Origin of the sequence: Thiocystis violacea, from assembly GCF_016583575.1 — a bacterium.
Classification (GTDB): Bacteria; Pseudomonadota; Gammaproteobacteria; order Chromatiales; family Chromatiaceae; genus Thiocystis; species Thiocystis violacea.
This window is the reverse complement of sequence record NZ_NRRG01000043.1, coordinates 1-46155: the sequence shown is the minus strand read 5'-3', so window position 1 is coordinate 46155 and position 46155 is coordinate 1. Positions and strand designations below refer to the sequence as shown.

The 46155-nt window shown below is 65.4% G+C and carries 42 protein-coding genes and 1 riboswitch; of the genes, 25 read left to right on the top strand and 17 right to left on the bottom strand.

Annotated features, from left to right (window positions below; genetic code table 11):
* The 3 genes from CKO27_RS17850 to lolD all read left to right on the top strand — a co-directional run.
* Nucleotides 1-849 (top strand): threonine/serine exporter family protein (locus CKO27_RS17850; RefSeq protein WP_200376277.1); only part of this gene is annotated, 849 nt, incomplete at its 5' end.
* A 97-nt stretch (nt 850-946) separates the two neighbouring features.
* Nucleotides 947-2194 carry a lipoprotein-releasing ABC transporter permease subunit gene (locus CKO27_RS17845; protein ID WP_200376276.1) on the top strand — a complete coding sequence of 416 codons (1248 nt, stop codon included), beginning with the start codon at nt 947-949 and terminating at the stop codon, nt 2192-2194.
* Nucleotides 2187-2888: a lipoprotein-releasing ABC transporter ATP-binding protein LolD gene (gene lolD, locus CKO27_RS17840; RefSeq protein WP_200376275.1), complete on the top strand. Its 702-nt coding sequence runs from the start codon at nt 2187-2189 to the stop codon at nt 2886-2888. The genes CKO27_RS17845 and lolD overlap by 8 nt, the downstream gene beginning before the upstream one ends.
* Here lolD and CKO27_RS17835 read toward each other — a convergent pair.
* A complete protein-coding gene (locus CKO27_RS17835; protein WP_200376274.1) occupies nt 2831-3385 on the bottom strand; it encodes a DUF2062 domain-containing protein in 555 nt (184 codons plus the stop codon). The two genes, lolD and CKO27_RS17835, sit on opposite strands and share 58 nt — an antisense overlap.
* A gap of 140 nt (nt 3386-3525) precedes the next feature.
* Between CKO27_RS17835 and CKO27_RS17830 the strand changes: the two genes are divergently transcribed.
* Nucleotides 3526-5853 (top strand): DNA internalization-related competence protein ComEC/Rec2, encoded by a 2328-nt coding sequence (locus CKO27_RS17830; RefSeq protein ID WP_338116102.1) that lies wholly within the window; start codon nt 3526-3528, stop codon nt 5851-5853.
* Here CKO27_RS17830 and CKO27_RS17825 read toward each other — a convergent pair whose 3' ends face one another.
* The 4 genes from CKO27_RS17825 to btuB form a co-directional block, all read right to left on the bottom strand.
* Nucleotides 5854-6591, bottom strand: coding sequence for an adenosylcobinamide-GDP ribazoletransferase (locus CKO27_RS17825; protein WP_200376272.1), 738 nt, complete (start codon nt 6589-6591; stop codon nt 5854-5856). It abuts the gene before it with no gap.
* A 98-nt stretch (nt 6592-6689) separates the two neighbouring features.
* Nucleotides 6690-7271 carry a histidine phosphatase family protein gene (locus CKO27_RS17820; protein ID WP_200376271.1) on the bottom strand — a complete coding sequence of 194 codons (582 nt, stop codon included), beginning with the start codon at nt 7269-7271 and terminating at the stop codon, nt 6690-6692.
* Nucleotides 7272-7275: 4 nt separating this feature from the next.
* Complete coding sequence (gene cobT / locus CKO27_RS17815) at nt 7276-8331, bottom strand: nicotinate-nucleotide--dimethylbenzimidazole phosphoribosyltransferase (protein ID WP_200376270.1); 1056 nt, start codon at nt 8329-8331, stop codon at nt 7276-7278.
* Between the two features lie 54 nt (nt 8332-8385).
* Nucleotides 8386-10269, bottom strand: coding sequence for a TonB-dependent vitamin B12 receptor (btuB, locus tag CKO27_RS17810; RefSeq protein WP_200376269.1), 1884 nt, complete (start codon nt 10267-10269; stop codon nt 8386-8388).
* A gap of 213 nt (nt 10270-10482) precedes the next feature.
* Nucleotides 10483-10704, bottom strand: a riboswitch (cobalamin riboswitch).
* A gap of 152 nt (nt 10705-10856) precedes the next feature.
* On the opposite strand from btuB, the gene CKO27_RS17805 reads away from it, so the two are divergent.
* Nucleotides 10857-13925: a chemotaxis protein CheB gene (locus CKO27_RS17805; RefSeq protein WP_200376268.1), complete on the top strand. Its 3069-nt coding sequence runs from the start codon at nt 10857-10859 to the stop codon at nt 13923-13925.
* Between the two features lie 238 nt (nt 13926-14163).
* Nucleotides 14164-16458, top strand: coding sequence for a sensor domain-containing protein (locus CKO27_RS17800; RefSeq protein WP_200376267.1), 2295 nt, complete (start codon nt 14164-14166; stop codon nt 16456-16458).
* A gap of 90 nt (nt 16459-16548) precedes the next feature.
* On the opposite strand, the gene groL is transcribed toward CKO27_RS17800, so the two are convergent.
* Together groL and CKO27_RS17790 are read right to left on the bottom strand one after the other, a co-directional pair.
* The gene (groL, locus tag CKO27_RS17795; protein ID WP_200376266.1) at nt 16549-18180 is read right to left on the bottom strand and encodes a chaperonin GroEL; all 1632 of its coding nucleotides are present in this window, start codon (nt 18178-18180) and stop codon (nt 16549-16551) included.
* Nucleotides 18181-18241: 61 nt separating this feature from the next.
* Complete coding sequence (locus CKO27_RS17790; protein ID WP_200376265.1) at nt 18242-18529, bottom strand: co-chaperone GroES; 288 nt, start codon at nt 18527-18529, stop codon at nt 18242-18244.
* Nucleotides 18530-18888: 359 nt separating this feature from the next.
* Between CKO27_RS17790 and CKO27_RS17785 the strand changes: the two genes are divergently transcribed.
* The 4 genes from CKO27_RS17785 (at nt 18889) to yjgA (ending at nt 21979) form a co-directional block, all read left to right on the top strand.
* Nucleotides 18889-19248, top strand: a complete 360-nt coding sequence (locus CKO27_RS17785) for a type II toxin-antitoxin system RelE/ParE family toxin (RefSeq protein ID WP_200376264.1) — start codon at nt 18889-18891, stop codon at nt 19246-19248.
* The gene (locus tag CKO27_RS17780) at nt 19241-19537 is read left to right on the top strand and encodes an XRE family transcriptional regulator (RefSeq protein ID WP_200376263.1); all 297 of its coding nucleotides are present in this window, start codon (nt 19241-19243) and stop codon (nt 19535-19537) included. The genes CKO27_RS17785 and CKO27_RS17780 overlap by 8 nt, the downstream gene beginning before the upstream one ends.
* Before the next feature lie 169 nt (nt 19538-19706).
* Nucleotides 19707-21449, top strand: coding sequence for a single-stranded-DNA-specific exonuclease RecJ (recJ, locus tag CKO27_RS17775; RefSeq protein ID WP_200376262.1), 1743 nt, complete (start codon nt 19707-19709; stop codon nt 21447-21449).
* On the top strand, nt 21446-21979 hold the full coding sequence (gene yjgA, locus CKO27_RS17770) for a ribosome biogenesis factor YjgA (protein WP_200376261.1): 534 nt from the start codon (nt 21446-21448) through the stop codon (nt 21977-21979). The genes recJ and yjgA overlap by 4 nt, the downstream gene beginning before the upstream one ends.
* A 30-nt stretch (nt 21980-22009) precedes the next feature.
* Here yjgA and CKO27_RS17765 read toward each other — a convergent pair whose 3' ends face one another.
* The 10 genes from CKO27_RS17765 to CKO27_RS17720 all read right to left on the bottom strand — a co-directional run bounded on the left by CKO27_RS17765 (nt 22010) and on the right by CKO27_RS17720 (nt 29096).
* Nucleotides 22010-22645: a hypothetical protein gene (locus tag CKO27_RS17765; protein WP_200376260.1), complete on the bottom strand. Its 636-nt coding sequence runs from the start codon at nt 22643-22645 to the stop codon at nt 22010-22012.
* Nucleotides 22642-23643, bottom strand: a complete 1002-nt coding sequence (locus CKO27_RS17760; RefSeq protein WP_200376259.1) for a hypothetical protein — start codon at nt 23641-23643, stop codon at nt 22642-22644. The genes CKO27_RS17765 and CKO27_RS17760 overlap by 4 nt, the downstream gene beginning before the upstream one ends.
* Nucleotides 23627-24265 (bottom strand): hypothetical protein, encoded by a 639-nt coding sequence (locus tag CKO27_RS17755; protein ID WP_200376258.1) that lies wholly within the window; start codon nt 24263-24265, stop codon nt 23627-23629. The genes CKO27_RS17760 and CKO27_RS17755 overlap by 17 nt, the downstream gene beginning before the upstream one ends.
* A complete protein-coding gene (locus CKO27_RS17750; RefSeq protein WP_200376257.1) occupies nt 24255-24743 on the bottom strand; it encodes a hypothetical protein in 489 nt (162 codons plus the stop codon). The genes CKO27_RS17755 and CKO27_RS17750 overlap by 11 nt, the downstream gene beginning before the upstream one ends.
* Complete coding sequence (locus tag CKO27_RS17745; RefSeq protein WP_338116100.1) at nt 24743-25561, bottom strand: MotA/TolQ/ExbB proton channel family protein; 819 nt, start codon at nt 25559-25561, stop codon at nt 24743-24745. The genes CKO27_RS17750 and CKO27_RS17745 overlap by 1 nt, the downstream gene beginning before the upstream one ends.
* Nucleotides 25558-25962 carry a hypothetical protein gene (locus CKO27_RS17740; protein ID WP_200376256.1) on the bottom strand — a complete coding sequence of 135 codons (405 nt, stop codon included), beginning with the start codon at nt 25960-25962 and terminating at the stop codon, nt 25558-25560. Before CKO27_RS17740 ends, CKO27_RS17745 begins: the two co-directional genes overlap by 4 nt.
* Entirely contained in the window at nt 25959-26576 is a 618-nt protein-coding gene (locus CKO27_RS17735; RefSeq protein WP_200376255.1) for a hypothetical protein, read from the bottom strand. The genes CKO27_RS17740 and CKO27_RS17735 overlap by 4 nt, the downstream gene beginning before the upstream one ends.
* 28 nt (nt 26577-26604) lie before the next feature.
* Nucleotides 26605-27330: a hypothetical protein gene (locus CKO27_RS17730; protein WP_200376254.1), complete on the bottom strand. Its 726-nt coding sequence runs from the start codon at nt 27328-27330 to the stop codon at nt 26605-26607.
* Between the two features lie 70 nt (nt 27331-27400).
* Nucleotides 27401-28591, bottom strand: coding sequence for a TerD family protein (locus tag CKO27_RS17725; RefSeq protein WP_200376253.1), 1191 nt, complete (start codon nt 28589-28591; stop codon nt 27401-27403).
* A gap of 190 nt (nt 28592-28781) precedes the next feature.
* Entirely contained in the window at nt 28782-29096 is a 315-nt protein-coding gene (locus CKO27_RS17720) for a DUF1840 domain-containing protein (RefSeq protein ID WP_200376252.1), read from the bottom strand.
* Nucleotides 29097-29215: 119 nt separating this feature from the next.
* On the opposite strand from CKO27_RS17720, the gene CKO27_RS17715 reads away from it, so the two are divergent.
* The 15 genes from CKO27_RS17715 to CKO27_RS17645 all read left to right on the top strand — a co-directional run bounded on the left by CKO27_RS17715 (nt 29216) and on the right by CKO27_RS17645 (nt 45950).
* Nucleotides 29216-30889 (top strand): glutamine--tRNA ligase/YqeY domain fusion protein, encoded by a 1674-nt coding sequence (locus tag CKO27_RS17715; RefSeq protein ID WP_200376251.1) that lies wholly within the window; start codon nt 29216-29218, stop codon nt 30887-30889.
* Nucleotides 30886-31467: a DinB family protein gene (locus CKO27_RS17710; protein WP_200376250.1), complete on the top strand. Its 582-nt coding sequence runs from the start codon at nt 30886-30888 to the stop codon at nt 31465-31467. Before CKO27_RS17715 ends, CKO27_RS17710 begins: the two co-directional genes overlap by 4 nt.
* Before the next feature lie 5 nt (nt 31468-31472).
* Complete coding sequence (locus CKO27_RS17705; RefSeq protein WP_200376249.1) at nt 31473-32159, top strand: uracil-DNA glycosylase family protein; 687 nt, start codon at nt 31473-31475, stop codon at nt 32157-32159.
* An 88-nt stretch (nt 32160-32247) separates the two neighbouring features.
* A complete protein-coding gene (locus CKO27_RS17700) occupies nt 32248-32670 on the top strand; it encodes a PaaI family thioesterase (protein WP_200376248.1) in 423 nt (140 codons plus the stop codon).
* Nucleotides 32670-33431 carry a competence/damage-inducible protein A gene (locus CKO27_RS17695; RefSeq protein WP_200376247.1) on the top strand — a complete coding sequence of 254 codons (762 nt, stop codon included), beginning with the start codon at nt 32670-32672 and terminating at the stop codon, nt 33429-33431. The genes CKO27_RS17700 and CKO27_RS17695 overlap by 1 nt, the downstream gene beginning before the upstream one ends.
* A 455-nt stretch (nt 33432-33886) precedes the next feature.
* Nucleotides 33887-37978: a PAS domain S-box protein gene (locus CKO27_RS17690; RefSeq protein ID WP_242470973.1), complete on the top strand. Its 4092-nt coding sequence runs from the start codon at nt 33887-33889 to the stop codon at nt 37976-37978.
* 240 nt (nt 37979-38218) lie between these two features.
* A complete protein-coding gene (locus CKO27_RS17685) occupies nt 38219-39202 on the top strand; it encodes an SPFH domain-containing protein (RefSeq protein WP_200376245.1) in 984 nt (327 codons plus the stop codon).
* A gap of 16 nt (nt 39203-39218) precedes the next feature.
* Nucleotides 39219-40103 (top strand): SPFH domain-containing protein, encoded by an 885-nt coding sequence (locus tag CKO27_RS17680; protein WP_200376244.1) that lies wholly within the window; start codon nt 39219-39221, stop codon nt 40101-40103.
* 169 nt (nt 40104-40272) lie between these two features.
* Nucleotides 40273-40920 carry an HAD-IA family hydrolase gene (locus CKO27_RS17675; RefSeq protein ID WP_200376243.1) on the top strand — a complete coding sequence of 216 codons (648 nt, stop codon included), beginning with the start codon at nt 40273-40275 and terminating at the stop codon, nt 40918-40920.
* Nucleotides 40921-41197: 277 nt separating this feature from the next.
* Nucleotides 41198-42961, top strand: a complete 1764-nt coding sequence (locus tag CKO27_RS17670) for an acetolactate synthase 3 large subunit (RefSeq protein ID WP_200376242.1) — start codon at nt 41198-41200, stop codon at nt 42959-42961.
* A gap of 36 nt (nt 42962-42997) precedes the next feature.
* The gene (gene ilvN, locus CKO27_RS17665) at nt 42998-43492 is read left to right on the top strand and encodes an acetolactate synthase small subunit (protein WP_200376241.1); all 495 of its coding nucleotides are present in this window, start codon (nt 42998-43000) and stop codon (nt 43490-43492) included.
* Nucleotides 43493-43525: 33 nt separating this feature from the next.
* Nucleotides 43526-43996 carry a DUF29 domain-containing protein gene (locus tag CKO27_RS17660; RefSeq protein ID WP_200376240.1) on the top strand — a complete coding sequence of 157 codons (471 nt, stop codon included), beginning with the start codon at nt 43526-43528 and terminating at the stop codon, nt 43994-43996.
* Nucleotides 43997-44258: 262 nt separating this feature from the next.
* Entirely contained in the window at nt 44259-44513 is a 255-nt protein-coding gene (locus CKO27_RS17655; RefSeq protein ID WP_200376239.1) for a hypothetical protein, read from the top strand.
* A 937-nt stretch (nt 44514-45450) separates the two neighbouring features.
* Nucleotides 45451-45699: a DUF4160 domain-containing protein gene (locus CKO27_RS17650; RefSeq protein WP_200376238.1), complete on the top strand. Its 249-nt coding sequence runs from the start codon at nt 45451-45453 to the stop codon at nt 45697-45699.
* Nucleotides 45700-45701: 2 nt separating this feature from the next.
* Complete coding sequence (locus tag CKO27_RS17645) at nt 45702-45950, top strand: DUF2442 domain-containing protein (protein WP_200376237.1); 249 nt, start codon at nt 45702-45704, stop codon at nt 45948-45950.
* Nucleotides 45951-46155: the final 205 nt, after the last annotated feature.

The window sequence follows — 46155 nt, the reverse complement described above, 5'->3', positions numbered from 1 at the left end:
GTCGAGTGTCTGGGGGTCGCTGCCGGGGCGGGATTGGGTCAGTGGCTGCGCGCCACCCTGGCGCGGCGTCGGCTCAATCAGCTCGGCGTCACACTCATGGCGGGGATGGTCGCCTGCCTGGTCTATCTCGGGGTCACGGGATTGCTGATGACCCTCGGAGTTCCCAGCGCGCGCCATGCCGCCGGCTACACCTCGGCGGTGCTCTTCCTGATTCCCGGCTTTCCGCTCATCACCGCCGCCCTGGATCTGGCCCGGCTCGACTTCAGTGCCGGCATCGCGCGCCTGACCTATGCGGTCCTGATCATCACCGTGGCCTCGATCAGCGCCTGGCTGGTCGCCGAACTGGTCCATCTGGTCCCGCTGCGGGCGCCCGCCCTGGACCTGCCGGAGTCGACCCTCCTGACGCTGCGTCTGGTGGCCGGTTTCTGCGGCGTCCTCGGCTTCGCCATCATGTTCAACACGCCGCTGCGCATCGCCCTGGCCGCGGCCTGTATCGGGATGCTGGCCAACACCCTGCGGCTCTATCTGGCGGATGTCCAGGTGCCCTTGCAGGTGGCCGCGCCGATCGCGACCCTACTGGTCGGATTGCTGGCCGCCTGGGTCTCGACCTGGATGAAATGCCCGCGCATCGTGCTCTCCGTGCCGCCCGTGCTGATCATGATTCCGGGGGCGACGGCCTATCAGGCGCTGGTCTACGCCAACCAGGAGATGCCGCTGGAGGCGATCGCCAACGCCTACCAGGCCATGTTCATCGTCGCCGGCATCGCCATCGGACTGGCGATCGCGCGCATGCTCACCGACCGCGCCTGGGCGTTCGAGGGACGGCTTCCCGGAGCGGTGTCAAAATAATCCCTCGCGTCACGCGCGACGCTACCCGCCGCGGGCGGCGAAACATGACGGACAATTTAGGGCGGCCCGCAGCTCTTTATGGTTAAATCCCGCCCCTATGTATCATCCACTCCCGCTCTACATCGGCCTGCGCTACACCCGCGCGAAGCGCCGTAACCACTTCATCTCCTTTATCTCCGGTACCTCCATGGTCGGGATCACGCTGGGGATCGTCGCCCTCATCGTGGTGCTCTCCGTGATGAACGGATTTCACAAGGAGATCCAGCAGCGCATCCTGGCGATGGCGTCGCACGCGACCCTGACGGATCCCTACGGCGGAATCGCCAACTGGCCGGAGGTGCTCGAACAGGTTCGGGCGCATCCGAACGTGGTTGGCGCGGCGCCCTTCGTCGAGGTCCAGGGGATGCTGGTCAACAGCGCCCAGGTCAGCGGCGCCCTGGTCCGCGGCATCGAGCCGCTGGAAGAGGATCAGGTCGCCGATCTGCGCCAGGAGATGGTCCGCGGCTCGGTCGATGATCTGGTCGATGGGGCGTTCAACATCATCCTGGGTCGTGATCTGGCGAATTTTCTCGGTGTCGGACCGGGCGACAAGGTGACGGTCGTGACCCCGCAGGTCAGCTCGACCCCGGTCGGCATGATGCCGCGTCTCAAGCGCTTCACGGTGAGCGGCATCTTCGCGGTCGGCATGGCCGACTATGACCGCAGCGCGGCCTTCATCCACATGGCCGATGGGGCCAAGTTGCTGAGTCTGGGCGAGGCGGTGACGGGCGTGCGACTCAAGCTCGACGACATGTGGGAGGCCCCGCGCCTGGCGCGCGAGATCGCCGAGGATCTGGGTGGCGTCTACCGGCTGATCGACTGGACCCAGGTCCACAGCAATTTCTTCAGCGCGCTCGCGATGGAGAAGCGGATGATGAGCATCATCCTCTTCCTGATCGTCGCCGTGGCCGCCTTCAATATCGTCTCGACCCTTGTGATGGTGGTCACCGACAAGCAATCGGACATCGCGGTGATGCGCACCCTGGGGATCTCGCCCGCGCGGGTGATGGGGATCTTCATGGTCCAGGGAACCACGATCGGTCTGATCGGAACCCTGATCGGCATGGTCGCCGGGGTCATCCTGGCGCTCAATGTCGAGCCGGTCGTGGGGGCGATCGAGAATCTGTTCGGGATCCATTTCCTGGATCCGAGCATCTATTACATCAGCGCGCTGCCCTCCGATGTGCATCTGTCCGACGTGCTGGCCGTGAGCGGCGGGGCCTTCCTGATGTCGGTCCTGGCGACCCTCTATCCCGCCTGGCGTGCCGCCAAGACCCAGCCGGCGGAGGCCCTGCGTTATGAATGAAGCCGCGCCGGTATTGGAAGTTCGGGGGTTGGTCAAGACCTTCCGACAGGGTCCGCAGGAAGTTCAGGTTCTGCGCGGAGTGGATTTCGATGTCCAGGCGGGCGAGCGCATCGCCATCGTCGGAACCTCGGGCTCGGGCAAGAGTACCCTGCTGCATTGCGTCGGCGGGCTGGATCGCCCGACCGCGGGCCGTGTCTCCTGGCGGGGCGAGGATGTGAGCGGGCTGTCGGAGGCCAAGCTGGGCCGGTTGCGCAACCGCCACCTCGGCTTCGTCTATCAGTTCCACCATCTGCTGCCCGAGTTCACGGCCATGGAGAACGTGGCCCTTCCGCTGCTGATCGGGGGCGCCAAGCCCGCCGAGGCGCGCGCCAAGGCGAACGATCTGCTCGACCGGGTCGGTCTGGGTCATCGCGGCACCCACAAGCCGGGCGAGCTGTCCGGCGGCGAGCGTCAGCGCGCGGCGGTCGCGCGCGCCCTGGTCACGCGACCGGCCTGTCTGCTGGCGGACGAGCCGACCGGCAATCTCGATCGCGTCACGGCGGGCGGCGTCTACGCGCTCATGCTGGAACTCAACCGCGAGATCGGAACCAGTCTGGTGATCGTGACCCACGACCCCGAACTGGCGGGGCGCATGGATCAGGTCTGGCGGTTGGACGATGGCGTCTTGAGTCGGGATTCGGCCATCGCGCGATAGCGCTCCTTGCGTTTGTTGATCTGGCGCACCAGCTTCCAGCGCCACAGAATCTGGATCGTCAGGTAGCCGAGCAGAGAGCAGACGGCGCCGCAAACCAGGCAGCCGATCAGCAGCGGTATTAGGATGTCGAGCCAGTTATGCCAGTCCAGCCAGAAATGGAAATCGAAGCCGACCGCCGGGATCCCTAGGAATTGGCACCCCAGCCAATAGGCGAAGTAATACATGGGTGGGCTGGTTACCGGATTGGTAACCCAGACCAGCGCCGCCGAGATGGGCAGGTTGACCCTCAGAAAGATGGCCAGGGCGGCCGCGAGGATGCTTTGCGCGACTGGCGGCAGATACATCACGAACAGACCGACCGCGAAGGCGCCCGCGACCGAACGGCGATTCAGGTGCCAGAGGTTCGGGTCGTGCAAGAGCTTTCCGAAGAGGCCGATCCAGCGATTCTCGTGGATCGCCTTGGGGGTCGGTATGACGCTTTTAAGCCATTTTTTCACTCGGAAGGCTCACTGATTGGGCAGGCGCGACTCGAAGGCGCGAGTATAGGGCAGACCGGGCCTGGACCGTTGACCTGGGTCATGGGGACCGCATCGCGATGACGGACCGCGACTCCATTCGCGTCGGATAGCGTTGACGAGTGGCCATTCGCGAGGGATCGATGTTGGGCCATGCCGGATTGGCCTTCGCGACGGGCGTCGCGGGCTTTCACCTCCTGCCTTCCATGCCTCCGCTCTGGTCGGGGGCCTCGCTGCTTCTGGCCTCTGCCCTTCTGGCCCGGCTTGTCCCTCGATCGCGGTTGCTGTTCCTGGCGAGTCTGGGTCTGTTCTGGGCGCAGATCCATGCCGCCGTCCTTCTGCACGCGCCCTTTCCGGATGATCTCGCCCGAGCGCCCCTGAGCGTCGAGGGGCGGATCGTCTCGATTCCGACGGATACCGAACAGGGCCAGCGTTTCCTGTTCGCGGTGGAGCGAACCAGGCTGGACGGCACGGATCTGTCCTTCGCGGGCCGGGTGCGGCTGTCCTGCTATCAGGACTGTCCGGATTTCCGCGCAGGCGAGCGCTGGCGTCTGGCGGTGCGTCTCAAGCCCCGTCACGGGTACATGAATCCAGGCGGATTCGACTATGAGCGCTGGCTGTTCGAGCAGGGGATCAAGGCGACCGGACACCTGCGCGGATCCGGGCCGGCCGAGCGTCTGGACGCCGCTGCCGGCCGCGATTGGCTGACGCGCTGGCGCCAGGCGCTGGCCGGGCATCTGGCCAGGGTTCTGGGTGATTCCTCCCAGGTCGGACTCATCCAAGCACTCACCATCGGCGAGCGGGCGGGCATCGAGCGGGAAGTCTGGGACATCTTCACCCGCACCGGCACCAATCATCTGGTCGCCATTTCAGGGCTGCATGTCGGTCTGGTGGCCGGGGGGCTGTTCCTAGTCACGCGCCGGCTCTGGTCGATGAGCACCCGATTGACGCTCGTGCTGGCCGCGCCCAAGGCCGCCGCCATCGCGGGCGCGCTCGCCGCCCTTGGCTACGCCGGTCTGGCCGGTTTCGCCGTCTCCACCCAACGCGCGCTCATCATGCTCGCGGTGGTGCTGGGGTCCGTCGTCTGGCAGCGCACACTGCGCCCCTATCACGCCCTGACCCTGGCGCTGGTTGGCGTGCTGGTTTGGGATCCGGGGGCGGTGTTGTCTTACGGCTTCTGGCTGTCCTTCGGCGCGGTGGCCCTGCTGCTCTTCAATCTGGGTCAGCGCTTGCCGAGCCGCGACCTCTGGACGCGATGGGGACGCGCCCAATGGGCCGTTGGGATCGGTCTCCTGCCGCTCTTGTTCCTGTTTTTCGGACAGGCGTCGCTGGTCGCGCCACCGGTCAATCTGGTCGCCGTGCCGCTCTTCAGTCTGGTCATCCTGCCATTGGTCCTGATCGCCAGTCTCCTGAGCCTGATTCCCGGTCTCGACTGGCCGCTGCGTCTGACGGCCGAAGGGCTCGACCTCTGTCTGGCCGGCCTGGAGTGGGTGGCCGATCTCCCATGGGCCTCGGGTCATCTGGCGGCGCGGCCGTCCTGGGTCTGGGGCGTCGCCCTGCTGGGCGCCTTGCTGGTACTGGCGCCGCGCGGTCTGCCGGGTCGCTGGCTGGGGCTGGTTCTATTGCTGCCGCTCCTCGCCGTGCGTCCCCCGGCGCCGCGCCAGGGCGAGGTCTGGTTCACGCTGCTCGATGTCGGGCAGGGGCTGGCGGCGGTGGTCGAGACGGCCTCGGGCACGCTGGTCTATGACACCGGGCCGGCCTATCCGAGCGGATTCGAGACCGGGACCATGGTGCTGGCGCCCTTTCTCCAGTCGCGCGGGATCGAGCGGATCGAGCGGCTCGTCATCAGCCACGCGGACAAGGATCACGCGGGCGGCGCGGCGGGTCTCCTGGCGTCCATCCCCGCCGGGCGGATCCTGAGCGGTGAGCCGGAGCGGCTTGGTCTGGCCAAGGTCGAGCCTTGTCTGGCGGGGGAGGGCTGGGAATGGTCGGGCGTGCGCTTTGGGTTTCTCTACCCGGAGCGACCGGGCGTCAAGGGCAACAACGCCTCCTGTGTCCTCAAGATCGAGACCGGCGGCCGTTCCATCCTACTCACGGGCGATGTCGAGGCGAAGGTGGAGCGGGAACTGGCGGAGCGGCTCGGCCCCGGGTTAAGGAGCGATGTCCTGGTCGCCGGACACCATGGCAGCGCGACCTCGACCTCGGCGCCCTTCCTGGACGCAGTGGATCCCGACTGGGTGCTTTTCTCCTCCGGCTATGCCAATCAGTTCGGCTTCCCCGTCGCCGAGGTGCGCGCGCGGGTGGCGGAGCGGGGGATCGCGTCCCTAGACACGGCGATCCGTGGGGCGATCCAGATCCGGCTCGGGCCGGACGGCTGGATCGGCGCGCCCGAGGGCTGGCGCGACCGCGCCGCGCGACTCTGGACCCATCGACCAGGCCCGTCACCCTGATCAGGGGATCAGCACACAGACAACGAGCGCCAGGGTCTCGCTGCCCTCGACCAGGGCGCCGGCGGTATCGCCGGTGAATCCACCGAGTCGCGCGAGCATGGCCCGTCGGGCGATGTGGACGAGCATCAGGGACGCCAGGACCATCGCCAGGCCCGTCCAGCCCGCGAGCAGAACGCCAAGACCGGCCATCAGGGTGGCGATCCAGGCCGCGCGGCGGGGTAACTGGTTGAACTGGTCGGAGGCCATCCCCCGTTCGCGGGCATAGGGCGTGGTCAGCAGCAGGAGCGGCAGTTGCGCCCGCGCCAGCATGGGAATGAAGGGCAGGAGCCAGACCTCGCCGGCCAGGATCAGGGCCTTGATGGCGGCCCACTTGGCGAGCAGGACCAGCACCAGGAGGCTGATCGCCGCCGGGCCGCTTCTCGGATCCTTCATGATTTCGAGGGTGCGTTCGCGGCTGCCGAGTCCCCCGATCCAGGCATCGGCGCTGTCGGCCAGGCCGTCCAGATGCAATCCGCCGCTCGACCAGACCCAGACCATGAGCACCAGGGCGGCGGCCACATCGGGGTCGGTTCCGGACAGGGCGATGGCCGCCAGGGTGGCGGGCAGACCCATGATCAGCCCGACCAGGGGATACCAGGGAACCGAGTGCCCGGTCTCGCTCGGCTCAACCTGGCCGGGATCGGGAAAAGGCAGGCGCGAGAGGAAGCGTCCGGCGATCCAGAGTGGACGAAGGTTCATCGAAAATCCGCTGGTTGAAAGGGGATGATTCCGCACGGGAGAGGCGTAACCTCTTCCCTGCGGTTTCGCCCGGCTTAGCCGGGCGTGGATTGAAACATTCAGAGCGTCCCATGAAAGACTAGGCTCGCTCGGCCCGGCGGTGGGTAGAGCCGCAGACGGCTGAGACAGGCATGGGGAACCTCCAGCGACAGCAAAGCCTCGTCGGCCATGCGCAGCACCTCGGCGAGCAGGACGCGGATGACGCCGCCGTGGGTGACGACCAGCGTCTGGGCCTCGCTCGCGCGGAGCAGGTCGCCCCAGGCACCGAGTACCCGCGCGCGAAAGTCCGGAAAGGGCTCGGCGCCGGGCGGGGCGTAGCCGACCGGGTCGTCCCAGAAGGCTTGCAACGCCTGGCTCGGGATCTGGTCGGGGGCCAGACCTTCCCAGTCGCCGAAGTCGCGCTCGCGCAGGGCGGCGCACTCGGCGAGCGCAATCGCGTGCGTCTCGGCCAGTTCCCGCGCGAACGCCAGGCAGCGGCGCGAGGGCGAACTGATGACCCGTGTCCAGTCGCCCGCCCCGGCGGTCGCGCGGCGCATCTGTTCCCAGCCGAGCGGGCTCAAGGGATCGTCCAGCGTGCCCCGAAAGCGCGTGCCGCCCTCGGGCTCGCCGTGGCGCAGCAGATCCAGCCGCGGCTCGGTCACGGGCTCAGGCCTCGCTCACGCCGGCCTCGGTGAAGGTGGCCATCTTCTGGTGGACCGTGCAGGCCAGACGCAGCAGCGGTACCAGGGTCGCCCCCCCAGTGGCCTCGCCGAGGCGCATCCCCAGATCCAGATAGGGGGCGGCGTCGAGCGCCTCCATCATGCGCCGGTGACCGGGCTCGGCCGAGCTGTGCGCGAAGAGCATCCAGTCGCGCACCCCAGGGTTGAGGCGTGTGGCGAGCAGCGCGGCCGAGCTGATGATGAAGCCATCGACCAGGATCGGCATCCCGCGTTGCGCGGCGGTGATGAAGGCCCCGGTACTGGCGGCGATGTCGAAGCCGCCGAGCCGCGCGAGCAGATCGAGCGGCGTGCGCTCGGGCGTGACGTGGAGCGCCAGGGCGGTGGCGATCACCTGGGCCTTGCGCGAGACGCCGTCGCTATCGAGCCCGGTTCCGGGTCCGGTCAGAACGGCTGGCTCCAGACCGAGCAGGGCGCAGGCGAGCGCCGTGGCCGGGGTGGTGTTGCCGATCCCCATCTCGCCGCAGATCAGGAGTTTGGCCCCATTGGCGAGCGCCCGCTCGACCGCCGCACGCCCCAGGTTCAGGGCGGCGATGAGCTGTCCCTCGCTCATCGCCGGCTCGCGCGCGATGTTGCCGGTGCCCGCGCCGAGCCGTTCCGATTGGACGCCCTCGATGGGGCCTGGATCCGTGAGGATGCCCAGGTCGAAGATCTCCATGCGCGCGCCGATCGCCTCCGCCATCACCGAGACGGCCGCCCCGCCGCGCGCGATGTTGTGGAGCATCTGTAGCGTGACCTCGCGCGGAAAGAGCGAGACGCCCTCGGCCGCCACGCCGTGATCGGAGACGAATTGCAGGATATGCACCGGATCGGGCGAGGGGGTGACCGTGCCCTGCATCCCGGCGAGTTGGATGGCCATCTCCTCCAGTCGACCGAGCGAGCCGCGCGGCTTGGTGAGCTGATCCTGACGTCGACGGGCGGTGTCGGCCGCCATGGCGTCCAGTGGCAGACAGGGATCCTGGATCCAGGTAAGACCTGTGGGCATGAGAGATACCTCAAGAATGGCATTGGGAGGCGCCTGGGCGCCTCGAAACGGGGATTAGCGAGACAGCGACGGCTCGTAGCGGAGGGTCAGATAGAAGGACCGGCCGGGTTGGTTGTAAAGGTAGGCGGTTTCGTAGTCCTCGTCGAAGGCGTTCTCCAGTCGCGCCTGGACGCGCAGCGCGTCGTTGATCGCGTACTCCGCCCGCAGGTCGAGCAGGGCATAACCGTCGAGCCGAGTCTGGTTGGCCAAGTCGTCGAAACGGCGCCCGGCGATGAAGAGCGAGGCGCCGGCCGACCAGCGCTCGAACCGGCGGTCGAGGTCGATCTGGACGCTCTGCTCGGGCCGACGGGGCAGGAGATTACCCTGGCTGGAGCCGCTTGAGCGGTTTTCCGGGTCCATGAGGGTTAGATTCGCCTTGAGATCCCAGTTCCGATAACCAACCGAGCCGCTGGCCTCCAGGCCGCGGATGCGCGCGCGCCGCACATTGGCGGCGGCCGAGAGGTTGGCGTCGTAGGCAATCAGATCATCGATATCCGTCTCATACAGCGCGAGATCCCAGCGCCCGTTCAGTTCCGCGCCCAGGGCTAGGGGGCCGTTGACCCCCAGCTCCAGGCTTCGGGATTGCTCCGGGTCGAGGTCTGGATTGCCGTAGTAAGGGTAGTAGAGGTCATTGAAGCTCGGCGCCTTGAAGGCCGTGCCATGGGAGAGCGAAACCTGGATCCCATTGTCGAGGCGATAGCCAAGTGCGGCGTTGCCCGTGCCGTGGTCGCCGAACTGGCCATTGTCGTCCTGGCGCAGGCTGAGTTTCAGGTTCGCGGGACCGAACTGGTCCTGATACTCGCCGAAGAGGCCCAGGTTGTCGCGTGAGCGCCGGGCGTAGTCGACCGTTCCGGAGACGCGATCGTCCTGATAGTCCGCCCCCAGCGTGAGCAGGCGCGCCGCGCCGATGGCGATATCGTTCTGGAGCGACAGCGTATCGCGCTCGGTCTCGAAGCGGTCAAGAAAATAGGCTCCGCCCGAGGTCTCGGGATCGTCGAAAAACACCCGGTAGGCATCCCAACTGCGTCCGGCGGCCAGGGTCAGGATCCAGGGATCCAGCGGCTTGAAGGTCGATCGGGCACCCAGCACCTGCTGCTCGGAGCGCGACTCATTGCCGGCCAGGGCGGAACCGTCGAAGTCCGCGCGGTTCTCGGAGCCGAGCAGATGCAGATCCAGCGTGGCGGTCTCGCCGAAGGCATAGCCGCCGCGCAGGCTCATCCCCAGGTTGCGGTAGGGGTCGCGGTCGGGCTGATCGACCCGGCAGCCGGCCGCCGGTTTGGCGCGTCCCGCGCAGGCATCGATCCCATCGGTGCGGTCGAGGTTGGCGCCCAGATTGAACCAGCCCCGCTCACCGCCGCCCGAGACGCCCGCCGCGACCTTGGCGGTGCCGAGCGTGCCGCCGCCGAGGGTCAGGCGCCGGGCGAGCGGACCGCCGCCGCGCTTGGTGAAGATCTGGATGACCCCGCCGATCGCCTCCGAGCCGTAGAGGCTCGAACGCGGTCCGCGCACCACCTCGATGCGCTCGATCTGCTCGATCGGCAGATCCTCGAAGGGCGCCGTTCCGGAGGTGGCCGAACCAATCTTGACCCCATCGATCAAGACCAGCACATGGTCGGAGTTGGTGCCGCGCAGAAAGACCGAGGCGTGCTGACCGGCGCCGCCGGTCTGGGACAGGATGACGCCGGGAACGCCACGCAGCAGATCCGGAACGGAACGCGCCTGACGGCGCTCGATCTCGGCGCGGTCGATGACGGTGACCGAGGCGAGGGTGGTGGCGCGCGGCTCGGCCGTGCGGGTGGCGGTGACCACCACGGGTTCGAGCAGGGTTGGCGTTTCATCCGCCACGGCGAGACCGGCCAGCGGCGCGCCGAGCGCCACCAGCATCCAGGAATGATTCATGGTTTCTGACTCCTTCGGTGAGCCGCGCACACCCGCGGGGCTCGACAGGGGAGGGAGGCGATGAGGAGGCGGGACGGGCGCGGGACCGGGACGGGCCAGGGTCGGCGTCACGACAGGCCGCCCCTCGCGACCCCGTTCGTGGAGCCATTCGTCCGTTGGATCGCGGTCCGGGGATGCCGTGCGCATCCGACTTGAGCGAGTCCGAAACGGGTGAATGGCGCCGATCCTCTGGCCGGTCTCCGGGCTCACGAGCGGGGTCTGGACCCAACGCGACGCCTTCCCATGATGACTCACAGTGGCCCTGTGTCGCGTCTTGACTCGTCTACCGTTGCGGGGGCAGCGCCGGCTTTCCCCTCCCGTCCGGGATGGGTCACCGACTTCCCGTTTAACCCCAAGGAAGGTTTCCCTCGGGGCACCGGAAGATCAAGCCGGGCATTAGACTGTGCTTGTCGAGCATGGGTCAATGGCCGGCGTCAACCAAAGATAAGAGATCGGTTCGCGGTTCGTGATACCTTGCCAACGCTCCCAGGAAACCGCCCCCGCGCGGCCCGGCATGTCGCGGCCGCCGGCACTAACGGAGACAGGCCATGGTCACGCCTAGCACACCCGACGAGAAGCCCGCGACACCGGACCCGACCGACGCGCCCGGCGAGGCGACTCGATCCGAGGTCAGGGCCGAGCCGTCCGCCGAGCCCCCGACCTTCCCCATCGTCGGCATCGGCGCCTCGGCCGGTGGTCTCGCGGCCTTTGAAGCCTTCTTCTCGGGGATTCCCCCGGATGTCGCGACCGGCATGGCCTTCGTCCTGGTGCAGCATCTGGCGCCCGATCACAAGAGCCTCCTGACCGAGCTGGTCGGGCGCTATACCCGCATGCGGGTCCAGGAGATCGAGGACGGCATGCCGGTCAGCCCGGACTGTGTCTACATCATCCCGCCCAACCAGGATCTGGCTCTGTTCGGCGGCCGGCTCCACCTGCTGGAGTCGAGCGCGCCGCGCGGGCTGCGCCTGCCCATCGACTCTTTCTTCCGTTCCCTGGCGCGGGACCGGCATGAACGGGCGATCGGCGTCATCCTCTCGGGCACCGGCAGCGATGGCACCCTGGGCGCCAGGGCCATCAAGGGCGAGGGTGGGCTGGTGATGGTCCAGGAGCCCAGGACGGCGGCCTACGACGGCATGCCGCGCAGCGTCATCGCCGCCGGGCTGGCGGATTTCATGCTGCCTCCGGTGGACATGCCGGCGCGGCTCATGGCCTACGCCTCGCATGCCTTCGTCAAGGTGCCGCAGGTATTCGCCTCGTCTCCGAAGACCGAGGATGCCCTGGCCAAGATCTGCCTCCTGCTGCGCGACAAGACCTCGCACGACTTCTCGCAGTACAAACAGAGCACCCTGGTGCGTCGGATCGAGCGACGCATGGCGCTGCATCAGCTCGAACATCGGGACGAGTACGCGCGCTACCTCCAGCAGGATCCGGAAGAGATCGAGTCGCTGTTCCATGACCTGCTGATCGGGGTCACCAGTTTCTTCCGCGACCCCGAGGCGTTCGCCGTCCTGGAACAGGAGGTCATTCCGCGTCTGTTCGCCGGCAAGCCGGCGGGCGCGGCGGTGCGCGTCTGGGTCTGCGGCTGCTCGACCGGCGAGGAGGCCTATTCCATCGCCATGCTGCTCCAGGAGCACCTGGAACAACTCAAACAGACCTTCAAGGTGCAGGTGTTCGCCACCGACGTGGACGCCCGCGCCATCGAGCGGGCGCGCGCCGGCGTCTATCCAGCCAGCATCGCGGCCGATCTCTCGCCCGAGCGGCTGGCGCGCTTTTTCACCGAGGAGCCCAACGAGGGCGTCTACCGTATCCGCAAGACGACTCGCGATCTGCTGATCTTCTCCGAGCAGGATCTGATCCGGGATCCCCCTTTTTCGCGGCTGGATCTGATCAGTTGCCGCAACCTGCTCATCTACCTCGACGGCGATCTGCAGAAACGTCTGATTCCACTCTTTTACTACTCGCTCAATCCATACGGCACGCTCTTTCTGGGCAACTCGGAGAGCATCGGCGAATTCCTGACCCTGTTCGCGCCAATCAGCCGCAAGTGGAAGCTCTATATCCGCCAGGATCGTCTTCCCGGTGCGCTGACGACCGCGTCCCCCGCGCTGGGTTCCTTCCTGCCGTCGCTCCAGACGAGCCTACGGCCGCCGATTCAGGCTCCGCTGGAGCCGGGTCGGAGCAAGCCGGATCTGCGCGCCCTGACCGAGGCGGCGCTGCTGCGCCATTACGAGCCGGCGGGCGTCCTGATCAACGGCCGCGGCGAGATCCTCCACATCTACGGTCGTACCGGTCAGTACCTGGAGCCCGCCGACGGCGATGCGGCCATGAACATCTTCAACATGGCGCGCGAGGGGCTGCGCCGACCCCTGACCAATGCCTTGCATCGGGCGGTGGCCCGCCAGGAAACCGTCCATCTGCCGGATTTGCGGGTCAAGACCAATGGCGATTTCAGCGGGGTCAACCTGACGGTGCGACCGGAGTCGTTCCTGGGTCCGGACGTCACGTCCGATCTCTACCTGGTGGTCCTGGAGGCGATCCCGAAGGCCGTCGCGGCCGCCGTCGACGCCGAGGGGACCGACTCCGCCAGCCCCACGGGCGACGACCGGCGTATCGCCGATCTGGAGCTGGAGCTACGGGCGAAGGAGGAATATCTCCAGACCACCCTAGAGGAGATGGAAACCGCCAACGAAGAGCTGAAATCCACCAACGAGGAGATGCAGTCGGTCAACGAGGAACTCCAATCCACCAACGAGGAGCTGGAAACCTCCAAGGAGGAGTTGCAATCGGTCAACGAGGAGCTGGCCACCGTCAACGCGGAGTTGCAGAGCAAGGTCGTGGATCTGTCGCGCGCCAACAATGACATGAACAATCTCCTGTCCGGGACCGGCGTGGCCACGATTTTTGTCGACCACCAGTCGCGGATCACCCGTTTCACCCCGGCCGCGACCCAGTTGATCAAGTTGATCCAGTCCGACCTCGGGCGCCCGGTGGGCGACATCGTCTCCAATCTGTTCGATTACCATAGCCTGGTGGAGGACGTGACCGAGGTTCTGAGAACCCTGATCCCGCTGGAAAAGGAGGTTCGGACCCTGCAGGACGCCCTCTATCTGCTCCGTATCGGACCCTATCGAACTCTCAACAACGTCATCGAGGGCGCCGTGATCACCTTCGTGGACATCTCCAGCCGTCGGCGGATGGAAGAGGAACTGCGCGTGGCCCGCGTCCTGGCCGAAGGCGTGGTCGATGCCATGCGCGATCCGCTGCTGGTGCTGGATGCGGATCTGCGCGTGATCTCGGCCAATCGGGCTTACGGCCGTTGCTTCCGGACGATCCAAGCGGAGGTTCTCGGCCGATGCCTGTACGACTTGGGCAACGGCCAATGGGATACCCCCGCGCTGCGTCGACTCTTGCGGGATCTCCAGTCGCAAGGCACCGGCTTCGACGACTATCGGATGCCCCTGGACTTGCCTGGGGTGGGATCCTGCACCATGCGGCTCAACGCCCGCGGCCTCGATCCCGTCGCTGGGAAGATCGAGGTGATCCTGTTCGCCATCGAGGGCGTCAGCGAGGATCCGTCAGCCCCCATTGAAAACGCCGCGCCAGAACCAAGCGGCTAACCCGGTGGGAGCGGTTTGCAGCCGCGACGCCGGGCAGCCGCGACGCGCGCCGGCGTTTCGGCTCAAGCATCGGCGCGGAGTTCTTCGCGGCTGCAAGCCGCTCCCACGGAATTAGGATGCCCTGGGCCGGGTTCCCCGTGCGGCTGTCTGAGGTTTTATACGCATTTATCGCACTGGCCGAGGTTGCGAGAATCCGTGTGGATTCATGGAATGGCACCCAGGTTATCCGGAGGCATTGATGACCACCGAGTCGCATGATTCGTTCGACCGGCGCGACCCACCGCCGAGGGTCGCGCCCGTCGGCGATTCGGTGCCGCGCCACGGGGCGGAGGAGCGGAGCTTGCGCGTGGACGGGGTGCCGCTTCCACCCACGTCTCCCGAGGAGGCCCAGCGTCTGCTCCAGGAACTGCGAACCCATCAGGTCGAGCTGGAGTCGCAGAACGAGGAGTTGCGTCGGATCCAGGCGGCGCTGGAGCTTTCCCAACGGCGCTATTTCGATCTCTACGACCTGGCTCCGGTGGGTTATCTGACCTTGAGCGATACGGGCTTGATCGAGGAGGCCAACCTCACGGCCACCAACCTTCTCGGCACCGCGCGCTCCAGTCTGGTGGGCCTGGCCTTCTCCGATTTCATCCTGCCCGAGGATCAGGAGAGTCTCTACCGCGGCCGCCAGCAGCTTTGGTCGAGCGGCGAACGACAAACCATCGAGCTACGACTTGAGCCGGCGGAAGGCCGGCCGATCTGGGTTCGCCTGGATACCAGCCTGGCCCCGGAAACGACCGCCAGCCCCGGCCGATGGCGGATCGTTCTGACCGATATCTCGGCGAGCAAACAGAGCGATCAAGCCCTGCGGCGTAGCCAGGCGCGGCTGGGCCTGGCCGCCGAGATCGCCGGGCTGACCTTCTGCGAGTGGGATCCGAACCGGGATACGCTGACGTTTCCTCCGAATTGGCAACGCCAAATGGGTTACGCCCCCAACGAGCTGCCGTGGCGGCTCTCCGAGTGGGCCGAGTTCCTGCATCCCGAGGATCGCGAGCGCAGCCTGCTCGCGCTGGGGCTGTTCGCCGCCAATCCCGGGAATCATCACGAAATCCAGTTCCGGTCGCGCCGCAAGGACGGGATCTACCGTTGGTTCGCGGTTCGTTTGGAGGCGCTGCGCGACGAGGTCGGCGCGCTCGAACGGGTATTGCTGGTCCATCAGGACATCACCGAGCGCAAGGAGTCCGAGGATCGGGCGATCCATCTGGCCCGGCACGATGCGCTGACCGGTCTGCCCACGCGCGCCCTGTTCGAGCAGTTGGCCCACCGGATGATTGCCGGCGCCCGGCGCTCGCACAGTCAACTGGCGCTTCTCTTTCTGGATCTGGACCGCTTCAAGGCCGTCAATGATGTCCACGGGCATGAGATGGGAGACCAGCTCCTGCGGGGGGTGGCGCGGCGGTTGCGGGAAACCTTCCGCTCGGATGATCTGGTGGCTCGGCTGGGCGGGGACGAATTCGTCATCGTCCTGGGAAATCTCCGTGACGCGGAGGACGCGGCCCGCTCCGCGCGCCATCTCATCGCCGCGCTCACACCCCCTTACCGGTTCGGAGACGTGGAACTCCAATGCGTTCCCAGCATCGGCATCAGTCTCTTCCCACAGGACGGCGATAGCGTCGGCACCCTGCTGCGGCGCGCGGATCTGGCCATGTATCACGCCAAACAGATCAGCCCCGGTCAGTATCAGTTCGTGACCGAGGAGATGAACCGAAAGGTTCAAGCCAGGGCGACGCTGGAAGAGCGTTTGCGCCTGAGCATGAAGCGAGGGGAACTGCGGCTTGCCTATCAACCGGTGCTGGATCTCAGGAGCGGCCAGGTGACCGGGGTCGAGGCGCTGCTGCGCTGGCCCCAAAGCGATCGGAGCGAGATCACGCCCGCGATCTTTCTCCCGATCGCCGAGTCCAGCCGGCTGATGCATGAGATGGGTCAGTGGGTGCTCGGGGAAGCCTGTCGACAGCATCTCGCCTGGCTCGCCGCGGGTCTTCCGGCGATGCCCATCGCCTTGAACGTTTCGAATCGGCAGTTCCACCATCCGGGTTTCCAGGAGCAATTCGCCGCCATTTGCGCGACCGCCGGTGTCGAGCCGGCGGTCTTCACGCTGCAGATGAGCGAGGAGACCCTGTTGCTGAATCTGGAGTCGTCGATGCGCGTGCTGGCGGCGCTGAGGGTGCTCGGGGTTCGTCTGGTGCTCGATGATTTCGGGTTGGGTTGCTCAAGCCTGAGCGAGTTGGAGCAGATGCCGCTGGACGGACTGGAGATCAACCGGACCCTGGTGCGACGCATGAGCGCGACGCGGAGCATGCCGGCCATCGTCGACGCCATCATCCATCTCGGGCAGGCGCTGCGACTCGAGGTCGCCGCGGTCGGCATCGAGACCGAAGCGGACTTGCGGTTCTTCCGAGGTCATGGTTGTTACCAGGTTCAGGGCTTCTATCTGGGTGCCCCGATGACGGGGGACAAACTCGCCGCCTGGTATCGCGCGCGTCCAGCCTAAGACCCAGACGCGCGAACGCCCGGCGCGGAGGACTCCGGCCGGGCGTTCTTCGCTCAGGATGGAATCAGCCCATCCGTGGGCGTCCTATCCTCAGTAGTCCATGTCATCCATGCCGCCGCCACCGGCCGGCGCGCCCTTTTCCTTCTTGGGCTCGTCGGCGATCATGGCCTCGGTGGTGATCATCAGACCGGCGACCGAGGCGGCGTTCTGCAGCGCGGAGCGGGTGACCTTGGTGGGGTCGATGACGCCCATCTCCATCATGTCGCCGAACTCGCTGCTGGCGGCGTTGTAGCCGAAATTACCCTGGCCTTCGGCGACCTTGTTCATGATCACCGAGGGTTCCTCGCCGGCGTTGGCGACGATCTGACGCAGCGGCTCTTCCATGGCGCGACGCGCGATGGTGATGCCGACGTCCTGATCGACATTGGCGCCCTTGAGACCCTTGACGGCCGCCATGGCGCGGATCAGCGCGACGCCGCCACCGGGCACGATGCCTTCCTCGACGGCGGCGCGGGTGGCATGCAGGGCGTCCTCGACACGCGCCTTCTTTTCCTTCATCTCCATCTCGGTGGCGGCGCCGACCTTGATGACGGCCACGCCGCCGGCCAGCTTGGCGAGGCGCTCCTGGAGCTTCTCGCGGTCGTAGTCGGAGCTGGTCTCCTCGACCTGGGCGCGGATCTGTTCGCAGCGGGCCTTGATGTCGTCATGGGAGCCGGCGCCGTCGATGACGGTGGTGTCGTCCTTGCCGACCTGGATCGTCTTGGCCGAGCCGAGATCCTTGAGGGTCGCCTTCTCAAGCGAGAGTCCGACCTCCTCGGAGATGACGGTGGCGCCGGTCAGGATGGCAATATCCTCCAGCATGGCCTTGCGACGATCGCCGAAGCCGGGCGCCTTGACCGCGCAGACCTTGAGGATGCCGCGCAGGTTGTTGACCACCAGGGTCGCCAGCGCCTCGCCCTCGATATCCTCGGCGACGATCAGCAGCGGCTTGCCGGCCTTGGCGATGCCCTCCAGTACGGGGAGCAGATCGCGGATATTGGAGATCTTCTTGTCGTGCAGAAGAATGAAGGGGTCTTCCAGCTCGGACTTCTGGCTCTGCTGGTTGTTGATGAAGTAGGGCGACAGATAACCGCGGTCGAACTGCATGCCCTCGACCAGTTCCAGCTCGTTGTTGAGCGACTTGCCTTCCTCGACCGTGATGACGCCTTCCTTGCCGACCTTCTCCATCGCCTCGGCGATGATCTGGCCGATGGACTCGTCCGAGTTGGCGGAGATGGTGCCGACCTGGGCGATTTCCTTGTTAGTGGAGCAGGGGCGCGAGAGCACCTGCAACTCCTTGATCGCGGCCTCGACAGCCTGATCCATGCCGCGCTTGACGTCCATCGGGTTCATGCCGGCGGCGACCGACTTGAGCCCCTCGCGGACCATGGCCTGGGCCAGCACGGTCGCGGTGGTGGTGCCGTCGCCGGCAATGTCGGAGGTCTTGGAGGCGACTTCCTTGAGCATCTGGGCGCCCATGTTCTCGAACTTGTCCTTCAGTTCGATCGCCTTGGCGACCGAGACACCGTCCTTGGTGATGGTGGGTGCGCCCCAGGACTTCTCGATGACGACATTGCGGCCCTTGGGACCGAGCGTGACCTTGACGGCGTTGGCGAGGATGTCGACGCCACGCAGCATGCGGGTACGCGAGCTTTCACTGAAGGTAATCTGTTTTGCGGCCATTCTGGGCGAGCCTCGATATGGTGAAACGAAGGATGGGAGTGGACGGGGTGTCGGCGGGTCGTTATTCGATCACGCCCATGACGTCGTCCTCGCGCATCACCAGGAGTTTCTCGTCCGCGACCTTGACCTCGGTACCGGAATACTTGCCGAACAGCACCCGATCGCCGACCTTGAGGTCGAGCGGGCGTACATCGCCGTTGTCCAGGAGCTTGCCGCGTCCGATGGCGACGACCTCGCCCTGAATCGGCTTCTCGGCCGCGCTATCCGGGATCAGGATCCCGCCGGCGGAGGTGCGCTCTTCTTCGCTGCGACGGACGACGACACGGTCATGCAGGGGACGGAGGTTCATGGATGTGGGATCTCCCTTGAGGAAATGTGGAGTTGATCGGACGGTTCAGGGTTTGTTAGCACTCTATAGGTGCGAGTGCTAACAATGTAATCCGAAAAATGAACTTGTCAAGGTCCGGCTCCCGGTCCTACAGGGCGAATGTGTTCTAACCTAACCCCGGCTAGCTCAGGACTGTCTGGGGGTAACGAATGGCCGGTCCATGAGCACAGGCCGACCGCCGCCAGGAACGCGGCCATTCCTTACGGGACGGTCAACAGCGGAAAGGAAAGCCCAGGGGGAAACCAGTGCGGAGGTGACGTGGATTGTTGTTGCCAGGAATGTACCTTTTACAGTACGTTCAGCTAGGCGAGGTGCATTCCATGACGGACGATCAAAAACGGATCACGGTTGTATTCTACCGGACGAACCTTGGGAGGGAGCCCGTCAGGGAGTGGCTCAGGGCGCTTGACCCCGCGGATCGCAAGATTGTCGGAGATGACCTGCAAACCCTGGAGTATGGCTGGCCGCTGGGAATGCCGCTGTGCCGGGCCATGCGCAATCACAAAGGCTTGTGGGAAGCGCGCAGTAACCTGTCGTCCGGGCGGATCGCTCGAGTCCTGTTCTGCGTGGCCGGAGGACGGATGATTTTACTCCATGCCTTCATCAAGAAGACGCGGAAGACCCCGGACCACGAACTGGGCGTCGCCGCTAAACGCATGAAAGGAGAACAGGATGATTGAGGAAACGAACATCGGTTCCAGCCTCGAAGACTTTCTCAAGGAGGAAGGCCGCCTTGAAGACGCCCGCCAGGTCGCGGCCAAACGGGTTATAGCCTGGCAGCTCCAGCAGGCCATGGAAAGCCAGCATCTGAACAAGGTGGAAATGGCCAAACGGATGCGGACCAGCCGCTCGCAACTAGACCGCCTGCTCGACCCCGACAACGACAAGGTGCGACTGGACACGCTGAACCGGGCGGCGGCCATCGTCGGCAAACGTCTCAGAATCGAGCTGATCGACAGCCCGCGTTGAGGGGGTCGGCTCACGATCATTCACTTAAGTTTCGGATAGCGGCGCTTGGCGTCGCCGGTGGTGCGGCCGATGGATTGGCCATACACTGCCAAGCTTTCATCCCGGTCTGGCTCAACCAGCTTCGATCGCGGATGCCGCCGTCCTCCGCATTCGAGCCGCGCCTTCTCCAGTGACCCCCATCCGCATCCGCCGCCTTTCCGATCAAGACACCCTGGCCCAGGCCCGGACTCCCCAGGATCTTCTGACCGCGCTCTACGCCAACCGCGGCCTGACCGAGCCGGCCGAGGCCGCGCCCGGTCTGGTGGCACTGGAGCCCATGACGGCCTTGCGCGGACTCGGCCAGGCGGTGGTTCTGCTGGCGGAGTTGGTCCAGGGCGGCGGCCATATCCTGGTGGTCGGCGACTATGACGCGGACGGGGCGACCGGCAGCGCCCTGGCGGTGCGCGGGCTCAAGTCGCTGGGGGCGCGCCAGGTCTCCTTTCTGGTGCCGAGCCGCTTCGACAACGGCTACGGCCTGAGTCCGGCGGTGGTCGAGGCCGCGAGCGAGCGGGCGGCGGATCTCATCCTGACGGTCGACAACGGCATCTCCAGTCTCTCGGGCGTCGCGCGGGCGCGCGAGTTGGGCATCCCGGTCCTGGTGACGGATCACCACCTGCCAGGCGACCAGCTTCCCGACGCCGTGGCCATCGTCAATCCCAACCAGGCGGGATGCGACTTTCCGAGCAAGCATCTGGCCGGGGTCGGGGTGGTCTTCTATCTCCTGGCCGCGCTGCGCGGCCATCTGCGCGAGAGCGGCTGGCTCGGCGCCGATCGTCCCGAGCCGAACCTGGCCGAGCTACTCGATCTGGTCGCGCTCGGCACGGTCGCCGATGTCGTCACCCTGGATCGCAACAATCGCATCCTGGTCGAGCAGGGGCTGCGCCGCATCCGCGCCGGACGCTGTAGCGCGGGCCTGAGCGCCCTGCTGCAAGTGGCGGGACGCGATCCGGCGCGGGTCACCGCCAGCGATCTCGGCTTCTTCGTCGCGCCCCGGCTCAACGCCGCCGGCCGGCTGGAGGAGATGTCGCTCGGCGTCGAGTGTCTGCTGACCGACGATCCGGCGCGCGCGCTGGAGATCGCGCAGGTGCTGGACGGACTCAACCAGCGTCGCAAGGAGATCGAGGGCGAGATGCGCGACCAGGCCGAGGGGTTGCTGGACGGGCTCGTACTGGACGGCGAGACGCTGCCCCCGGCGCTTTGTCTGTTCGGCAAGGACTGGCATCAAGGGGTGTCCGGGATCGTCGCGGCGCGCATCCGCGAACGTTATCATCGGCCGGTGATCGCCTTCGCCGACGCCGGGGGGGGGTGGCTGCGCGGTTCCGCGCGCTCGATCGACGGCCTGCACATCCGCGACGCGATCGATCGTGTTGATCGCCAGCGGCCGGGCCTTATCGATCGCTTCGGCGGTCATGCCATGGCCGCCGGACTGACCCTGCGCGCCGAGTCCCTGGAGGCCTTTCGCGACGCCTTCGTCGAGGCGGTCAGGGCGCAGCTCGGCGATGTCCCCGCGACGCCTGAGATCCGCTCCGACGGCGCCTTGCCCGCCCGCCTCATGACGCTGGAGACGGCGGAGCTGTTGCGCCTGGCCGGCCCCTGGGGCAAGGATTTCCCGGAGCCGCGTTTCGACGGGGTCTTCGAGGTGCTTTCGGCGCGGATCGTCGGCGAGCGACACCTCAAGCTGCGGGTCGCGCCCCCGGACGGCCAGCCGATCGAGGCCATCGGCTTCAATCTCGGGGAACGCCTGGCGCTGGCCCAGGGCGAGGTTAGACTCGCCTATCGACTGGATGTAAACGACTATCGCGGGGTCCGCTCGCCCCAGCTTCTGCTGGATCATCTCCAGAGCGGCCCCCCATCGACGGACGACCGAGCATGAATTCCAACGACGAAGAACTTGAATACGAATATGTCGACGACTTGCCGGAGGGTCCGAGCAAGAGTCAGATCAAGCGCGAAAAGCTGGCCCTGCAGGCGCTCGCCGAGCGCATGGCCGGCATGCCGCGGCGCGAACTGGAGCGCCTGAATCTCAGCGAGGCGACCTGGGCCGCGCTCGACGAGACCGCGCGCATCAAGGATCCGCGCGCGCGCGGGCGTCACTGGAAGCGCATCGCCAACCTGCTGGAGCGCGAGGACATGCACGCCGTGCATGCCCTGGTCGACGAGGCCGAGAACCGCGAGCGCGCCGAGACCGACCGGCACCATGCGCTGGAGCGCTGGCGCGAGCGCCTGATCGCGGAGGGCGACCCGGTGGTGGCCGAATTCATCGACCAATGCCCGAGCGTGGACCGACAGCAGTTGCGAACCCTGGTCCGCGCCGCCCAGCGTGACAGCGAACGCGGCAAGCCGGAGGCCCCGCGCAAGCTCTTTCGTTTTCTGCGCGAGGCGCTCGACGCTGGCGAGGATTGAGCGAGGCGTTTGGCGGTTCGGGCCGAGCGCTCAAACCTTGGGTCCGGGCGAGAGATAGCGCCAGACCATAAGGGTCGGAATCATCGCGCCCGCGATCGTCCAGACGCCATGCCCGGCGCCCAGGTCGATCGCGATCGGGAGCGGGGCGGCGGCCTGGTGCATGAGCAGCAGCCCCGCATACCAGGCGGGATAGTCCTCCCAGGGCAGGCGATCGTCGCCGATGAGCCGGCGGGCGGCCAGGCCGGCCAGGAAGAGGATCGCCAGGATGGCTAGCGTCAGGACGGTCGCGAGCGCTTGCGCCGGTCGGTCGACCCCAAGGCCGGCCGAGGCCAGCCGATCGACGTCGAGCGCCAGACCGAGCATGGCGGCGGCGATGAGCCCGGTCAGCAGGGTCTCGCCGAGCGCGCGGGCGTCGATCCGGCGTCTCAGGATCGGCGCCAGCGCCAGGATCCAGACCGCGGGATAGACGGCCTCCGGGCCGGCCATGAGCGGATCCGCGCTGCCGAGGAGTCCGCGCGCGACCTCCCGCCAGAAGGGCGACAGCGCCAGCGTCAGGCCCGCCAGGATCAGCGCCGACCAGCGCGCCGATTGGCCAAGCCCGTGTGGCCGCCAGCCGGCCAGACCGAGGCCGAGCGTCCAGAGCACGAGCGGGATGAGCGTCTTCATTCCGGCCCCCCGGCGCCCTGGGTCCGATCCGCCGGAGCGGGCGGTATCCAGGCCGCGACCTGCCGCAGGATCAGCCGCTCGCAGGCCGCCGGCAATCGGCCTTGCAGGGTCTCGGCGCCGGTCAGCGTGGTCCGCGCGCGTTCCAGGTCGCCGGACCAGAGATAACCCAATCCGGAGAGCAGGGCGAGCGCCGCGTTGGCGGGCGCGCCCTGGGTCGCGAAGCGGTCGGCGATATCGCGAAACTGGGTCCGATCCTGCGCCAGGGCGGGCAGGGCGCCCAGATCCTCGATCATGCGGCGGGTGCGATCGAGACACTCGGCTCCGCTCCGGCCGGGTTGGGCGAGTCGGCGCGCCAGTACCGCGAGCCTCAGTTGGCGGGCATCCCAGAAACCGGGATCGGCGACGATGGCGGCCGTCAGGGCGGTTTCCGCCTGGTCGAGCCGGGCCTCCTCCGAGGCGAGATAGCCCAGGATGAAATGGGCATCGGAGCGGATGCGCTCCGGTATTTCGGGCACCGCCAGCGCCGCTCGCGCCGCCTCGCGCGCCGGGGCGAAGGCGCGCCGGCGCAGGTGCAGCCGCGCCAACTCCAGGTGGGCGCGGAAGAGAACGCGGGGATCCCCGGCCTCGGTCAGCGGCCGCAGGCGTGCGAGCTTGCGCTCCGGATCGCCGCTCAGGGCCGCCAGTTGGAAGGCCAGTCGCTCGTCCCCCTCGATCTGGCCCCAAAGATTGCGATAGCGCATGAAAGCCGTGTCGCCCGCCGCGCGCAGCGAGGCGTCCGCGGTCTCCGGACGCAGCGCGGACTCGCCGCGCTCGGCCAGTTCGGACCAGAGCGATTCCCAGGCGGCGACCGCCGCCCGCGCCTCGCTTGAATCGCCCATCCCGCCCGTTTCGCTCGGGGATGGATCGACCGCCAGACCCCGGAGCGCGAGCGGCAGCAGCGCCGCCAGCAGGAGCGCCGCGAGAAGATAAAACCGCCTATCCCTACCAGTAGATCGCATGGTGCGTGAACTGCGCCGGGTGTCGGCCGAGCAGCAGCGGCTCGTCCGCTCGCTGGGCGAACCAGCGGAAACGCTGGCCGGCGGCCTGGAGCCGTTCGTGCAGCGGCACGAAGGTCTCCAGACCGTCGGGGTGGACGATGAAGACCGGCGCGAGACGCGCGCTCGCCGAGGCGGCCGCCAGCTCGGCCAGCAGGCGCTCGGTGCGCTCGGGACTCCAGGGCGGCTCGCGCGCCAGGATCGCCTGGCGGTCCGGTAGGAAGCGGAGCTGGAAGGTGTCGATGTCGCGGGTGACCAGCGGCTCGGGCAGCCACTCGAAACGGCCCTGCCAGGTCTGGCCCGCGCCGGTGTCCGGGGCGATCGCGAGCGCCTCGATCACCGCCTCCTGATCCCAGTGGGAGACCCGATCGGCGATCACGAAATAGAAGCTGGAAAAGGGCGGGAAGAGATCGCGTCGTGGCTCGACGAAGCGCGCCCCGGTGGTCGGAGCAAGCGGCGACTGGTTGGCGCCCTCGGTCTCTTGCCGCAGTCCGATCAGGGAGAAGAGCGTCACGATCAGCAGGATCGCCAGCAGGTTGGTGGCGACATCCAGAAAGGCGCCCTGGGCCGGTCCCTCAGTGTCCACGCGGGCTCTCCGTGCCGCGCCAGTCGGTCAGCAGGCGGGGGAGCGCCTCGGGCGCGCTCGACAGCGGGCGGAACGACAGACGGAAGAGCCGTCGGCGCTCCGTGCGCGCCTCCAGCAGGCTGGCGAAGCGGGCGAAGGACTCCTCGAAGACGCGGCGGGTGCCGTAGCAGTCGCGGGTGAGGGCGAACGCCAGGTTGCGCGTCCCCTCGCCCTGGAGCGCCAGGCGCTCGAAGAGCGCCTTGAATTCGGACTCGGCGTAGAGGATCGGCTCGGCGTCCGGGCCGGGATAGAGCCTCACCTGGCCATCGGTCAGACAGACCGCCAGATCGTCGATTGCCGGGGGTCGGCCGCTCTGGGGTTTGGACGGCGCCTGCAGGGCATGGATGACGATCAGGATGCCGATGAAGGCGAACACCAGATCCAGAAAGGGCAGGAGATTGGGCTCCGGGATCGGATTCTCGGGCGGGGCGCGGCGCATCAGTCGTCGGCGTCGCGGAAGAGCCGGTCGAGCAGCATCTGGTAATAGAGCATGTCGAGCTTCTGCGCCCGCGCGCGCAGGACCAGGAGCGCGAGCATGGTGGGGATCACCAGGACCAGACCGACGAAGGTGGTATCGAAGGCGAACTTGAGCCCGCCCAGTACCCCGGCCAGTCCGCTCCCGCCCGCGTCGGACGGTGTGACCGAGGTCTCCAGGCCGCCGATGGCCTGGGTGATGCCGATCACCGTGCCGATGAACCCCAGCAGGGGCAGAACCCAGATGGCGAAACCGATGGGGGCGAAGTTGTGCTGGTGCTGCTGTCCGCGCGCCAGCAGTACGTAGTCGCTCAGATGGATGACATCCTCCCGCGCGCGCGCCTGGCCGTACCAGCGTTGCAGGGCGGCGGGGACCGTGTCCTCGTCCTGGTGGCGGCGTCCGGAGAGAAAACCGATCCAGTCCTGGAGCCGCGATGGGCGCCGCTCGGTGTTCGGGCCGAAGCGCTGGCCCAGATGATGCCGCTCGCCAACCAGTCCCAGGTATTGAAGGGCGGAATAGAAGCTGGTCGCGACGAAGATGGCGAGCATGAAGCGGCAGTAGCCGTTGCCGAGATAACGGCCGAGCGCCTCCGGCAGCCGGGTCGGATCCAGGAAATGCATCAGGGTTGGGTAGAGCGCCAGGGTGAGGAGCAGTGAGATCGTCAGCGGCAGGGCGATCTGACGCTCCGAGAAGAGACCGCCGGCGCGGCTGATATCCAGCGGCGGAGGGGGACGTTGCGGGCGCGATGGCCTGATGTCAGGCGTGGGATCCTTGGCGTTCACTGGATTCCGTCCCTGGGCGATCGACCGAAGGAAAGGTGTTTCTCCAACTCTCCGAGCTGGCGTTCGAGGTCGCGGCGAGTGGTCCGCAAGGCCCCGATGCGGGCGCCGATCTCGGTATGGAGACGCTCCTGGCGAGTCCGTTCGTCGAGATCCCGAGCCGCGTCGGCTCGGTCGAGCGCAGCCTGGGCCTGGTTGGCGAGCTGGGTTTCCAGCACCTCGATCTGGGTCAGCAGTCGGCGTACCTCGGCGAGACGGGCGGTCAGAGCCGCGCGCTCGTCGCCGGGCGTCTCGGATGGGATTGGCCGTGTTTCGGAGGCAGCCCCCATCGCCGGCTCATTCGCGCCGGCGATGGTCGGCGGCGCGATCAGCGCCAGCGCCAGGATCGGTACGCCCACCCTCATTGAGAGATCGGCACCTGCTGGGCGTCGCTCGCGGTCTTGACGATGGCCTGCATGTTCGCGTTCAGGCTGGCCAGGTTGGCGCCGACCTTCTGGAGCCCCTCGATCGCCTTGTCGGCCTGACCCAGCTCGTAGTAGGCGAGCACGATGTCGCGGTCGGACTGGATGGCCCGCATTAGCGCCACGGAATTGGCGCGCTCGGTGCTGATCTGGTTGCGCAGTTCGCGGCCCTTGTCGAGCTTGGTCTGCCAGGACTGGGCGATCGGCAGGAAGGCCGGGTTCGACTCCGACTTTTCGAGCGTGCCCTGGCGACGCTGCTCCCAGAGCGCGAGCAGGGCGTCCAGCTCCTTCCAGATCTCGCTGTCCTCGGCCATGCTCTCGTTGACGCGGGTCACCGAGGCTAGCATGGCGTCCAGCACCTCGCCGCCCTTCTCGATGGAGTCGCGGCTGGCCTGGATACTGGCCTCCAGCCCGTTCAGGTTGGCCTGGAGCTGCTCGGCGACCAGGTTCACCTTGTTGAAGAGCTTGCCCATGTCGGGTTGGTCCGCCGGCTGGGCGAGCGCGAGTCCGGTCGTGAGGGCGAGGAGTCCGGCAAGCAGGAAGTGCGGTGTCTTCATGATGTCCTCTGGGTCGGTTGGTCGGCGCTCAGTTGGAGATGGGCACCGAGGTTTGCAGGGTCTGCTGGGTCTTTTGCTCCACAACCGTCATGGCCGTGGTGATGTCGTTCAGCCCCTCGACCACCGAACGGGCGGCGGCGATCGCCTCCAGCACCTTGCCGATCTTCATCTCCTGAAGGATCACCCGGTGCTGGCGCATGATGGTCGAGAGTTTTTCCTGGGCCAGGGTGCGACTCTGGTTAAGCCGCTGGTCGACCGCGTCGTATTCCTGGATGGCGCGCTCGAGCTGGGCGATGCTCGGCTCGCGGTTCGGGTAGTCCGGCGGCTGGCGCTCGTACCAGCTCTTGAGGACGATGGTCCCTTCCTTGGCGCGATTGAGCGCGTCGGCGAAGTCGCTGTTGAGATCGAGCTTGTTCAGAACGCCATAGACCTCGTCGCGCAGGGTGAAGAAGAGGTTGTCGACCTGGACCTCTTTTTCGTCCTCCGAGGTCAGGCGCGCGACCTCCTCCAGCTTCTCCATCGCGGTCTGGATGCGCGCCCCGAGTTGGGCGTTGGAGGCGCGGATGTTCGACATCTCGCTCTCCAGGATGGTGGTCGGATTGGTGCGGTTGGGGTTGCGCGAGCTGTAGCTGCCATCCTGCGCCAGGATGGGGAGGGCGGTCAGGGCGGCGCCCAGCAGGAGGACGGTCGCGAGGATTCGCGCGCCAATTCGACGGGCGGCCGAGACGGTGGCGTGGCGATCGGTGTCGTTCATCTGAGGTACCCGCGATGGTTCTGGGGCGTCTGGATGGCGTCGAGCCTCATCCGGACGACGAAAGTGGGTTTCATCTCGGACAGGCTTCGAGAATCTCCTTGAAGCCATCGATGAGCCGGCCGGTCTTGTTGCGCTGATAGGCGAGGTCGCGCGAGATGTTGGTCAGGTCCGACTCCAGGTTGCGCGCGCGGTCGGCCTCGTGGACCAGCCGCTGGATGATGAGTGGGCGCGATTCCTGGCCCAGCTCGGATTCGACGCGCTTGATCAGCAGACCGGCGCAGGCGTTCAACTGGGTCGCTTCCTCCATCCAGTCGCCGACTGGAAGCTGTTCCAGTTGCTCGATCTCCCGCTGACTCTGCTCCCCGAAGCTGGCCGGACATTCGGAGTCGGCCTTGCCGAGTTCACGCCGCATCCCCGACAGACGCCGATTGGCCTCCTCGACACGCTTGAGGATGGTGACATAGCTCTTGCCCAGGGCGTGATAGCGCTCGAAGACCTGATCGTCGGTCCAGGCGCAGCTTGGCGGCTGATAGACCGTCGGCAGGCGTTCGATCAGACGTTGCGAGTCGCGCCAGAGCGCGCCGGGATCCTTGAACAGGGCGGGGTTGAAATGCCAGAGCGCGCCCGCGCCGCTGGCCAGGAGGATGAGCGCCATTAGCGACTTGACGGGAAAACGTCTCGAGCGCGCGGGAATATCGTCTTCTAGACGGTCCCAAGGGTGCTGCCATTCCGGCGTTGGCGCATGCGCGGGGGCCTCGCCGACCGTGACCCCGAAGTGCTCGGCCAGCGGCTGGAGCCCGCCCCGGAATCCCTGGCCGATGGCCCGGAACTTCCAGCCCGTGCCGTGGCGGTAAATCTCGGCCAGGATGAGCGCCTGCTCGTCGGCCGCCTCGCTCAGGGTGAAGCCCAGCGTCTCGCCGTCCTCGGCGGTCGCCATGAGGACGGTTCCGGTCAGATCCCGGAACTGTCCGCGTTCCAGGGTGGCGGCCAGTACGCAGCGCTGAATCCGCGCGGGCAGTCCGTCCAGGCGCAGGAGAAAGCCGGCGCGGCCAGGTTCGGCCGAGGTGATCCGGATGACGTCGCCGGGTGCCTGGGGTTGATTGTAGAAAACGAACCAGTCGTCCTCGGGAACCCGCCCGCTCTCGTCGACCGCGAAGCAGACGGCATCCAGGGCCCCCCGGTGTTCCTCCCAGCGCAGTTCCAGGCGCACGATCCCCCGGCTCGCGAGTGGCGCGTTCCCGCCCTTGGGCAGCATCTTCATGTCCGTGTCTCCCAGGGCAGGGGGGCCATCGCGTGTCCTCGATCGTCTCGGCCGGCAGGGTCGCGCCGAACGTTAGCCCAAGCGGTGGGGTGGCGCAACAAGACTCAGGGTTGGAGTGGCGGAGGGTTCGGACGCCGTGATGGGCGTTGACGATGCGCTCCCGATCACTCGCATCGCGTTGTGCCCTGCATCAGCTCTCCCACATCACGTTCTCGCCGTCGGCCGCGGCGGCCGTGAGCAGTTCGATCAGGGGCAGGGCGCGGTGGGCGAGGCTGACGCGCTGGCCTTCGTCGCGCGCCCGCGCGGCGTTGCCGGCGGGGTCGAGCGGATCGTCCGGATGCTCGGCGACCGCCGCCTTTAGGCGCTCCAGCGCCGCCGGTACGTCCTCGGCGAGCAGGGCGCCCGGCACGCGCCCGCTGTGCCCCATCAGTTTGATGAGCGTCACGGCGACGTCGCCGAACATGGTGATGGTGGCGTAGGCCTTGGTCTCGAATCGGATCAGCATGGGGTTGTCCTCGGTGGTTTGACCGAATTCGGGTGGCTGGGGCTCAGGAGTCGGTTTCTCGGGAATCCCCGAGCGGCTAGAATGCGGCGATCTTATCCCTATCCTCCCGCCGAGAGACCATGACCGACGCCGCCGAGCCGCCACGCACCCATTTCATCCGCCAGATCGTCGAGGCGGATCTGGCCTCCGGCAAGCATGACCGGATCGCCACCCGCTTTCCACCCGAGCCGAACGGTTATCTGCACATCGGGCACGCCAAGTCGATCGTGCTCAACTTTGGTCTGGCCGAGTCCTTCGGCGGCACCTGCAATCTGCGCTTCGACGATACCAATCCGCTCAAGGAAAATGTCGAGTTCGTGGAGTCCATTCAGGCGGACGTGCGCTGGCTTGGGTTCGACTGGGAGGATCGTCTCTATTTCGCCTCGGATTATTTCGAGCGGCTGTACGGCTTCGCGATCGAGCTGATCGACAAGGGCTTGGCCTATGTCTGCGATCTGAACGCCGAGGAGATGCGCGAGCACCGCGGAACACTGACCGAGCCGGGTCGCGACAGCCCCTATCGCGACCGCTCGGTGACGGAGAACCGCGATCTCTTCGCGCGCATGCGCGCCGGCGAGTTCCCGGACGGCGCGCGTACCCTGCGCGCGCGCATCGACATGGGCTCGCCCAACATCAACCTGCGCGACCCGGTGCTCTATCGCATCAAGCATGGCGTGGTGCATCACCAGACCGGCACCGCCTGGTGTCTCTACCCGACCTACGACTACACCCATCCGATCTCCGACGCCCTGGAAGGCATCACCCACTCGCTCTGCACCCTGGAGTTCGAGGACCATCGCCCGCTCTACGACTGGTGCATCGACAATGTCTCCGTGCCCTGCAAGCCGCGCCAGATCGAATTCAGCCGGCTGAATCTCGAATACACGGTGATGAGCAAGCGGCGCCTGACCGATCTGGTCGGCGAGTCGCATGTCACGGGCTGGGACGATCCGCGCATGCCGACCATCGCCGGTTTGCGCCGGCGCGGCTACACTCCGGCCGCGATCCGCGATTTTTGCGAACGCATCGGGATCACCAAGTCCGAGAACCTGGTCGAGATGGCGATGCTGGAGAGCGCCATCCGCGAGGATCTGGACGCCAGCGCGCCGCGCCGCATGGCGGTTCTGGATCCGCTCAAGGTCGTGCTCGTCAACTATCCGGAGGAGCGGACCGAGTCGCTGGAGGCGGCCAATCATCCCAAGGACGAGGGCCTGGGCACCCGGACCTCGCCGTTCTCCCGCGAGATCCTGATCGATCGGAGCGACTTCGAGGAAGTCCCGCCCAAGGGCTTCAAGCGTCTGGTGCCGGGTGGCGAGGTGCGGTTGCGCCAAGCCTACGTGATCCGCTGCGACGAGGTCGTCAAGGATGACGCGGGCGTGATCCGCGAACTGCGCGCCTGGGTCGATCTCGATACCCTGGGGCGCAATCCAGAGGGGCGCAAGGTCAAGGGCGTGATCCATTGGGTCTCGGCCGAGCATGGCGTTCCGGCTGAGGTCCGGCTCTACGATCGCCTCTTCAAGGTGCCGACGCCGGGGGCGGGCGGCGCCGACTATCGCGCCGAGATCAATCCGGATTCGCGGCGCGTCCTGGCCGGCGCCGTGGTCGAGCCCTCGCTGCGCGGCGTCCAGCCGGGGGAACGCTTCCAGTTCGAGCGCGAGGGCTATTTCGTCGCCGATCCGGACTCGACCGCCGAGCGCCCGGTGTTCAATCTCACCGTCGGCCTGCGCGATACCTGGGGCAAGAGCCAGTCATGACCAGACCGCGGCCGAGCGAGCCCAATCCGCGAGCCGTCTCGATCCCGGCGCATGAGCGACTGGTCGCGGACCTGGGGGTGCGGCTCTATGCCTCGCTCGTCTCGCCGGCCAGGATCCTGGATCGGTTCCGCGACGAGGCCCAGCGCGCCATCGATCTCACCCGCCGGATCAGCGAGGAGCAGGGGCGCCGGCGGGTCTCGATCCGGCGTTTCGCCGGGATCGAGTCGAGCAGTCGCGACTGGTCCGTCTATATGACGCTGGACCATCTGGTGCGGGTGAACACCGCCATCACGGCCTTGATCCACGCCATCTGCTCCGATCGCCATCATGGCGTGGAGATCCTGTTCGAGGATGTCGAGCCGCGCGCCGAGGCCGGCGCGGACCGAATCCAGGCGCTCGAGATCCTGGTGGACCGCTACGATCATCAGATCCAATGTCTCGGTCACCTGCTGTCCAGGTCGCGTTATCCGCATCCCTGGTTTGGACCGCTCAACGCCCGTCAGTGGCATGCGCTGGCCACGCTGCACAATCGCACGCACCGCCTGCAGATCGAAAAGATCATTCGCCGGTTGGATTGACCCCCATGTGCACGAATTTCGACGAGAACGGCGACCCGCGTGGACGCCAGGACGCTCTCATCCGGCTGCATGGCGAGCTGGAGAGCTGTCGCCGCTGTCCTGGGATGTGGGGGCCGCCGGTGCACAGTCTCCCCGTGCTCTCGTCCGTGATGCTGATCGGTCAGGCGCCCGGAACGCGCGAGATCGAACAGAAGCGTCCCTTCTGCTGGACGGCCGGCAAGACCCTGTTCGGCTGGTTCGCCTCGATCGGCCTGGAGGAAGCGGCCTTTCGCGAGCGGGTGCTGGTGAGCGCGGTTTGCCGCTGTTTCCCCGGCAAGAACCCCAAGGGTGGCGACCGGGTTCCGGATCGCGACGAAATCGAGCGCTGTACGCCCTGGTGGCGAGGCGAGCTGGAGCTGTTGCGCCCGCGTCTGATCCTGCCGGTGGGCAAGCTCGCCATCTCCCGGCTCATGGACTGCGACCGTCTGAACGATGTGGTCGGCCGACAATGGCCCTACCGTTCCGAAACGGGCTGGGAAGCGGACATCATCCCGCTCCCGCACTCCTCCGGCGCCTCCACCTGGTTCAAGATGGAGCCAGGCCGGTCGCTCCTGACCCAGGCGCTCGGGCTGATCGCCGCTCATCCCGAGTGGGGGAAGCTGCTGGTCCATGAGCCTCGGAGGAAGGGGCCGGATCGACAGGATTTCGCTTGATGGTGGTCGCCCATGCGCGGTTTCGGCATGGTCGCGCGCCGCCGGCGCTTGATCTCCACTCTACTCATACACAGGCAGGTTGCGCGTGATGTCTCCCGATCAGATCCAAGCCTTCTTCCGCAACGACCGCTTCGCCGAGTATGTCGGCATCGAGCTGCTCGAGGTCGCGCCCGGCCGAGCACGCGCCCGTCTGGAGATCGAGGGGCGTCACCTGAACGCCGTCGGACTCGCTCACGGGGCGGCCATCTTCAGCCTGGCCGATCTGGTGTTCGCGGTCGCCTCCAACTCGCATGGCTCGGTCGCGCTTGGGGTCAATGTCTCCATCTCCTATCTCAAGGCCGCGCGGCCCGGCGTCCTGATCGCGGAGGCCGAGGAGGTTTCGCTCAATCCCAGGCTCGCGACCTATCTGATCCGCGTCACCGACTCGGAGGAGGCGCTGATCGCGCTCTTTCAGGGCACGGTCTATCGCAAGCGCGAGGCCCTCGCCGATCATCTTCCGGTGGCTGATTGATGGCGGCCGGGACGAGGCTGGAAACGCCCGTTCGCTTCGGTCTGATCGTGGTCGGCGACGAGGTGCTCAACGGCGGGCGGCTGGACAGCCATCTGGCCGCCTTCAAGACACGGATCCAGGCGCGGGGTCACGAACTCGCCTGGCATTGGCTCCTGCCGGATGACCCCGAAACGCTGACCGCGCATCTGGCCTTCTCCATGGCCCGAGCGGATCCGGTCTTCGTCTGCGGGGGCATCGGTGCGACCCCGGACGATCACAGCCGTGCCTGCGCGGCGGCGGCGGCGGGTGTGCCCCTGGTTCGACACCCGGAGGCGGCGGCCCTGATCGAGGGCAAGTTCGGTGCGGAAGCCTATCCCAACCGCATCCTCATGGCCGATTTCCCGGCCGGTTCGGACCTGATCCCCAACCCGGTCAACCAGATCCCCGGTTTCACGCTGCGTCATCACTGGTTCCTGCCGGGCTTTCCCCAAATGGCCTGGCCCATGGCGGAGTGGGTGCTGGATCAGAGGTTCGGTCGGTGCGCGGTCCTGGTGGAGTCCGCCGTCGAGGTCCGGGGCGTGCCGGAAAGCCGTCTGATTCCGCTGATGCGTCGTCTCGGCGACGCCCATCCAGCCCTCAAGCTCTTCAGCCTGCCCCGCATGGGCGAGGATCCCGGCATCCTGCTCGGCTTCCGGGGGCGACTCGGGCTCGACGAGGCCATGAGGGATCTGCGTCTGGCGCTCGCGTCCGAGGCGATCACCTATCGGGAGCGACTGGAGTGAGCGGGAGCGAACCCCGGCAACGGCGTCATGCCGGGGTTCTATCGGCTCGGCCGTCGGGATTCCTGAACCCCTGCCCTGTATCCTGAGCCTCGGAGCTTGGAGGATGGGCACGCCTGACCGGCCTTGCCGCCAGGCTCGGCCTACTTCCATGGGTTCACGGGTCGAGTCCAGGCCGGGTTGAATCGTTCCGCGACCTCTCCGGCCTGTGACCGAAACCTCGGAAGCCCATCGGCGTTCGCGCTATTTAGTGGGATATCATAGAGGTCGGACCAAGTTGGCAAGGCGCGACCGGCAGGGCGCGCTCGGCCAACGCCGCTATACTCGGCGGCTTGGTCGAGGCGTATTCATGTCGTGCTCGCATCTGGCTCCGAGCATGACCCCGCGTCCGTCGCATCCTTGATGAGCCAGACCATTAACGACGCAGGGTGATGAATCAGAAGACCTCAGATCAAGCCATGCCTAGTGCGGCTGGCAACCTGGACGCGGCTCTTGGTCTCTCCGTCGAGGAGATCCGCGAGCGAGCGTTGGCGGCGCTGCATCAGGGACGCTTTTATATCGCCGACGAGCTTCTGCAAGGCGCCGATATCCAGCTTACCGCCATGGTCGAGAGTCTGCGAATCTATCAGGCCGAGTTGCAGATCCAGAACGAGGAATTACTGCGCAGTCAGCGGCAGACGCAGTTTGCGTTGGAACGCTTCGCCTCATTTTTCAACGGATTGCCCGTCGCCGAGCTGGTGGTCGACCGTCATGGTCTGGTCAAGGAGGCGAATCTCGCCGCCCAGGCGCTGTTCAATCTCAAGCACACCCATTTCCATCAGCATTATTTCAATCGGCTGATCGACGAGGCGGACCAGGCGGCGGTGACCCGAGCCTGGAACCGGCTCGCGGGAGAGAACACCCTCAAGCTCTCCGAGATCCGGTTTCGCGGAACCCATTCGGATGGCTTCATCGGTGACCTGCATGTCGCCACGCTCGTTGACTTGACTGGCGGGATCGACCAATACGTGTGCGCGGTGGTCGATCGCACCGAGTCCGTGCGGCAACGCCGCTCGCTCGCCGAGGCCAGCGAGCGGCTCAGGCAGCGTGAGATGGATTTGCAGGAGCGGCTGAAGGAGCAGGCCGCCCTCTACGATGTGCTGGCCGAGACCAGTCGGCCCGAGGTGCCGCTGGAGCAGGTCTTGCAGCGAGTGGTGGAGCGTCTGCCGGCGGCTTGGCGGTTTCCGGAGCTGGCCGAGGCGCGGATCCGGCTGCCGGAGTTCGCGATCGAGACGCCTGGGTTCGTGCCGACGGACTGGACCCAGCGCACGCGCATCAGGCTTGGCGACGGACAGGAGGGCGAGATCCTGGTGGCCTATCGCGAGCCGCCCTGGGATTCCGATGGGCCGCTCTTCCTGGACGAGGAGTTGGCGCTTCTGGAGGCGGTGGCCTCGCACATCGCGGTCTATTTCGCGCGGCGACAGGATGAGCGGCAACTGCATGACAGCCGCGAGCGCTACCGGGTACTCGCCGAGTTCAGCCCAGATTGGGAGTATTGGCTTGGCCCCGAGGGCGCCTATCGCTATGTGTCTCCAGCCTGCGCCGCCTTGACCGGCTATCGGGCCGAGGACTTCATGGCCGATCCGAACCTGATCACGAGTCTGATTCATCCCTCGGATCTGGAAATCTGGAACGAGCACTACGCGCACGCCCTCTCCTCGCACATCCAGGACCAGGGTTGCCTGTACTTCCGCATCCGCGCCCGCGATGGCCGGGAACACTGGATCGAGCACATCTGCAACCCGGTGATCGCCGAGGATGGGCGTTATCTCGGCCGGCGTGGGGTTTTCCGCGACATCACCGAGCGTAAACGCATCGAGTCGGAGTTGCGCAAGCTCTCCCTGGCGGTGGAGCAGAGTCCCGAGAGCATCGTCATCACCGATCTGGAAGGACGTATCGAGTTCGTCAACGATGCCTTCGTCGCGACCAGCGGCTACTCGCGCTTGGAGGCGATCGGCCAGAATCCCAGTCTCCTCAAATCCGGCCTGACGCCGGTCGAGACCTACGCGCGGCTCTGGAAGCAGCTCGCCCGAGGCGAGATCTGGCACGGCGAGCTGATCAATCGGCGCAAGAACGGTGAGATCTATCTGGAGGTTTCCACCATCTCCCCGATTCGCCAGCCGGATGGCCGCGTCACCCATTTCCTGGCGGTCAAGGAGGACGTGACCGAGAAGCAGCGTCTGGCCGAGGAGCTGGACCAGCATCGTCATCATCTGGAGGAGTTGGTCGAATCGCGCACCCTGGCGTTGCGCCGGCAGAGCCATTCACTTCAGGCCCTGATCGACAACCTGCCGCACATGGCCTGGATGAAGGACCGCGAGGGCCGTTTCGTCGCGGTCAATCGAGTCTTCGCCGAGAGCAATGGCCGTGAGCCTCGGGAGTTGATCGGGCTGACCGATTACGACTTTTGGCCGCGCGAAAAGGCCGACTGTTACCGGGCGGTCGACGAGGAGGTCATGGTGAACCGCTGTCAGAGGACCGTCGAGGAGCCGATCGGGAGCGAACGGGACGCGCTCTACGAGACCTTCAAGGCGCCGATTCTCGACGATGAGGGTCGGGTGCTCGGCACGGTCGGTTTCGCGCGCGATATCCGCCCGCAGCGCGAGATGGAGGCCGAACTCGCCCGGCGCGCCGATCAGGCCGAGATCGCCGTCCGGGCCAAGAGCGCCTTCCTGGCCAACATGAGCCACGAGATCCGCACGCCCATGAATGCCATCCTGGGCCTGACGCATCTGTTGCGCCGCGATCTGGTCAAGCTCGCCAATCGCGATCGGCTGGAGAAGATCGACAGCGCCGCGCGCCATCTGCTGACCGTCATCAACGACATCCTGGATCTTTCCAAGATCGAGGCCGGCAAGCTCGAGATGGCTCACGAGGATTTCGCGGCCGGCATCCTGATCGATCAGGTGTCCTCGCTGATCCAGGACGAGGCCAAGTCCAAGGGGCTGACCCTGTCGGTGGAGATCGATCCGGCCTTGCCCTGGATGCGTGGCGATGTCACCCGCTTGCGTCAGGCGCTGCTCAACTACGCCAGCAACGCGGTGAAGTTCACCCATGGCGGCGGCATGACCATGCGTGCGCGTCTGTTGGGCGCGGATGCCGATGGCCTGCTGGTGCGTTTCGAGGTCCAGGACACGGGTATCGGCATCCCGCCGGACAAGCAGTCCAAGCTCTTCCAGTCATTCGAGCAGGCGGACGCCTCGACGACCCGTCGCTACGGCGGCACCGGTCTGGGCTTGGCGATCACCGCGCAACTGGCCCGCTTGATGGGGGGCTCGGCGGGCGCGGAGAGCGCGCCGGGCCAGGGCAGCACCTTCTGGTTCACGGCCAAGCTGGAGCGCGGTCAGCCGGGACAGCGCGCCACCCACGTCCATTGGGTGGCCGCGGAGTCCGAGATGCGCGTGCGTCACGCCGGCGCGCGTCTGCTGCTCGCCGAGGACAACCCGATCAACCGCGAGGTCGCGCTCGAACTGCTGGCCAGCGTCGGTCTGACGGTGGAGACGGCGGAGAACGGCCGCGAGGCGCTGGAGATGGCGGCGGTGGGCGACTACGACCTCATCCTGATGGACGTGCAGATGCCGGTCATGGATGGACTCGCGGCCACCCGCGCCATCCGCGCCCTTCCAGCCTGGCGCAGCAAACCCATCCTGGCCATGACCGCCAATGCCTTCGAGGAGGACCGGCGCGCCTGCCTGGAGGCGGGGATGAACGACTTCGTGCCCAAGCCGGTGGAGCCGATGGATCTGTTCGATGCCTTGTTCCGCTGGCTGCCGGCCTCGGCCGAGGCGGTCGATTCCCCGTCGGCGACGACGGCGCAAGCCGTCTCGTCGCCGCTCGGACGGGACTCGGAACCCAGGACCGAGACCCCCACGAACGATGACATCCTGACGCGGCTCGGCGCCTTGCCCGGCGTGGATACGCGCCAGGGTCTCTCGACCCTGAGAGGCAACCAGGAGAAATACCTGGCGCTGTTGCGTCGCTTCGTCTCCGCGCACGCGCAAGATCCGCTCCTCATGGCGGACGCGCTGGAGTCCCAGGACTACGTCCGGCTCCATGAACTGGCGCACGGCCTCAAGGGTGTTTCCAGTACGCTCGGTCTCACGGGCATCGCCGGGGAGGCGAAATACCTCGAAGGTCTCCTGCGCCAGGATCCGCCGCCGGATCCGGGCCGCCTCGCCGACGCGATCGGGATGGTCGACCAGGCCACCCGTCCCTTGCGAGTCGCCCTGGAGCAATCGGCGCCGCCGCCGCTCGATCACGGACCGCCTCCGGTCGATCCCGAACAGGTCTGTCATGTGCTCGGTGAGCTGGCCTGCCTGCTGAGGGAAGACAACGCCTGCGCGATCACCCTCTGTCAACGTGAAGCCCGTCAGCTTGGCGCGCTCATGCAGGCGAGCTATGTGGAACTGGAGCGCCTGATCGCGGACTTCGAGTTCGAGCGCGCCCTCGCGCTCATCGATCGGACCAGTAAACGCCTGCGCCTGGATTGTCGCGGGATCCCCGAGGACTGAGCCTGGTTTGAACGCCACTACAAAGATTTATAGATCCTGTCCCTCCTGCGAAATCCCGCTGATCCTGTCTATTCGAGCCGGGCACGGATAGGAACCGTTCTGGAAATCGCCCAAGGTCGAAGCGGGCGCTCCAGTTCGTGCGCGGCCTCGGCGTTGTCTATCCGTGACCGATTCCTGGGAACGGGTGTGCTCGGGTGGCCTATGCTTTGAAGTCCGGAATCCCATCGGCAGGAGACAGTCATGCAGGTGACCGCTTTTTTCTTCGGCATCCTCGCGTTCGTGATCTACGCGGTCTTCATCCGCGCCTTCTACACCGTCAAGCCCGATGAGCGGGCGATCCTCACCTCCTTCGGTCGCGCCCAACGGCTCGGTCGACTGATGGTCGAGGATCCCTCGCTCAGCGACGAGGAAAAACAGCGCTACCGTTTCCCGCGTCTGCGCGTCATCGGTCCCGGTGGCCCCTATTTCAAATGGCCCTGGCAGGAGGTGCACAAGGTGCGGGTGGTCACCCAGGCGATCGACCTGACCTGGGATCCGACCAAGGCCCAGAGCACCGTCGAGGCGGTGACCAAGGACAATCTCACGACCGGCGTCGGCGGCCAGATCCGCTTCCGTGTCTCCGAGAACAACCTCTATGCCTATTTCTTCGGCGTCGACAGCCCGCTGGAGCACGTCATGGGCTATTTCATCTCGGTGCTGCGCGAGCGGATCGCCAATTTCACCGATCCCAAGGGTGACAACCTCATCGGCGAGACCGAGCTGGGCGCGGTCGGGACCGCCTCCGAACTGTCGGAAGGCGTCTCCATCAACGATCTGCGCAAGAACCTGCCGGTGCTCAACGGCTACATGGAACAACAGTGCCGCTCCACGGGCGCGCGCTACGGGATCGAGCTGGACGCCGCGCTCATCACCCAGATCGATCCGCCGCCCGAGGTCGACCGCGCCCTCTCGGCCATCAACACCACCCGCAACCAGGTCGCCGCCGACATCAGCACCGCCCGTGCCGACGCCGAGCAACAGATCACCATGAGCAAGCGCGCGGTGGAGATCGCCCGCAACAACGCCCAGGCCGAGGTCGCTCCGCTCAAGGAACTGGCCGACACCCTCACGCGGATCAAGGCGTCCGGTGGACCAAACGCGCTGCGCGTCTACATCCGCAATCTGCGCTTGCCGCTGCTCGGCCGCGCCGCCCGCATCGTCCAGACCACGACCGCGACCCAATAATTCAAGGAGGCGCGCCATGACTTTCGATCTCGATTTCGCGATGGGTCCCGTCATCGCCTTCACGCTCGGTGTCCTCTACATCCCGATTCTGCTTCTGATCGCGCGCAAGCTCGGGCTCTATTCCATCGTGCGCGAGCGCGAGGCCCAGGTCTTCACGCTCTTCGGCAAGGTGATCGGTACGCTCGACGAGCCGGGTATTCGCTTTCCGATCGGACACTTCGGACCCAAGGCGCTGCTCGTACCCTTTTTCGGCAAGCTCTATCAGGTTCCCACCACGCTGCGTCAGCATTATCAGCGCGACCAGATGGTCAACTCGGAGGAAGGCACGCCCATGGGGGTCGGCATCTGGTACGAGATGCAGGTCAGTGATCCGGTGTCCTATCTCTTCAGCAACGCCAATCCGGAGGGCTCGCTCCAGGCCAACGTCGCCAGTTCCACCATCTCGACCCTGAGCAACCTGGAGATGGACAAGATGCTGGAGGACCGCCACCAGTTGAGCCGCCGGGTGCGTGCCGCCGTCTCGCCGCTCTCGGAGCAATGGGGTTACAAGCTGGGCTCGGTCTACATCCGCAAGGTCGCCTTCACCGATCGGCAGATGGTCGACAACATCACCGAGAAGGTCGTCAAGCGTCTGGTTCAGGTCACCAGCGCCATGAAGCAGGACGGCGACAACCGGGTCGGCCTGATCAAGAGCGAAACCGCCTTCAAGGTCTCGCAGAAGATGGCCGAAGCCGCCGCCGCGCGGCCGGCGATCGTCGGCGAGGCGCTCAACGCCATCGCCCAGCGCGACCCCGAGGTGCTGAACGCCGTGATGGAGGTCATGGAGACCGAGCAGCTCATCGGCTCCGGGGCCGTGGTGGACGTGCTGCCGCTCAACTCGGAGATCCTGGTCCAGCTTTGAGCGGAGCCTGGCCGTCGCCGGCTGGAGAACAGGTCGGCCACACTCCCTGGCGGCTGGCGGCTGGCGGCTGGCGGCTGGCGGCTGGCGGCTGGCGGCTGGCGGCTGGCGGCTGGCGGCTGGCGGCCTTATTCTTGCCGACCTTTCAACCGGGTCTTCGTCAGGATAGGGCGTGCTGGACTGTATCTGTTTCGACTTCGATGGAACCCTGGTCAACAGCATGGAGGTCGCCTTCGACGCCTTCGTGCGGGTGGGGCCGGAGTTCGGCTGCAAGCCCTTCACGCGCGAACAGCTTCTGGATTTGCGCGGACTGCACGTCCGCGAGGTGATCCGCGCGGTCGGCGTTCCGCTCTATCGCGTCCCCCAACTCGCGCGTCGGATGCGTCGGATGATGCGCGCCGGGCTGATGGACACGCCTCCGGTCGAGGGCATCGGGGAGGTTCTGGAAGTGCTCGCGCGGCGCGGCTATCGGCTCGTCGTCCTCTCATCGAACGCCGAGAACAGCGTACGCGACTATCTGGCGCGTCATGATCTGAACGGCTTCGAGCGGGTCATCGGCGATACCGGCCTGTTCAGTAAGTCCAAGGCCCTGCGCGAACTCGCGCATGGGATGCGGATCGCCCCCGAGCGCCTGCTCTACGTCGGCGACGAGATCCGCGACATCGAGGCCGCGCATCGCGCCGGCGTCCGCTCGGCGGCCGTGGGCTGGGGCTACAACACCCTGGAGCGCCTCGCCGATCTCCGGCCGGATCTGCGGCTCGATCGCCCAAGGGATCTGCTCGATGTCCTGGAGACGCGCACCGGTGGTGAACGAACCTGAACCCCAACATGCCGTCGGCGGCGGGGACGATGGCCGATACGCGCACTTTTGGCCGCACCCCGAATCCGATGCCCGCTTGACCACCGCTGGCGATCCTTGTAACGTCACTCTCTTTTTTAACGTTTTCAACGTTCCTCTTTCCAGCGGGATTCTCGAGCGTCGATGCCTCCTGGCGCCGCGATCGATCGGACGCCATGGCGCGCCCGTCGAGCGCGCCGACATGGCGGACGCCTCCTCGATATTCCCTGGGGCGTGGGCCGAGTGGAGGTCGCTCAAGGTGGCACTGACTGAAGCGCAACCCGATGGGGCTGTGGTGGAGCTGAGCGGGGCGGAGATCGTCATCCAGGCCCTGGTCGACGAAGGGGTGGAAATCGTCTTCGGCTACCCCGGCGGATCCGTCCTGCACATCTACGATGCCCTGTTCAAGCAGGGGTCGCTCAAGCATATCCTGGTCCGCCACGAGCAGGCCGCCGCCCACGCGGCGGACGGCTACGCCAGCGCGACCGGCAAATGCGGCGTCTGCCTTGTCACCTCGGGGCCGGGGGCGACCAATGCCGTCACGGGTATCGCCACCGCCTATATGGATTCGATCCCGATGGTGGTGCTGACCGGTCAGGTGCCCACGCCCTTCATCGGCAGCGATGCCTTCCAGGAAGTCGACACGGTCGGCATCACGCGACCCTGCGTGAAGCACAACTTCCTGGTCAAGGACGTGCGCGATCTCGCCATGACCATCCGCAAGGCGTTCCATATCGCGACCACCGGCCGTCCGGGTCCGGTGGTGATCGATATCCCCAAGGACGTGACGGATCCCAACATCAAGATCCCCTACGTCTATCCGCGCGAGATCAAGATGCGCTCCTACAACCCGGTGGAGAAGGGGCACCCGGGGCAGATCCGCAAGGCGGTCGACCTTATGCTGGAGGCCAAGCGACCGGTGTTCTATACCGGCGGCGGCGTGGTGCTCGGCGATGGTTCGGCCCAGCTCACGGAACTGGCGCATGCCACCGGCTTTCCGGTCACCAGCACCCTCATGGGACTGGGCGCCTTCCCCATGACCGACCGGCAGTTCATCGGCATGCTCGGGATGCACGGCACCTACGAGGCCAACATGGCGATGCACGAGACCGACGTGCTGATCGCCATCGGGGCGCGTTTCGACGATCGGGTGACCGGCAAGATCGAGCACTTCTGTCCGCACGCACGCATCATCCATATCGACGTGGATCCCTCGTCGATCGCCAAGAACGTCAAGGTCGACGTCCCCATCGTGGGCCAGGTGGCGAGCGTGCTGGCGGACATGCTGCGGCTCTATCAGGAGCGCAAGCCCTCCTCGCCCGAGGCCCCGGTCGCCGAATGGTGGACCAAGATCAACGAGTGGCGCGGGCTGGACTGTCTCAAGTACGATCGTTCGAGCGCGGCGATCAAGCCTCAGTTCGCGGTCGAGACGCTCTACAAGGTCACCAATGGGGAACTCTATCTGACCTCCGACGTGGGTCAGCACCAGATGTTCGCGGCCCAGTTCCATCCCTTCGACAAGCCGCGCCGCTGGATCAACTCGGGCGGGCTGGGCACCATGGGCTACGGCCTGCCGGCGGCGATGGGCGTGCAATTGGCCCATCCCGAGGCGCAGGTGGCCTGCATCTCTGGCGACGCCAGCATCCTCATGTGCATCCAGGAGCTGGCGACCTGCCAGCAATACCGGCTGCCGATCAAGGTGGTGCTGCTCAATAACGGCTACATGGGCATGGTGCGTCAGTGGCAGGAACTCTTCTACGAGAGTCGCTATTCGCACTCCTACGTGGACGCGCTGCCGGATTTCGTGAAGCTTTCCGAGAGCTTTGGCCATGTTGGGATGCGCATCGAACGGCCCGAGGATCTCGAGGACGCCATGCGCGAGGCCTTCGCCATGCGCGATCGTTTCGTCTTTCTCGACGTGATCGTGGATCCGACCGAAAACGTCTATCCGATGATCATGGCCGGCAAGGGGCATCACGAGATGCAGCTCTCGCCCAGCCACTCCGACCGCGAACTGGCCTGATACCAGAACCGACCCGATTCGACACGAGACCCGCCTATGAGACACATCATTGCCGTGCTGCTGGAGAACGAAGCCGGCGCGCTCTCGCGCGTCGCCGGTCTCTTCTCGGCCCGTGGCTACAACATCGAATCACTCACGGTGGCCCCCACCGATGACCCCACACTGTCGCGCATGACCCTGGTCACGACCGGCAACGACGAGATCGTCGAGCAGATCAAGAAGCAGTTGAACAAGCTCGTCGATACCGTGAAGCTGCTGGACCTGTCCGAGGGCTCGCACATCGAGCGCGAGATGATGATGGTCAAGGTGCGCGCCGAGCGCCAGGACCGCGAGGAACTCAAGCGGCTCGCAGACATCTTTCGTGCCAACATCATCGATGTGACCGACACCAGTTATGTCATCGAGATGACGGGCGCCTCCAAAAAGCTGGATGCCTTCATCGATGCCCTTCCCGAGGGGCTGATCATCGAGGTCGTCCGTTCGGGTCCCACGGGCATCGCCCGCGGCGCTAAGGGTCTGACGCTGTCGTAATGGGTCGCGCGACCCATTGGAGACACGGCCAAGATGACCGCCACCGCTTACGACGACGACATCATGGCCTGGGCCGATGAGCAGGCACGGCTGCTGCGTGCTGGACGGTTCGAGCAACTGGACATCGCGCACATTGCCGAGGAAATCGAGGACGTGGGGAAAAGCGAACGCCGCGAACTTGCCAGCCGCATGGCGCTCTTGCTGGCCCACGGGCTGAAATGGCGGCATCAGCCAGAGCACCAGGGCAACGGTTGGCGCCGCACGATCAAGGAACAGCGCAACGCCATCGTGCTGTGCATCAGGAGCACCCCCAGCCTGAAGGTCAGTCTCGACGATGCCGACTGGTGGGCGGGCGTCTGGTCGGATGCCGTCGCCAAGGCATCCGAAGAGACGGGTTTGGACGATTTCCCGGAATCCTGTCCGTGGCGCGTCGACGCGATTCTCGATCCAGACTGGTTTCCTACCGCGCTTGCTGGATCCGAACGCGCGTCCGTTGGCGGATGACCATCTGCTTTTCACGAGTAGGGTAGGCTGGGGTGAACGGGAGTGAACCCCTGCATTGGCGGCGTCTGCTGGGGTTCGTTTCTCACCCCAGCCTACCGGGCTTCGATCTGGCTATTTTGATTGATCGATTGAAGGGACTCGGCTGATGCTGCCTAGAATAGCTAATGCGGAATTTGTCTAGTGCCATAATTAAATTTCTGTCTAATTTACTGTTAGGCTTGGGATCTTCCAGCTAACGATCAAAACAACTTGGAGGGAATAAATGTCTAAAGTTATTTGCCCATTATGTCATGGGCGCGGGGAAGATGTTGAAGTGCCTTGCCCTGAATGTGGAGGTTCAGGCTATGATTCTCTTCATGAAAACCCATTTGCTCAATGTGATGAATGCTGTGGAGAAGGCACAGTAGACGTCGATGTATGTCCTCGCTGTGGCGGCGAAGGGGTTATTGGTGATGATGACGAAGATGAAGATGACTGGAATGAAGATGAAAGCGAGGAGGAAGGCGGCGACGAATAACGCTGACAATGGCTTTATAGGTTATCAGGCTTAATGCTAATTTGTTAGATTAATTTGGCTGGCACGACGGAACAATCCAGCGAGATTGATGGCGACCTCAAAAAATATTTTTTATCATGGACTTAAAATTAATAGCCTTGATAGATCGCTAAACTCTGGAAATGCCGCAGATTCAGGCGAGCGCAAAATACAAATATATTCAAAGTCTTGCGCAAAAGTAGCAAAGTAGTATTAAATTAGATGGTATTATTTGAAGAGTCAAATCAAGCGACAACCAATGAGGTAACAAGATGAGCGCATGGATTGAACAGATTTTTAGTTCGCAACAAGCAAATTCCGGAAACGTAGTGAGACGAAGTATTCGTGATGTTGAATATTATGCGTCTATTGCTGAACTGGTCGACGAAGTGAAAGCGCGCAACTATCACCTTGTTCGGTGCGGCGATCAAGTTGTTATTATCTGCAACAATTCCGGAAATATACAGATACTCGTTTAAATATTTAATATTGCCCGCTTTCTCCGGCTCATAGTATCTATTACAGTAAGAACAATAAACCGGGGCAGACCACGTTAAATATCGCCTAACGAAGTGCTTCCGCTGAGCTTGGCGTTGGCCAGCGTAGCCAGCGTAGGATGGGTAGAGTGACCGTGGCACGACGTTGATGATTGAGTACGGAAGCCCGTCGGTCACGAAACCCATCGAACCACTGAACTGGAAGGCAGACTTGAATGCTCCCGGTATCCCCGGAGCGCTGTTTGTGGTGCGAACAGGATGCTTCGGCGCGTGTGATCGATGGGTTTCGCTGGAACATCGGGCTCAAGTCTTGCCATCAAGCATTGGCCTAACAAGCCGACCCAGCGCGGCCAGCATCAAGCGTGGAGTCGCGCATTGATCGGCTTACTATGGTCGTTAGGGCACATGAAGAGCAGAGGCACATGCCAGAAATCGCGCGTTTCTACGGAATCATCATCAAGCTCTTCTTTGGCGACCATCCGCCGCCGCACTTCCATGCGGTCTATGGGGAACACAATGCCATCTTTAGCATCGAAACCCTCGACATGATAGAGGGCGATTTGCCCGCAAGAGCAAGAAAACTCGTCGTAGAGTGGGCAACCTTCTACCAATCCGATCTCGAACAAATGTGGAAAATGCAAGAATTTAAGAAACTGCCGCCACTTCAATAGCCATGATTATTCCAAGAATCCAAAGCGCCATACCGGAAGAAGGTCATTTCCTCGTTGTTCTGTTCTCCAATGGAGAAAGAAAGAGATACGATATCAATCGCCTCGCAAGTAGCGAGATGTTTTTTCCTTTAAAAAATCCAGCATTCTTCAAGAACGTATCTATTGAGCCAGGCGGCTATGCTGTTTCATGGAACTCAGAAATTGATATTAGCGAATATGAAATTTGGGAGCACGGAGAAATAATTCCCTAAGAGGATGTCTAAAAACTAAACCCTTGATTTCAAAGAGCCTGGCACCATAAAATCCGCCAAATCTATACAAAATACGGATTCTAATTCGCGGATTATGATGACTTCAGACCTGGAAAAATGGCCTTTGAGATATCCGAGCGACCTTTCCGATGAAGAATGGGAAGTCCTTCGGCCAATCTTTGACGAACTTGAACCTTATAAGACT

Excerpts from the sequence above, each read along its gene's own strand:
- CKO27_RS17800 (WP_200376267.1), top strand. The coding sequence starts at position 14,164 with ATGACCACCGAGTCGCATGATTCGTTCGACCGGCGCGACCCACCGCCG.
- CKO27_RS17660 (WP_200376240.1), top strand. The coding sequence starts at position 43,526 with ATGACCGCCACCGCTTACGACGACGACATCATGGCCTGGGCCGATGAG.
- CKO27_RS17805 (WP_200376268.1), top strand. The coding sequence starts at position 10,857 with ATGGTCACGCCTAGCACACCCGACGAGAAGCCCGCGACACCGGACCCG.
- CKO27_RS17730 (WP_200376254.1), bottom strand. The coding sequence starts at position 27,330 with ATGAACGACACCGATCGCCACGCCACCGTCTCGGCCGCCCGTCGAATT.
- yjgA (WP_200376261.1), top strand. The coding sequence starts at position 21,446 with ATGAATTCCAACGACGAAGAACTTGAATACGAATATGTCGACGACTTG.
- lolD (WP_200376275.1), top strand. The coding sequence starts at position 2,187 with ATGAATGAAGCCGCGCCGGTATTGGAAGTTCGGGGGTTGGTCAAGACC.
- CKO27_RS17680 (WP_200376244.1), top strand. The coding sequence starts at position 39,219 with ATGACTTTCGATCTCGATTTCGCGATGGGTCCCGTCATCGCCTTCACG.
- CKO27_RS17725 (WP_200376253.1), bottom strand. The coding sequence starts at position 28,591 with ATGAAGATGCTGCCCAAGGGCGGGAACGCGCCACTCGCGAGCCGGGGG.
- CKO27_RS17655 (WP_200376239.1), top strand. The coding sequence starts at position 44,259 with ATGTCTAAAGTTATTTGCCCATTATGTCATGGGCGCGGGGAAGATGTT.
- CKO27_RS17750 (WP_200376257.1), bottom strand. The coding sequence starts at position 24,743 with ATGCGCCGCGCCCCGCCCGAGAATCCGATCCCGGAGCCCAATCTCCTG.
- CKO27_RS17715 (WP_200376251.1), top strand. The coding sequence starts at position 29,216 with ATGACCGACGCCGCCGAGCCGCCACGCACCCATTTCATCCGCCAGATC.
- btuB (WP_200376269.1), bottom strand. The coding sequence starts at position 10,269 with ATGAATCATTCCTGGATGCTGGTGGCGCTCGGCGCGCCGCTGGCCGGT.
- CKO27_RS17785 (WP_200376264.1), top strand. The coding sequence starts at position 18,889 with ATGACGGACGATCAAAAACGGATCACGGTTGTATTCTACCGGACGAAC.
- CKO27_RS17695 (WP_200376247.1), top strand. The coding sequence starts at position 32,670 with ATGGCGGCCGGGACGAGGCTGGAAACGCCCGTTCGCTTCGGTCTGATC.
- CKO27_RS17700 (WP_200376248.1), top strand. The coding sequence starts at position 32,248 with ATGTCTCCCGATCAGATCCAAGCCTTCTTCCGCAACGACCGCTTCGCC.
- CKO27_RS17685 (WP_200376245.1), top strand. The coding sequence starts at position 38,219 with ATGCAGGTGACCGCTTTTTTCTTCGGCATCCTCGCGTTCGTGATCTAC.
- ilvN (WP_200376241.1), top strand. The coding sequence starts at position 42,998 with ATGAGACACATCATTGCCGTGCTGCTGGAGAACGAAGCCGGCGCGCTC.
- CKO27_RS17710 (WP_200376250.1), top strand. The coding sequence starts at position 30,886 with ATGACCAGACCGCGGCCGAGCGAGCCCAATCCGCGAGCCGTCTCGATC.
- CKO27_RS17740 (WP_200376256.1), bottom strand. The coding sequence starts at position 25,962 with ATGAGGGTGGGCGTACCGATCCTGGCGCTGGCGCTGATCGCGCCGCCG.
- CKO27_RS17780 (WP_200376263.1), top strand. The coding sequence starts at position 19,241 with ATGATTGAGGAAACGAACATCGGTTCCAGCCTCGAAGACTTTCTCAAG.
- CKO27_RS17825 (WP_200376272.1), bottom strand. The coding sequence starts at position 6,591 with ATGAACCTTCGTCCACTCTGGATCGCCGGACGCTTCCTCTCGCGCCTG.
- CKO27_RS17645 (WP_200376237.1), top strand. The coding sequence starts at position 45,702 with ATGATTATTCCAAGAATCCAAAGCGCCATACCGGAAGAAGGTCATTTC.
- CKO27_RS17720 (WP_200376252.1), bottom strand. The coding sequence starts at position 29,096 with ATGCTGATCCGATTCGAGACCAAGGCCTACGCCACCATCACCATGTTC.
- cobT (WP_200376270.1), bottom strand. The coding sequence starts at position 8,331 with ATGCCCACAGGTCTTACCTGGATCCAGGATCCCTGTCTGCCACTGGAC.
- CKO27_RS17650 (WP_200376238.1), top strand. The coding sequence starts at position 45,451 with ATGCCAGAAATCGCGCGTTTCTACGGAATCATCATCAAGCTCTTCTTT.
- CKO27_RS17845 (WP_200376276.1), top strand. The coding sequence starts at position 947 with ATGTATCATCCACTCCCGCTCTACATCGGCCTGCGCTACACCCGCGCG.
- CKO27_RS17690 (WP_242470973.1), top strand. The coding sequence starts at position 33,887 with ATGCCTAGTGCGGCTGGCAACCTGGACGCGGCTCTTGGTCTCTCCGTC.
- CKO27_RS17760 (WP_200376259.1), bottom strand. The coding sequence starts at position 23,643 with ATGCGATCTACTGGTAGGGATAGGCGGTTTTATCTTCTCGCGGCGCTC.
- groL (WP_200376266.1), bottom strand. The coding sequence starts at position 18,180 with ATGGCCGCAAAACAGATTACCTTCAGTGAAAGCTCGCGTACCCGCATG.
- CKO27_RS17790 (WP_200376265.1), bottom strand. The coding sequence starts at position 18,529 with ATGAACCTCCGTCCCCTGCATGACCGTGTCGTCGTCCGTCGCAGCGAA.
- CKO27_RS17735 (WP_200376255.1), bottom strand. The coding sequence starts at position 26,576 with ATGAAGACACCGCACTTCCTGCTTGCCGGACTCCTCGCCCTCACGACC.
- CKO27_RS17705 (WP_200376249.1), top strand. The coding sequence starts at position 31,473 with ATGTGCACGAATTTCGACGAGAACGGCGACCCGCGTGGACGCCAGGAC.
- CKO27_RS17765 (WP_200376260.1), bottom strand. The coding sequence starts at position 22,645 with ATGAAGACGCTCATCCCGCTCGTGCTCTGGACGCTCGGCCTCGGTCTG.